This window comes from Roseibium sp. (assembly GCF_048260565.1).
In the GTDB taxonomy this organism is placed as follows: Bacteria; Pseudomonadota; Alphaproteobacteria; order Rhizobiales; family Stappiaceae; genus Roseibium.
The window spans coordinates 805,773-863,081 of record NZ_JBLXGP010000001.1 but is presented as its reverse complement, the minus strand read 5'-3'; the positions used below and the strand labels follow the sequence as shown (position 1 = coordinate 863,081).

At 59.0% G+C, this 57,309-nt stretch carries 52 protein-coding genes and 1 tRNA gene (2 of these 53 running past the window's edge); 20 read left to right on the top strand and 33 right to left on the bottom strand.

Going from position 1 to position 57,309, the window contains the following annotated elements; genetic code table 11:
* From ACN0SO_RS03890 to mazG, 9 genes are all read left to right on the top strand, one after another.
* On the top strand, positions 1-682 hold the 3' portion of the coding sequence (locus tag ACN0SO_RS03890) for a Zn-dependent hydrolase (RefSeq protein ID WP_417674699.1). 575 nt of this gene lie to the left of the window's left edge; 682 of the gene's 1,257 nt are visible here — the last part of the coding sequence; the start codon falls outside the window, past its left edge; its stop codon occupies positions 680-682.
* Between the two features lie 26 nt (positions 683-708).
* A complete protein-coding gene (locus tag ACN0SO_RS03885) occupies positions 709-1,107 on the top strand; it encodes a contact-dependent growth inhibition system immunity protein (RefSeq protein WP_417675046.1) in 399 nt (132 codons plus the stop codon).
* Positions 1,104-1,403 (top strand): hypothetical protein, encoded by a 300-nt coding sequence (locus tag ACN0SO_RS03880; protein ID WP_417674697.1) that lies wholly within the window; start codon positions 1,104-1,106, stop codon positions 1,401-1,403. Before ACN0SO_RS03885 ends, ACN0SO_RS03880 begins: the two co-directional genes overlap by 4 nt.
* A 118-nt stretch (positions 1,404-1,521) precedes the next feature.
* Positions 1,522-1,809 carry a GIY-YIG nuclease family protein gene (locus ACN0SO_RS03875; protein ID WP_417674695.1) on the top strand — a complete coding sequence of 96 codons (288 nt, stop codon included), beginning with the start codon at positions 1,522-1,524 and terminating at the stop codon, positions 1,807-1,809.
* A 223-nt stretch (positions 1,810-2,032) separates the two neighbouring features.
* A complete protein-coding gene (gene hydA / locus ACN0SO_RS03870) occupies positions 2,033-3,490 on the top strand; it encodes a dihydropyrimidinase (protein ID WP_417674693.1) in 1,458 nt (485 codons plus the stop codon).
* Positions 3,491-3,611: 121 nt separating this feature from the next.
* A complete protein-coding gene (locus ACN0SO_RS03865; RefSeq protein WP_417674691.1) occupies positions 3,612-4,427 on the top strand; it encodes an ABC transporter ATP-binding protein in 816 nt (271 codons plus the stop codon).
* Positions 4,420-5,343, top strand: coding sequence for an ABC transporter permease (locus ACN0SO_RS03860; RefSeq protein ID WP_417674689.1), 924 nt, complete (start codon positions 4,420-4,422; stop codon positions 5,341-5,343). Before ACN0SO_RS03865 ends, ACN0SO_RS03860 begins: the two co-directional genes overlap by 8 nt.
* Positions 5,340-6,494 carry an ABC transporter permease gene (locus tag ACN0SO_RS03855; RefSeq protein ID WP_417674687.1) on the top strand — a complete coding sequence of 385 codons (1,155 nt, stop codon included), beginning with the start codon at positions 5,340-5,342 and terminating at the stop codon, positions 6,492-6,494. Before ACN0SO_RS03860 ends, ACN0SO_RS03855 begins: the two co-directional genes overlap by 4 nt.
* 104 nt (positions 6,495-6,598) lie before the next feature.
* The gene (gene mazG, locus ACN0SO_RS03850) at positions 6,599-7,420 is read left to right on the top strand and encodes a nucleoside triphosphate pyrophosphohydrolase (RefSeq protein WP_417674685.1); all 822 of its coding nucleotides are present in this window, start codon (positions 6,599-6,601) and stop codon (positions 7,418-7,420) included.
* 4 nt (positions 7,421-7,424) lie between these two features.
* On the opposite strand, the gene hflX is transcribed toward mazG, so the two are convergent.
* From hflX to dusB, 9 genes are all read right to left on the bottom strand, one after another.
* Positions 7,425-8,801, bottom strand: a complete 1,377-nt coding sequence (gene hflX, locus ACN0SO_RS03845; RefSeq protein WP_417674683.1) for a GTPase HflX — start codon at positions 8,799-8,801, stop codon at positions 7,425-7,427.
* Positions 8,802-9,062, bottom strand: a complete 261-nt coding sequence (gene hfq / locus ACN0SO_RS03840; protein ID WP_346908448.1) for an RNA chaperone Hfq — start codon at positions 9,060-9,062, stop codon at positions 8,802-8,804.
* A gap of 207 nt (positions 9,063-9,269) precedes the next feature.
* The gene (locus ACN0SO_RS03835; RefSeq protein WP_417674681.1) at positions 9,270-10,133 is read right to left on the bottom strand and encodes a D-amino-acid transaminase; all 864 of its coding nucleotides are present in this window, start codon (positions 10,131-10,133) and stop codon (positions 9,270-9,272) included.
* A 179-nt stretch (positions 10,134-10,312) separates the two neighbouring features.
* Positions 10,313-11,689 (bottom strand): Trk system potassium transporter TrkA, encoded by a 1,377-nt coding sequence (gene trkA, locus ACN0SO_RS03830; protein WP_417674679.1) that lies wholly within the window; start codon positions 11,687-11,689, stop codon positions 10,313-10,315.
* Between the two features lie 51 nt (positions 11,690-11,740).
* The gene (locus tag ACN0SO_RS03825) at positions 11,741-13,108 is read right to left on the bottom strand and encodes a sigma-54-dependent transcriptional regulator (protein ID WP_417674677.1); all 1,368 of its coding nucleotides are present in this window, start codon (positions 13,106-13,108) and stop codon (positions 11,741-11,743) included.
* Positions 13,098-15,353, bottom strand: coding sequence for an ATP-binding protein (locus ACN0SO_RS03820; RefSeq protein WP_417674675.1), 2,256 nt, complete (start codon positions 15,351-15,353; stop codon positions 13,098-13,100). The genes ACN0SO_RS03825 and ACN0SO_RS03820 overlap by 11 nt, the downstream gene beginning before the upstream one ends.
* Before the next feature lie 166 nt (positions 15,354-15,519).
* Positions 15,520-16,959 carry a nitrogen regulation protein NR(I) gene (gene ntrC / locus ACN0SO_RS03815; protein WP_417674672.1) on the bottom strand — a complete coding sequence of 480 codons (1,440 nt, stop codon included), beginning with the start codon at positions 16,957-16,959 and terminating at the stop codon, positions 15,520-15,522.
* Between the two features lie 2 nt (positions 16,960-16,961).
* Positions 16,962-18,116, bottom strand: coding sequence for a two-component system sensor histidine kinase NtrB (locus ACN0SO_RS03810; RefSeq protein ID WP_417674670.1), 1,155 nt, complete (start codon positions 18,114-18,116; stop codon positions 16,962-16,964).
* Positions 18,113-19,099, bottom strand: coding sequence for a tRNA dihydrouridine synthase DusB (gene dusB, locus ACN0SO_RS03805; protein ID WP_417674668.1), 987 nt, complete (start codon positions 19,097-19,099; stop codon positions 18,113-18,115). Before dusB ends, ACN0SO_RS03810 begins: the two co-directional genes overlap by 4 nt.
* Positions 19,100-19,295: 196 nt before the next feature.
* Here dusB and ACN0SO_RS03800 point away from each other — a divergent pair, with 196 nt between their 5' ends.
* The 5 genes from ACN0SO_RS03800 to ACN0SO_RS03780 all read left to right on the top strand — a co-directional run bounded on the left by ACN0SO_RS03800 (position 19,296) and on the right by ACN0SO_RS03780 (position 22,847).
* Positions 19,296-20,540: a bifunctional 2-C-methyl-D-erythritol 4-phosphate cytidylyltransferase/2-C-methyl-D-erythritol 2,4-cyclodiphosphate synthase gene (locus ACN0SO_RS03800; protein WP_417674666.1), complete on the top strand. Its 1,245-nt coding sequence runs from the start codon at positions 19,296-19,298 to the stop codon at positions 20,538-20,540.
* Positions 20,537-21,046: a CinA family protein gene (locus ACN0SO_RS03795; protein ID WP_417674664.1), complete on the top strand. Its 510-nt coding sequence runs from the start codon at positions 20,537-20,539 to the stop codon at positions 21,044-21,046. The genes ACN0SO_RS03800 and ACN0SO_RS03795 overlap by 4 nt, the downstream gene beginning before the upstream one ends.
* A 121-nt stretch (positions 21,047-21,167) precedes the next feature.
* Complete coding sequence (locus tag ACN0SO_RS03790) at positions 21,168-21,596, top strand: hypothetical protein (protein WP_417674662.1); 429 nt, start codon at positions 21,168-21,170, stop codon at positions 21,594-21,596.
* Between the two features lie 228 nt (positions 21,597-21,824).
* A complete protein-coding gene (locus ACN0SO_RS03785) occupies positions 21,825-22,295 on the top strand; it encodes a hypothetical protein (protein WP_417674660.1) in 471 nt (156 codons plus the stop codon).
* A gap of 153 nt (positions 22,296-22,448) precedes the next feature.
* Positions 22,449-22,847 carry a hypothetical protein gene (locus ACN0SO_RS03780; RefSeq protein ID WP_417674658.1) on the top strand — a complete coding sequence of 133 codons (399 nt, stop codon included), beginning with the start codon at positions 22,449-22,451 and terminating at the stop codon, positions 22,845-22,847.
* 27 nt (positions 22,848-22,874) lie between these two features.
* On the opposite strand, the gene ACN0SO_RS03775 is transcribed toward ACN0SO_RS03780, so the two are convergent.
* The 10 genes from ACN0SO_RS03775 to ACN0SO_RS03730 all read right to left on the bottom strand — a co-directional run bounded on the left by ACN0SO_RS03775 (position 22,875) and on the right by ACN0SO_RS03730 (position 31,426).
* Complete coding sequence (locus ACN0SO_RS03775; protein WP_417674656.1) at positions 22,875-23,327, bottom strand: type II toxin-antitoxin system RatA family toxin; 453 nt, start codon at positions 23,325-23,327, stop codon at positions 22,875-22,877.
* Positions 23,328-23,349: 22 nt separating this feature from the next.
* Positions 23,350-24,324 carry a lipoyl synthase gene (gene lipA / locus ACN0SO_RS03770; protein ID WP_417674654.1) on the bottom strand — a complete coding sequence of 325 codons (975 nt, stop codon included), beginning with the start codon at positions 24,322-24,324 and terminating at the stop codon, positions 23,350-23,352.
* Positions 24,325-24,378: 54 nt separating this feature from the next.
* Positions 24,379-24,813, bottom strand: coding sequence for an acyl-CoA thioesterase (locus tag ACN0SO_RS03765; RefSeq protein ID WP_417674652.1), 435 nt, complete (start codon positions 24,811-24,813; stop codon positions 24,379-24,381).
* Between the two features lie 42 nt (positions 24,814-24,855).
* The gene (locus ACN0SO_RS03760) at positions 24,856-25,095 is read right to left on the bottom strand and encodes a GlsB/YeaQ/YmgE family stress response membrane protein (protein WP_346896833.1); all 240 of its coding nucleotides are present in this window, start codon (positions 25,093-25,095) and stop codon (positions 24,856-24,858) included.
* A 22-nt stretch (positions 25,096-25,117) separates the two neighbouring features.
* The gene (locus ACN0SO_RS03755) at positions 25,118-25,366 is read right to left on the bottom strand and encodes a GlsB/YeaQ/YmgE family stress response membrane protein (RefSeq protein WP_417674650.1); all 249 of its coding nucleotides are present in this window, start codon (positions 25,364-25,366) and stop codon (positions 25,118-25,120) included.
* A gap of 115 nt (positions 25,367-25,481) precedes the next feature.
* Complete coding sequence (gene lpdA, locus ACN0SO_RS03750; RefSeq protein WP_417674648.1) at positions 25,482-26,924, bottom strand: dihydrolipoyl dehydrogenase; 1,443 nt, start codon at positions 26,922-26,924, stop codon at positions 25,482-25,484.
* A gap of 74 nt (positions 26,925-26,998) precedes the next feature.
* Entirely contained in the window at positions 26,999-28,306 is a 1,308-nt protein-coding gene (locus ACN0SO_RS03745; RefSeq protein WP_417675044.1) for a pyruvate dehydrogenase complex dihydrolipoamide acetyltransferase, read from the bottom strand.
* A 57-nt stretch (positions 28,307-28,363) separates the two neighbouring features.
* Positions 28,364-29,752, bottom strand: a complete 1,389-nt coding sequence (locus ACN0SO_RS03740) for a pyruvate dehydrogenase complex E1 component subunit beta (protein ID WP_417674646.1) — start codon at positions 29,750-29,752, stop codon at positions 28,364-28,366.
* A gap of 13 nt (positions 29,753-29,765) precedes the next feature.
* Positions 29,766-30,818, bottom strand: coding sequence for a pyruvate dehydrogenase (acetyl-transferring) E1 component subunit alpha (gene pdhA / locus ACN0SO_RS03735; protein ID WP_417674644.1), 1,053 nt, complete (start codon positions 30,816-30,818; stop codon positions 29,766-29,768).
* Positions 30,819-30,991: 173 nt separating this feature from the next.
* Positions 30,992-31,426 (bottom strand): FtsB family cell division protein, encoded by a 435-nt coding sequence (locus tag ACN0SO_RS03730; RefSeq protein WP_417674642.1) that lies wholly within the window; start codon positions 31,424-31,426, stop codon positions 30,992-30,994.
* Positions 31,427-31,596: 170 nt separating this feature from the next.
* Between ACN0SO_RS03730 and ACN0SO_RS03725 the strand changes: the two genes are divergently transcribed.
* The gene (locus ACN0SO_RS03725) at positions 31,597-32,280 is read left to right on the top strand and encodes a protein-L-isoaspartate(D-aspartate) O-methyltransferase (protein ID WP_417674640.1); all 684 of its coding nucleotides are present in this window, start codon (positions 31,597-31,599) and stop codon (positions 32,278-32,280) included.
* Between the two features lie 60 nt (positions 32,281-32,340).
* Here the strand turns inward: ACN0SO_RS03725 and ACN0SO_RS03720 are convergent, their stop codons facing one another.
* The 3 genes from ACN0SO_RS03720 to ACN0SO_RS03710 are packed head-to-tail and all read right to left on the bottom strand — an operon-like array spanning position 32,341 to position 36,858.
* Positions 32,341-33,018, bottom strand: coding sequence for a hypothetical protein (locus ACN0SO_RS03720; protein ID WP_417674638.1), 678 nt, complete (start codon positions 33,016-33,018; stop codon positions 32,341-32,343).
* 17 nt (positions 33,019-33,035) lie between these two features.
* Positions 33,036-36,521: a transcription-repair coupling factor gene (mfd, locus tag ACN0SO_RS03715; RefSeq protein ID WP_417674636.1), complete on the bottom strand. Its 3,486-nt coding sequence runs from the start codon at positions 36,519-36,521 to the stop codon at positions 33,036-33,038.
* A 25-nt stretch (positions 36,522-36,546) separates the two neighbouring features.
* A complete protein-coding gene (locus ACN0SO_RS03710; protein ID WP_417674634.1) occupies positions 36,547-36,858 on the bottom strand; it encodes a succinate dehydrogenase assembly factor 2 in 312 nt (103 codons plus the stop codon).
* A 182-nt stretch (positions 36,859-37,040) separates the two neighbouring features.
* Between ACN0SO_RS03710 and recG the strand changes: the two genes are divergently transcribed.
* A complete protein-coding gene (recG, locus tag ACN0SO_RS03705; protein WP_417674632.1) occupies positions 37,041-39,143 on the top strand; it encodes an ATP-dependent DNA helicase RecG in 2,103 nt (700 codons plus the stop codon).
* A 7-nt stretch (positions 39,144-39,150) separates the two neighbouring features.
* On the opposite strand, the gene ACN0SO_RS03700 is transcribed toward recG, so the two are convergent.
* Entirely contained in the window at positions 39,151-39,903 is a 753-nt protein-coding gene (locus tag ACN0SO_RS03700) for a DUF502 domain-containing protein (protein ID WP_417674630.1), read from the bottom strand.
* A 144-nt stretch (positions 39,904-40,047) separates the two neighbouring features.
* Between ACN0SO_RS03700 and ACN0SO_RS03695 the strand changes: the two genes are divergently transcribed.
* On the top strand, positions 40,048-40,428 hold the full coding sequence (locus tag ACN0SO_RS03695; RefSeq protein WP_417674628.1) for a YbaN family protein: 381 nt from the start codon (positions 40,048-40,050) through the stop codon (positions 40,426-40,428).
* Between the two features lie 35 nt (positions 40,429-40,463).
* Here ACN0SO_RS03695 and ACN0SO_RS03690 read toward each other — a convergent pair whose 3' ends face one another.
* The 3 genes from ACN0SO_RS03690 to glmU form a co-directional block, all read right to left on the bottom strand.
* The gene (locus ACN0SO_RS03690; protein ID WP_417674626.1) at positions 40,464-40,919 is read right to left on the bottom strand and encodes a GNAT family acetyltransferase; all 456 of its coding nucleotides are present in this window, start codon (positions 40,917-40,919) and stop codon (positions 40,464-40,466) included.
* A complete protein-coding gene (gene glmS, locus ACN0SO_RS03685) occupies positions 40,919-42,745 on the bottom strand; it encodes a glutamine--fructose-6-phosphate transaminase (isomerizing) (protein ID WP_417674624.1) in 1,827 nt (608 codons plus the stop codon). The genes ACN0SO_RS03690 and glmS overlap by 1 nt, the downstream gene beginning before the upstream one ends.
* Positions 42,746-42,870: 125 nt before the next feature.
* The gene (gene glmU, locus ACN0SO_RS03680; RefSeq protein WP_417674622.1) at positions 42,871-44,232 is read right to left on the bottom strand and encodes a bifunctional UDP-N-acetylglucosamine diphosphorylase/glucosamine-1-phosphate N-acetyltransferase GlmU; all 1,362 of its coding nucleotides are present in this window, start codon (positions 44,230-44,232) and stop codon (positions 42,871-42,873) included.
* 375 nt (positions 44,233-44,607) lie between these two features.
* Here glmU and ACN0SO_RS03675 point away from each other — a divergent pair, with 375 nt between their 5' ends.
* A complete protein-coding gene (locus tag ACN0SO_RS03675) occupies positions 44,608-45,591 on the top strand; it encodes a hypothetical protein (RefSeq protein WP_417674620.1) in 984 nt (327 codons plus the stop codon).
* Positions 45,592-45,626: 35 nt separating this feature from the next.
* Here the strand turns inward: ACN0SO_RS03675 and ACN0SO_RS03670 are convergent, their stop codons facing one another.
* From ACN0SO_RS03670 to ACN0SO_RS03650, 5 genes are all read right to left on the bottom strand, one after another.
* Positions 45,627-46,364, bottom strand: coding sequence for a cytochrome c biogenesis CcdA family protein (locus ACN0SO_RS03670; protein ID WP_417674618.1), 738 nt, complete (start codon positions 46,362-46,364; stop codon positions 45,627-45,629).
* A 132-nt stretch (positions 46,365-46,496) separates the two neighbouring features.
* Positions 46,497-46,925 carry a universal stress protein gene (locus ACN0SO_RS03665; protein ID WP_417674616.1) on the bottom strand — a complete coding sequence of 143 codons (429 nt, stop codon included), beginning with the start codon at positions 46,923-46,925 and terminating at the stop codon, positions 46,497-46,499.
* Positions 46,926-46,939: 14 nt separating this feature from the next.
* Positions 46,940-49,564 (bottom strand): TRAP transporter permease, encoded by a 2,625-nt coding sequence (locus tag ACN0SO_RS03660; protein WP_417674614.1) that lies wholly within the window; start codon positions 49,562-49,564, stop codon positions 46,940-46,942.
* A 101-nt stretch (positions 49,565-49,665) separates the two neighbouring features.
* Positions 49,666-50,631, bottom strand: coding sequence for a TAXI family TRAP transporter solute-binding subunit (locus ACN0SO_RS03655; protein ID WP_417674612.1), 966 nt, complete (start codon positions 50,629-50,631; stop codon positions 49,666-49,668).
* Between the two features lie 175 nt (positions 50,632-50,806).
* A complete protein-coding gene (locus ACN0SO_RS03650; protein WP_417674610.1) occupies positions 50,807-51,103 on the bottom strand; it encodes a hypothetical protein in 297 nt (98 codons plus the stop codon).
* 422 nt (positions 51,104-51,525) lie between these two features.
* On the opposite strand from ACN0SO_RS03650, the gene ACN0SO_RS03645 reads away from it, so the two are divergent.
* Positions 51,526-51,601: transfer RNA gene (locus tag ACN0SO_RS03645), tRNA-Lys, on the top strand.
* Between the two features lie 161 nt (positions 51,602-51,762).
* On the top strand, positions 51,763-52,875 hold the full coding sequence (locus tag ACN0SO_RS03640) for an iron-containing alcohol dehydrogenase (RefSeq protein ID WP_417674608.1): 1,113 nt from the start codon (positions 51,763-51,765) through the stop codon (positions 52,873-52,875).
* Positions 52,876-52,905: 30 nt separating this feature from the next.
* Here ACN0SO_RS03640 and ACN0SO_RS03635 read toward each other — a convergent pair whose 3' ends face one another.
* Both ACN0SO_RS03635 and ACN0SO_RS03630 read right to left on the bottom strand, forming a co-directional pair.
* The gene (locus tag ACN0SO_RS03635) at positions 52,906-56,100 is read right to left on the bottom strand and encodes an efflux RND transporter permease subunit (protein WP_417674606.1); all 3,195 of its coding nucleotides are present in this window, start codon (positions 56,098-56,100) and stop codon (positions 52,906-52,908) included.
* Positions 56,101-56,105: 5 nt separating this feature from the next.
* Positions 56,106-57,309 carry the 3' portion of an efflux RND transporter periplasmic adaptor subunit gene (locus tag ACN0SO_RS03630; RefSeq protein WP_417675042.1) on the bottom strand. 8 nt of this gene lie beyond the right edge of the window, so 1,204 of the gene's 1,212 nt are visible here — the last part of the coding sequence; the start codon falls outside the window, past its right edge — the gene reads right to left on this strand; the stop codon is at positions 56,106-56,108.

The window sequence follows — 57,309 nt, the reverse complement described above, 5'->3', positions numbered from 1 at the left end:
GTTCGAACTGCACATCGAACAGGGCCCGATCCTGGAAGCCGAAGGCAAGGACATCGGCGTCGTCACCCACGGCCAGGGCCTGTCCTGGATCCAGGTGACCGTGACCGGCAAGGATGCCCATACCGGTTCCACGCCCATGCCCATGCGCAAGAACGCCGGTCTCGGCATGGCGCGGATCCTGGAACTGGTCGACGAGATCGCCTGGTCGCACAAGCCGCATGCGGTAGGCGCTGCCGGTCACATCGACGTCTATCCGAATTCGCGCAACGTGATCCCGGGCAAGGTGGTTTTCACCGTCGACTTCCGCTCGCCGGACCTTGCCGTCATCCAGGACATGGAAAAGCGCCTGCAGGAAGGCGCGAAGAAGATCTGCGACGACATGGGGCTCGGCGTCGAGTTCGAAAAGGTCGGCGGCTTCGATCCGGTGACCTTCGACGAGGGCTGCGTGACCGCCATCCGCAACGCGGCGGAACGGCTCGGCTACTCGCACCGGGACATCATTTCCGGCGCCGGTCATGACGCCTGCTGGATCAACAAGGTCGCCCCGACCGCCATGGTCATGTGCCCCTGCGTCGACGGACTCTCCCACAACGAAGCGGAAGAGATCACCAAGGACTGGGCCAAGGCCGGAGCGGACGTGCTGTTCCACGCGGTCGTCGAAACGGCGGAGATCGTGGAGTGACGAAAAGCCGGAATTGGTCAGAAAGCATGTCCGTAAATGACATTCTCGGTTTTCGACCGGCTGAAGGACCATTTCCGACGCCACTCGTCGAGCGGTGTGAAGCAGCGATGTCCACGCCGCTCAAGGACCTCGATGCGGGTCAGTTCTGCCTGCTGATCAACCAGGACGCCGGTCGTGAGTATGTGCTGCCATTGGCCATCGACATCTTGCGGGAAAACCCGTTGGTCGAAGCGTCCAATTATCGGGGCGATCTGCTTGCAGCCTGTCTTCGTCTGGACCCAGCGTTCTGGGCAGAGCATCGGGACATGTGGATGGATCTGTTTCAAATTCTGGAGGAATTGAAGAGCACGATTGAGGACCTGAAGCCGGACTGGGATCATTTTGTTGGCTTCCTGGGAGCCGGAAATGGGGAGTTCGTCGAGTGAGGGACGATCTGTTTGGACCCATTTCCTTTGCCAACGGCGGTCGTTGGGTGCCATTGGCCAGCAAGGAAGATGATCCGGACATTTTGACCCTTCATATGGTCATGGATCTGGTCATGTGCCTTCGCGGCACCAGGCCAAATCGAAACCTCGGGATGGCAGATGAATATATCTGGGCCGGCGAATGGGAATTGGCTGTCGGTGAAATAGATGCGGTGATCGGACAGGAAGCAGGTGAACTGACCGAGTTGGAAGCAGAGGCGCTCAGGCGAGTAAAGGTTTGGGTGATGAATGATTGAAGGCCGATGCAGTACGGATCGGCTCCGTCCTCTCCATAGTCATCCCGGACGAACGCAGTGAGATCCGGGACCGGAGAGCCAGGGACCTTCGCGAGGAACAACAGGAGAAAAAACAAACTTGTCTGCATGGGTCTATATCCTGGCCGCGAAACCGTATGAAACGCTCTACACGGGCGTGACGACTGATTTGCCGCGACGGATATATGAACACCGCCATGATCTGGTTCCCGGTTTCACATCGAAATACGGGATCAAGAGCCTGGTCTGGTACCAGGAGCATGTAGACATGCAGGCGGCGATCCTGCGGGAAAAACAGATCAAACGCTGGAGACGGCAATGGAAATTCGATCTGATTGAAAAGATGAACCCGGATTGGCGGGATCTGTATGAGGAATTGAACCGGTAAGGATAGGCAGGGGCTCGCCGGTCCCGGATCTCGCGATGCTCGTCCGGGAAGACGATGGAGAAGTGAAAATCATGCCTCTCCATCGTCATCCCGGCCGCCGGCGAAGCCGGAGAGCCGGGACCGGGGAGCCACAATTGTAGTTTTGGATGTACCAAGCCTGGGAATGAACCGAGCCGAGCGACACAATCGGAAGCGGACAGCGTAACAACAAAGGGGAACAGCAATGGCATCGAAGGTGATCAAGGGCGGAACGATTGTCACCGCCGACCTGACCTACACGGCGGATGTGAAGATCGAGGGCGGCAGGATTGTCGAGATCGGCCCGAACCTCTCCGGTGACGAGACGCTGGATGCGACCGGCTGTTACGTCATGCCGGGCGGGATCGATCCGCACACCCACCTGGAAATGCCCTTCATGGGCACCTATTCCTCCGACAATTTCGACAGCGGCACCCGTGCGGCCCTTGCCGGCGGCACCACCATGGTGGTCGACTTCGCCCTGCCCTCGCCCGAGCAGTCGCTGCTGGAAGCGCTGCAGATGTGGGACAACAAGTCGACCATGGCCCATTGCGACTATTCCTTCCACATGGCGATCACCTGGTGGGGCGAGCGGGTCTTCAACGAAATGGAGACCGTGGTCCGCGAGCGGGGCATCAACACCTTCAAGCACTTCATGGCCTACAAGGGTGCGCTGATGGTGCAGGACGACGAAATGTTCGCCTCGTTCCAGCGCTGTGCCGAGCTGGGTGCCATGCCGCTGGTCCATGCGGAAAACGGCGATGTGGTCGCCGATCTGTCCGCCAAGCTTCTGGCGGAAGGCAACAACGGGCCGGAAGCCCATGCCTATTCCCGCCCGCCGCAGGTGGAAGGCGAAGCCACCAACCGGGCCATCATGATCGCCGACATGGCGGGCGTGCCGCTCTACGTGGTCCATACCTCCTGCGAGGAATCCCATGAAGCCATCCGCCGCGCCCGCCAGCAGGGCAAGCGCGTTTATGGCGAACCGCTGATCCAGCACCTGACCCTCGATGACAGCGAATACAGAAACCCGGACTGGGATCATGCCGCGCGCCGGGTGATGTCCCCCCCGTTCCGGGACAAGAAGCATCAGGATTCGCTCTGGGCCGGCCTGCAATCGGGATCGCTTTCGTGTGTCGCTACCGACCACTGCGCCTTTACCACCGAACAGAAGCGTTACGGCGTCGGCGACTTTACCAAGATCCCGAACGGCACCGGCGGTCTGGAAGACCGTCTGCCGATGCTGTGGACCCATGGCGTGAACACCGGCCGGCTGACGCCGAATGAATTCGTAGCCGTCACCTCTACCAATATTGCGAAAATCCTGAACATCTATCCGAAGAAGGGCGCGATCCTGGTCGGCGCGGATGCGGATATCATCGTGTGGGATCCGGAAAAGGAAAAGACCATTTCCGCGGCCAACCAGGAATCGGCGATCGACTACAACGTTTTCGAAGGCCAGCAGGTCAAGGGCCTGCCGCGCTACACGCTGACCCGCGGCCGGGTCGCGGTGGACGACGGCAAGGTGATCCCGCAGCAGGGTCACGGCGAGTTCGTCAAGCGCGAGCCGTTCCAGGCGGTCAACAAGGCGTTGTCCACCTGGAAGGAACTGACTGCGCCGCGCAAGGTGGAACGCACCGGCATTCCGGCCACCGGCGTTTAAAGGACCGAAAACAAGGTCTCCCGCGCCACGTTCTACAGGATCCGGCGCGGGGTGACCGTGACAATTGCCGGCAAACCGGCCAAAAAAGACAAGACCAACCTTCAGGGACACCGGGACAGACATGAACCAGGCGGCCACGGCAGCAGCGGACGCATCCGCAAAAACGGTCATCGACATCGAAAAGCTGTCGCTTACCTTCCAGACCAACGACGGCCCGGTGCACGCGCTGTCGGAGATCGACCTGAAGATCGAGGAAGGCGATTTCGTCTCCTTCATCGGACCGAGCGGTTGCGGCAAGACCACCCTGCTTCGCGTGATCGCGGATCTGGAACAGCCGACTGCCGGATCGATTTCCGTAAACGGCCTATCGCCCCACGAAGCCCGGCTGAAGCGCGCTTATGGCTATGTGTTCCAGGCGGCAGCCCTTTATCCGTGGCGCACGATCGCTGGAAACATTGCCCTGCCTTTGGAGATCATGGGGCTGTCAAAGGCCGAGCAACAGCAGCGCATCGCCCGGAACATGGAACTGGTGAACCTTTCCGGTTTCGAGAAGAAATTCCCCTGGCAGCTTTCCGGCGGCATGCAGCAGCGCGCCTCGATCGCCCGCGCGCTTTCCGTCGAGCCGGACCTGCTCCTGATGGACGAACCCTTCGGCGCATTGGATGAAATCGTCCGCGACCACCTGAACGAACAACTCCTGCAACTATGGGCCAAGACCAACAAGACGGTGGTGTTCGTCACCCACTCCATCCCCGAAGCCGTGTTTCTGTCGACCAAGATCGTGGTGCTTTGCCCGCGTCCAGGCCGGATCTACGACGTCATCGAAAGCGACCTGCCGCGCGATCGCACTCTGGACGTCCGCGAAACGCCGGAGTTTCTGAAGATTGCTCATAGGGTCCGTGAAGGCCTGCGCGCGGGGCATTCCTACGATGACTGATGCAATCGACTCCCGTCCCCGTAACCTGTCTCCCTTTGCCGGCCTGATGCGCGGCACGGCCGGGCCCGTCATCGTCGTCGTCGCCGTGATCTTCGCGATCTGGTATCTGTCGGCGGTCCTTCTGAACACGCCGTTTCAGGAGGGCATTTATGAGCGCGCCGGTCAGACGGATGTGCCGTTGTCCCAATTGATTACGGATACGCTTGCGCAGGAGCGACCCGTTTTGCCGGCGCCCCATCAGGTGGTCGAAGAAATCTACAACACCACGGTCCTGAAGAAGATCACCTCCAAGCGCTCTCTGATCTTTCATACCGGGATCACCTTGTCCTCGACCATGCTCGGCTTCGTCATCGGGACGGTGCTGGGCATTCTGCTTGCCATCGGCATCGTACATTCCAGGGTGCTCGACAAAAGCCTGATGCCCTGGGTGATTTCCTCGCAGACCATCCCGATCCTGGCGATCGCACCGATGATCATCGTGGTGCTGAATGCGGTCGGTATCTCCGGTCTGTTGCCCAAGGCGATGATTTCCACCTATCTGTCGTTCTTCCCCGTGACCGTCGGCATGGTGAAGGGTCTCCGATCGCCGGAAATCATCCATCTGGACCTGATGCACACCTATAGCGCCTCGAAGGTGCAGACTTTCTGGAAACTGCGCTTTCCTTACGCGGTTCCCTATCTCTTCACCTCCATGAAGATCGGCATCGCCGCGTCGCTGGTCGGCGCCATCGTCGGCGAACTGCCGACCGGGGCGATCGCGGGACTGGGTGCCCGCCTGCTGGCCGGATCCTATTACGGCCAGACGGTGCAGATCTGGTCCGCCCTGATCATGGCCGCGCTTCTCGCGGGCGCCCTTGTCGGCATTGTCGGCATGATTGAAAAACTGACCCTGAAACGTATGGGAATGGCGCAATGACGGCTGTATCCGCAAAAAACGAGCGCAAGAGCCGCTTCGACATGCCGGCCGTCCTTGCCTGGGGCATCGTCTTGCTGGTGGTCATTGGCCTGTTCAGCCCCGTCTTCAAGCCGGATATCAGCGTTCTGGAAGTGCCGCGGCTGGCCGTTACGCTTTCGATCCTCGCAATCGCCGGGGTTCGCTACGAACTCGGGTTCATGCGCAATTGGATCGGGGATCTGATCCTGGGGCTGGTCGCCGCCATTGCCGCCTATCTGCTGCTCGGAACGATAGAACATCATGCCGGTCAGGCCGGCCTCGGCTACTGGGCGCTGGTCGCGGCCACCTGGGCCGCAGCCTGGCTCTTTGTCGAGCGGCTTGCGTCCTGGAAAAGCACGACGCCTTTTCTGAACCGACTGATCAACCTTGCGATCCCGGCCCTGTTCGGCATAACGATCCTGGTTCTCTGGCAGGCGATCGTGACCGGTTTCGCGATCCCGAAGGTCCTGCTTCCGGCGCCTTCGGAAATCTGGCTGCGGTTGACCACATCCGGATCGATTCTTTGGGCGGATTTCCGACAGACCTTCCTGAAGGCCGTGCTGTTCGGCTATTTCGCCGGCTGTGCTTCCGGATTCCTGATCGCGATCCTGGTCGACCGTGTTCCGTTCCTGCGCCGGGGACTTCTACCCATCGGCAATCTGGTGTCCGCGCTGCCGATCGTCGGAGTCGCACCGATCATGGTGATGTGGTTCGGTTTCGACTGGCCGTCCAAGGCAGCGGTCGTTATCATCATGACCTTCTTCCCGATGCTGGTGAACACGGTCTCCGGACTGGCCGCGTCCGATGCCATGCAGCGCGACCTGATGCGCACTTATGCCGCCGGATACTGGCAGACGCTGTTCAAGCTGCGCCTGCCGATGGCCATGCCGTTCATCTTCAACGCGCTAAAGATCAATTCCACGCTCGCCCTGATCGGCGCCATTGTCGCGGAATTCTTCGGCACGCCGATCGTCGGCATGGGCTTCCGGATCTCAACGGAGGTCGGCCGGATGAACGTGGATATGGTCTGGGCCGAAATCGCCGTTGCCGCCCTTGCCGGGTCGGTGTTCTACGGCGTGGTCGCCCTCATCGAGCGGGCCGTCACCTTCTGGCACCCCTCGGTCCGCGGCTGACGTAAAAACAGGGCAAACGCCAGCCTCATCAGCATGCCAAGGCTTGACCCTGGCATGCGCGACGTTTCATGTCTTAACCGACCTGTTTTTCACGAGGATCTTTCATGAAACCCGGCCGCGATATATCCGTTCTCATCGACATCATGGCCGCGCTCAGGACGCCTGAAACCGGCTGTCCCTGGGACCTGGAGCAGGATTTTTCCACAATTGCTCCTTATACGCTGGAAGAGGCCTATGAGGTAGCCGAAGCGATCCGGCGGAACGATCTGGACAACCTGCGTGAGGAACTGGGTGATCTGCTGCTGCAGGTCGTCTATCACGCCCGCATGGCGGAAGAAGACAAGCTGTTCGATTTCGCCGACGTGGTCGAGGGCATCACCAAGAAGATGATCCGCCGTCATCCGCATGTCTTCGGCGACGAGGATGCGCGCTCGGCCGGCATGGCCAAGGGCATGTGGGAGCGGATCAAGGCGGAGGAAAAGGCCGAACGTAAGGCGCGTCGCGATGCCCTCGGGCTTCCGGAAGAGGAAAAGGGGTTCCTCGACGATGTGCCCGCCGCCTTCCCTGCCCTGGTCGAGGCGGACAAGCTGCAGCGGCGGGCGTCCCGGGTCGGGTTCGATTGGGGCGCTCCGGGGCCGGTGCTTGCCAAGATCAAGGAAGAGATCGAGGAACTGGAACGGGAAATCCTCTCCGACGGCGACACCACCCTGGAAATGGAAGACGAGTTGGGCGACGTGCTGTTTGCCGTCGCCAATCTGGCCCGCCATCTCGACATCGATCCGGAAGCCGCGCTCAGGCGCACCAACGGCAAGTTCCGCCGACGCTTTGCAGCCATCGAAGCCGCTGCGGACGAGCGCCGAACGACGCTTGAGCAAATGACGCTGGAAGAAATGGAAGAGATCTGGCAGGCAGCCAAAGGGAAATAGCGGCTCAGCTTTCCATATACGGCTTGAACTTCGCGCGAAACGGGCCGCGTTGCTTGTCCGAGACGCGGACCGTGGCCTCGATCGCGTCTTCGCTGTCCTTGCGCTCCAGCACTTCGGCCAACTGATACAATTGTGCCAGCAATTCCCCGTCGGAAACCGGGAGAACGACCGTGAAGGTGTCGTCCTTCTCCGCCATGAAGGTGTCGATGCGATTGTAAAGCTGATCGATCCCCTCGCCCGTCAGAGCGGAGAGCGAGATCGGCCCTTCCCTGCCCTGCTCGGCAAGAAGCTTGTCGCGATAGGCCGGATCCAGGCAGTCGATCTTGTTCCAGACCTCGATAATCGGCGCGCCGGTCTGCGGGCTGACGCCGAGATCCTCCAGCGTCTTTTTCACGTCCTCTGCCTGGGCATCGGTGTCCGGATGCGAAATATCGCGGACATGGAGGATCAGATCCGCTTCCAGAACTTCTTCAAGGGTTGCCCGGAAGGCGGCCACCAGATGTGTCGGCAGGTCAGAGATGAATCCCACCGTATCCGACAGGATCACTTCTCGCCCATGGGGCAGGGTAATCTTTCGCAAGGTCGGGTCGAGGGTTGCGAACAGCAGATCCTTGGCAAAGACGTCCGCCTTGGTCAGCCGGTTGAACAGGGTCGATTTGCCGGCGTTGGTGTAGCCGACAAGCGCCACGGTCGGTTGGGGGATCTTCTTGCGTTTCTTGCGGTGCAAGTCGCGGGTCCGTCGCACGCCTTCGAGCTGCTTCTGCAGGGCGGTGATGCGATCCTGGATCTGACGGCGGTCGGATTCGATCTGCGTTTCGCCCGGGCCGCCCATGAAGCCGACACCGCCGCGCTGGCGTTCCAGGTGGGTCCAGGAACGTACGAGCCGGCTTTTCTGCCAGGTCAAGTGGGCCAGATCGACCTGAAGCTTGCCCTCCTTGGTGCGCGCCCGGTCGCCAAAAATTTCCAGAATCAGACCGGTCCGGTCGATCACCTTGGTTTTCAACCGTCGCTCAAGATTTCGTTGCTGGATCGGAGACAAGGGGTGGTCGACGACGACCAGGTCGACGTCCTCGGCCTCAACGATGCCGGCAAGCTCGGACACCTTGCCTTCGCCGAAAAGGGTCGCCGGCTTCGGATTGCTGATCTTGACGACACCAGCGGAAACAATGTCCAGATTGATGGCCGCACTCAGTCCAACGGCTTCTTCCAGCCGTGCTTCGGGGCTTCGGTTGCCGCGCAATTCGGCTTCCGCACCCTCCCGGCGCTGAAAAAGCACCGGCTCCAGAATAAGCGCCCGAAAAGGCTGCGGACGCCGATCTATTCCTGTTTCCGTTGCGCCTTCTAGTTTCGAAAAGTCGTCACTGCGAGACTTGGGTTCCAATCAGCTTCCTGCCTTCTCACCATTGTCTTCGCCCGGCTCGAACAACTGAACCGGACCATTCGGCATGATCGTGGAAATAGCGTGCTTGTAAACCAGTTGCGAGTGCCCATCCCGACGCAGCAGGACGCAAAAATTGTCAAACCACGTGACCACTCCCTGCAGCTTCACGCCGTTGATCAGGAAAATGGTCAATGGGGTTTTTTGTTTGCGAACGTGATTTAAAAATGTGTCTTGCAAGTTCTGTGCGCGCTCAGCCATCAGTCTTTTTATCCTGTTTTTTTCCGGATGCGGCCGGGCATCCGGTTATTCCTTTAAAGTTACCGCCGTTGGGGGCCCTAAACACAAACGCCACCGCCCCAGGCGGCCTGCCCGTACCACTTATTTAGCAGCTGATCCGTCTTTCGTTTAGAGAAGACACCATATCGGTCCAGCTGCCTACCTGTAATTTAATCAGGTAAACGAAAATATTCATACTGCCTTTAGATCAGTAACAGTATGGAACAGCTGACGCAATCGGCTTGCAACCATTCCGGGATGGCCGTTGCCAACTATCCTATCGTCAATTTTTACAACTGGCATGACAATCGTCGTGGCCGCTGTGACGAAGGCCTCACGCGCGTCATAGGCCTCTTCAAGCGAAAAAGCGCGTTCCTCGAATGAAAGCCCTTCCTTTTCGGCAAGATCGAGAACCGCGGTTCTGGTGATTCCCTTGAGAATTCCGGATTCCGCCGGCCGCGTGACCAGTTTGTTGTCCTTGGTGACGATCCACGCATTCGTCGATCCGCCTTCGGTCACATTGCCATCGGCATCCACATACCAGGCTTCCTTGCCTCCCGATTCCTTGGCATTCTGTTTGGCCAGAACATTCGGAAGAAGTGCGATGGTTTTGATATCGACGCGTGGCCAACGATTTTCGGGATAGGATACCACCGAGATGCCCGTTTCCGCTTGCTTGTCCGCCGCAGCCGGACTGGCCGAACGGGCGGTCACGACAATTGAGGGGGCGACATCTTCGGGCGGAAAGAAATGATCCCGTCGGGATACGCCGCGGGTTACCTGGACATAGACCAGTCCGTTATGGACCTTGTTCCGTCGCACCGTTTCGGCGAGCACGAATTCCAGCGCCTTGCGGGTCATGGGCCAATCGATCCTTAGTTCGGACAGGGACCGGCCCAGGCGATCCATATGGCGCGGCATGTCGACGATGTTGTTTTTCCAGACTTCGCAGACCTCATAGACACCATCGGCAAATTGATATCCGCGGTCTTCCACATGAACGGCGGCATCCTTGTGGGGGACATACTGGCCATTTACATAGGCAATCCTGCTCATGATCACTCCTGATACGCCGGATCTACTGTTTGCGAGCGAACACCATTCCCGAGGCCGACCGCCCGGAAATACCTTTGCCCCATGCCGTCCAAACGGCATGCATTCGGGACTAAGTCTCTGAAATAATAGGCGCCTGCGTCAAGACGTCCCTGCCGGTTAGTCACCGCTTCGTGCATTTATCAGAAGAATTCGATACTCACACGGAACATCTGTTCAACCTGACGGACGCGGTTGGCCATGGCGAAGATGACGATCCGGTCCTTCGCCTCGATCTGCAGGTCGCCGTTGGGCGTGATCACCTTGCCTCCCCGGAAAACGGCGCCGATCCGGATTCCGGACGGCAGGTCGATTTCGCGTAATGGCCGGCCGACCAGCGGTGACGTGTCGAGAGCTTCCGCCTCCACCACTTCCGCGACACCGTTCTGCAGCGAATGAACGCCGCGGATACGTCCTCGACGCACATGCTGTAGAATTTTGGAAATGGTCACCGCGCGCGGATTGATGAAAGCGTCGATCCCCAAGGCGCTTGCAAAGGCCGGATAACTGGGATTGTTGAGCAGGGAAAGATTACGACGGCACCCGAGTTTCTTGGCCATGACGGAAGCGAGAATGTTCACCTCGTCCTCATTGGTGAGCGCAACCATCGTATCTGCCTCGCCGACATCGGCTTCGGTCAGGATCGTCTGGTCCAGGGCACTGCCGTTCAGGATCACCGATCGCTTCAGTTCGTCGGCAATCGCGACGGCGCGTTCGCGGGAGGCTTCGATCAACTTGATCTTCGTATTGCGCTGGCGGCTTTCCAGCGCCCGGGCCACGTAAAGGCCGATGTTGCCCCCACCTGCAATGACGACGCGGTTCGCCTCCGGTTCCTCATGGCCGAAAATGCCGAGCGTTCGCCGGACCTGGTCCCGTCGGGCAACCACATAGGCCAGATCGCCGACAAGAAGGGAATCCGAACTTTTCGGCACGAACAGCGAGTTGTTCCGGTAGATCCCGACGACGACCGCGCCGAGATCGGGGAACAGTTCCGTAAGCTGGCGGAGCGGCGTATCGACGACCGGGCAGTCCTCCTCGCACATGATGCCGACGGCAACGACCTGATCGTCGGCAAAGCGGACGGTTTCCACCGCACCGGGCAGAGCCAGGCGGCGCAGCACCATTTCGCCGACCTCGATTTCCGGGGAAATGACCACATCAATCGGCATCTGGTCGCGGGAAAACAGGCTTTGCCACCGGCCCTGCAGATAGCTCTGGGACCGGATGCGGGCGACTTTGGTCGGCACGTTGAACAGGGAGTGGGCGACCTGACAGGCGACCATGTTCACCTCGTCATAGAGCGTGACGGCGATGATCATATCCGCTTCGCCTGCACCGGCCTGGGCAAGAACATCGGGATGCGCGCCATGACCGACAAAACCGCGGACGTCGAGCTGTTCCCCGATGGCCTTGATCAGTTTGGGCGACGAATCAATGACGGAGACATCGTTCTGTTCTGCCGCAAGGCGCTCGGCGATCCCGTATCCGACCTGCCCGGCACCACAAATCACGACTTTCATAGGAAAACTGCCCTCTTGCCGTCGACGGAGTTTTACACCTGAGCCGGAGTATCAGGACAGGCCAAGCGTTTTGAGCTTACGGTGTAGCGCAGAACGTTCCATACCGACAAATTCGGCGGTGCGCGAGATATTACCGTCGAAACGCTTGATTTGCGCCTGCAAATAATCGCGTTCGAAGATTTCCCGGGCTTCGCGTAGCGGAACGGACATCAGGTGTTCTCCGCCGCCGGCCGTCGGCAGGCTCGGAAGCATGGAACCGATTTCGGCCGGCAGGAGATCCGCCGTGATCACGCTGTCCGGTTCACCGCGGCTCAGGATCAGGAGGCGTTCCACGTTGTTGCGCAGCTGGCGTACGTTGCCGGGCCAGTCGTGGGTCTGGAGAACCGCCATGGCATCGTCGCCGATTGGTCTCAAGGGAATGCCGGATGAGGTCGAGATCTGTTCCATGAAGTGTTCTATCAGGATCGGAACATCCTCGCGCCGTTCGGCCAGGCCCGGCACCCTCAAGGGAACAACGCTGAGACGGTGATAGAGATCCTGTCGGAACAGTCCGGCGGAAATGTGCTCTTCCAGATTCTTCGCGGTGGAGGACAGGATACGGATGTCCACCTGCACTTTCGTCGTTCCTCCCACGCGGGTAAAACTCTGCTCGACCAGAACCCGCAGGATCTTGCCCTGGGTCTCTGCCGGCATGTCGGCGATTTCGTCGAGATAGAGCGTGCCGCCATGGGCTTCTTCCAGCGCCCCGACCTTGCGCAGATTGCCGCCTTCGTCCTCGATCCCGAACAGCTCTTCTTCCATGCGTTCCGGGGTGATCGTCGCGGCATTCAACACCACAAACGGGCTTTTCGCGCGTGGCGAGGAATCATGGATAATACGAGCGGCCAGTTCCTTGCCCGCGCCTGAGGGGCCCGTGATCAGAATCCGGCTGTTGGTCGCTGCGATTTTCTGGATGGTCTGACGCAACTGGTTGGCGGCGCTTGACTCTCCGATAATAGCGGATGCGTCGCCTGAGCGCTGCTTCAGATCGCGGATTTCCCGCTTCATGCTGGAGGCTTCCAGCGCACGTTCGGTGATATGGATCAGGCGGTCGGTTTTGAAAGGCTTTTCGATATAGTCGTAGGCGCCGCGCTTGATGGCGGAGACGGCCGTTTCGATGTTGCCGTGACCTGAAATGATGACGACCGGCAAATCCGGGTCCGTCTCCTTGATGACATCCAGGAGCGCCAGTCCGTCCAGGCGGCTTCCCTGGAGCCAAATATCCAGAACCACGAGAGAGGGCCTGCGTTCCTTGATCGCGGCTATAGCCGTGTCTGAATCGCTGGCCGTCCGGGTTCCGAAGCCTTCATCATCGAGGATGCCGGCGATCATCTCGCGGATATCGGTTTCATCGTCAACTACGAGAATATCATGGGCCATCGGTTGTATCTGTCTGTTCGTTCTTGTTGTCGTCAATCATGTCCTCAGCCTTTTTCGACAAGGTGAGGCGCACCATTGTTCCGGTCTCCCCAAGGGATGTGTCAGGGGCGTCTTGCAGTTCGATCGTTCCGCCATGGTCTTCCAGGATCTTACGGACGATCGCGAGGCCGAGTCCCGTGCCTTTTTCGCGGGTGGTCATGTAAGGTTCAAGAAGTCTCTGCCGGTTTTCTTCGGGCAAACCGACGCCATTGTCTGTGACGCTGATCACGACCTGTTCGCCGGCATCCTCCAACTTCACAAGTATGCGCCCTTCAGGCAGATCATCGCCCGTTCGGCCCTCGATCGCCTCGGCGGCATTCTTGATGACGTTCGTCAGGGCCTGACCGATCAGCCGGGCATCGAAGGTAGCACGCACGGGGTCTTCGGGAAGGTCTGTCGTGATCTTGATATCCGGATTGCCAACGGTCTGCATAAAGGCCGCTTCACGCACCGAGTTGCGGATATCGGCGTCGGCCTTGCTGGGTTTTCGCATCCGGGCAAATGAGGAGAATTCGTCGACCATTTGACCGATGTCGCCGACCTGGCGGATGATCGTATCGATACATTGATCGAACACGCCGCGATCCTCTTCAACCTTCTTGCCATAGCGGCGGCGGATTCGCTCGGCGGACAATTGGATCGGGGTCAAGGGGTTCTTGATTTCATGGGCAATCCTGCGGGCGACATCGGCCCAGGCCGAATTGCGTTGCGCCGAAACCAGATCGGTAATGTCGTCGATCGTGACAACGTATCCATGTTCGCGCCGGGTGGAGAGCTCGCTTGTGATCCGGACGTTCAAGGTCCTCTGGCGCCCGCCAAGAGCCATCTCGATCTGTGTTTCGTGAGAGCGGCCGCTGTCTTCGTGAATGGTCTTGCTGATCTCAGCACCGAGTTGGGGAATGACATCTTCAAGCGGCATGTTGAGGATCGCGATTTCATCGACCCCAAGCAGTGTCTGTGCGGAGCGATTGACGAGCATGATCCGGCCTTCTTCGTCAATCCCGATGACGCCGGTGGACACACCTGACAGAACGGCCTCATTAAATCTGCGCCTGCGGTCGATCTGCTCGTTCGCAGCCAACAATGCGTCGCGTTGCCCGAGAAGCTGGCCCGTCATCTTGTTGAAGGTCGCTCCGAGGTTGGCAAGATCACCGCCGGATTTATGGGTTTCGACCTTGACCGCCAGGTTGCCTTTCGACACCTCGTCTGCCGCGGAAATGAGCGTACGGATGGGCGCTACCAGACGGTTGGCGAAGCCGAACCCGATCCAGATCGCCGACAGCAGCAGGATCAGGGCAACCCCCAGATACACCAGGGCAAATGCGACCTGAACACCAAACCGGGTCTTTTCGAGAACCCGATAGGACTTGGCTCCGTCATCGGCCAGCCGAAGATAGTCCACCACGCGTGGGTCCATGGCCCGGGTGACGAACAGATAGAAATCATCGTAGGCCGCAAGCTTCATGACTCCGCCGACCTGATTGGTCTTTCCCGGCGCGATCATGACGGGAGCATTGGATGCGGCGGCCTGGGGAAATACGCTTTTGGGAGGAAGCAGGATATCGGCCTTGGGGTCGAATACGATCCGGGTGATGACGGTGCCGTCGGAATTCAGAATGTAGGCAGCCTGCAGCCCCCGCAAGGAGGCCTGAGCGGAGAAGAAGGAATCGAACCGGCTCGGTTCGTTGCTGTAGACTGTCTCCGCACGATCGACATCGTTGGCCATGGCAATCAGATGGGCGCGAAGCACCTGCACGTGCTCTTGCAGATAGGCCTGCGCTACGACCAGGGCATTGTCGATGATGCGCCGGGTCCGTTCCTCGAACCAGCGGTCCAGCCCCTTGTCGAGCGTAAATGTAGCGAGGATCGCCATAAGAATGGCTGGAACCGCGGCAATCACGCTGAACAACGCAACGATACGCACGTGAAGCCGTGCGGCCGCCCTGCCCCGCCGCCGCGCGGTCCACAGCTTGTAGATCTCCAGCAGGATCTCGAGCACCAGACAGGTCGCCAGAATGCCGTTGACCAGCATTGCGATCCAGACCACTTCCTGGGTCGGCGCGATGGGGGTCAGCCCCATAAGAATGGCGAAGGTTACGGCAATGGAAACCAGGGCGACGATCATGATCGCCAACCCGACACGACGCATGAGTCTGCCGCCGGTTACCTTGATGACCGCCGTTTCCTGGAGGCCTCCCAGTGTCATGTTCCCTCGTCATTCGGCGATAGATGGCGGCCCGCGATTCCACGGCCCGCTCACAGAAGCTGCGGCACACTTACCACACAATGTTGCGAAATTGCGACAATGGCGCGGCTGCGACAATGCTTCAAGGGAATTTAGGCCGCCCCGGTCGGAAAGACGGGGGCAAACACTAGCGGAAGGCGCGCATCACCTGGATATCCAGATCCCTGATCTTCTTGCGCAATGTATTACGATTGACGCCAAGCAGTTCCGCCGCCTTGATCTGATTGCCTCGAGTGGCGGCCAGGGCGGCGCTGATCAAGGGATACTCCACTTCCCGCAGAATGCGGTGATAAAGACCTGGAGGCGGCAGGGATTCTCCGTACTGCTCGAAATAGTTTCCGAGATAGCGCTCGACCGAAGTCCCGAGATTGATGTTCTCGGACTCCTCTTCTTCAAGAGTCGAAACGGACGGTTGGCTGAGCTCATGCTCGAGCAGTGCCTCACCGATCACATCCTGCGGGTAGAGAGCGGCAAGGCGCCTGACCAGGTTTTCCAGTTCGCGTACGTTGCCCGGCCAGCGGTAGCGGCGCAGCAGGTTGAGGGCAGCCTGATCCACCTGCTTCGGCGGCAGGCCCTCCTTTTCCGCTAGCTGGAAAAAATGGCGGACAAGATCGGGAATGTCTTCCACACGTTCGCGCAACGGCGGGAGCCGGATCGGCACGACGTTCAGTCGGAAGTAAAGGTCTTCGCGGAATAGCCCCTGATTGATGAGTTGGCGAAGGTCCTTGTTGGTCGCCGCAATGATCCTGACATCCGTCTTGATCGGGGTCCGGCCACCGACTGTGGTGTATTCGCCCTGCTGGAGGACGCGCAGCAACCGCGTCTGGGCTTCCATCGGCATGTCGCCAATCTCGTCGAGGAACAGAGTGCCGCCGTCTGCCTGTTCGAACCGGCCCGAACTGCGCACCTGGGCACCCGTAAAGGCGCCTTTTTCGTGACCGAATAGTTCAGCCTCGATCAGATCGCGCGGGATGGCGGCCATGTTGATCGCAACGAAAGGACCGTTACGCCGTTTGCCGTAGTCGTGAAGCGCCCGGGCGACCAGTTCCTTGCCGGTGCCGGATTCGCCGTTGATCATGACGGTCAGATCGGTCTGCATCAGCCTCGCGAGCACACGGTAGATTTCCTGCATCGCAGGCGAGCGGCCGACCAGCGGCATCCCTTCGCCGATGTCGTCGATCTCCACCGGCTTTTTGATCTTCGGTTCCTCGAGTGCGCGGCTGACGATGCTCGTCAGTTCCTTCAGATCGAAGGGCTTGGGCAGATATTCATAAGCCCCCTTCTCCGAGGCCTTGATTGCGGTCATGAAGGTGTTTTGCGCACTCATGACCAGAACAGGGAGTTCCGGGCGCAGTTTTTTCATGCGCGGAAGAATGTCGAAGATATTTTCGTCCGGCATGACGACATCGGTGATGACGAGATCGCCGTCTCCGGAACTGACCCAGCGCCAGAGGGTGTTGGCGTTGGACGTCAGGCGGACGGTATAGCCGGCCCTGGAGAGAGCCTGGTTGAGCACGGTGCGGATGGCGGCGTCATCATCAGCGACGAGAATGGTGCCAGTCGGCATGGTCAATCGTTCCTGTCATTGGAGGACGTGCCGTTAACGGGCGTATCCGGGTCGGTGTAGGCGGGCATCAGGATGCGGAAAACGGTCTTGCGCGGCTGGCTGTCGCATTCGATCACCCCGCCGTGGTCGCCGATGATCTTGGCGACCAGCGCAAGGCCTAATCCCGAGCCGTTGGTCTTGGTGGTGATAAACGGTTCAAACATATGCGGAAGCAGATCTTCCGGCACGCCCGGCCCGTTGTCCTGGACGCAGAATTCCAGTGGCAGGCTGACTTTCTGCTCGGTTCCGGGCACAGACAAACGGACCCCCGGACGGAATGCGGTCGTAATCCTGATTTCGCCATCCGGATCGTCGCCGATCGCTTCACTGGCGTTCTTGATCAGATTGAGGAAGATCTGGATAAGCTGGTCCTTGTTGGCATAGACCGGCGGCAGCGACGGATCGTATTCCTCGATGATCCTGATATTGCGGGCAAAACCGTTGTCTGCGAGCCGTTTGACGTGATCGAGAACCACGTGGATGTTGACCGGCTCCCGTTCGATCGGGCGTTCGTCTGAAAAGACTTCCATTCTGTCGACGAGCTTGACGATCCGGTCGGTCTCATCGGTGATCAGCCGCGTCAGGGGCCTGTCTTCATCAGGAACGGATTGCTCCAGAAGCTGGGCGGCGCCGCGGATACCCGAAAGCGGGTTCTTGATTTCATGGGCGAGCATGGCTGCAAGTCCCGTGACCGTGCGGGCGGCCCCCCTCGACGTCAACTGACGGTCGATCTTTTCCGCCATGGTCCGTTCCTGGAACATCAGGACGACGGCGCCGGGACGGTCGGAAACGGGGGCTGCGTTGATGTCGACGATCTTCGGCGCGCCGATGCGCGGAGAACCGATGTCGACCTTGTATTCGTTGACGGGCGCGCCGCGTTCGCGGACCTGCTCGATCAGGGTGAGGAGTGGACTGCCGAAGGGCACGAAGTCGCTGATCGGGTGACGCCTGAGAAATGCGACGCTGGAGCGCATGAATATTTCGGCCGCCATATTGGCCGATTCTATCACGCCATCCGGTGCGACCAGAAGAACCGGGTGCGGCAGGGCATCCAGGATCGTGGGGCCGTCACTTGCCAGGGCTGCGGTGCGGCCCTCTGCCATTGCTTGAGGCGTCATGCGGCACTCCGTTGATCGAGCGTGGAAAACAGGGTTTCCGTAAGGCGGATTACTTCAGTCGGGTCGTTTGAGGTCATCAGGGTCGATCGCATACTTGTTGGAGTAAGCGTGATTCCTGCGCCATCCAGGTACCAACCGAGATGCTTGCGGGCGATGCGGATGCCCGGCATCCGTCCGTAATGGGAAAGCATGTCTTCGTAATGGGTCAGGACAAGATCGGTGAGTTCCGATCCGGACGGGTTCGGCAAGCGTTCACCGGTGTTCAGGTAATGTGCGATATGCCCCGGTAGCCACGGACGCCCATAGGCCCCGCGGCCGATCATCACGGCGTCGGCACCCGATTCCGCAAGCATGGCATCGGCATCGTCGTAACCATGGCAGTCGCCATTGGCGATGACCGGGATCGAGACCGCGCTCTTGACCCGGGCAATCGTGCGCCAATCGGCCCTGCCCTTGTAGAACTGGCAACGGGTGCGGCCATGAACAGTGACAAGCCGGATGCCCGCGGCTTCGGCCCGTTGGGCCAATTCCGGCGCATTTATGCTAGTTTCGTCCCAACCAAGGCGCATTTTCAGCGTTACAGGAATGGCGACAGCGCCGACCGTCGCTTCGATCAATGTCAGCGCGTGATCGAGATCGCGCATCAACGCTGAACCGGAATAGCCGCTTGTTACCTTTTTGGCAGGACATCCCATGTTGATGTCGATAACATCCGCGCCGAGATCGGCGACGATCTTTGCCGCTTCTGCCATCCAGCGCGCCTCGCGGCCGGCAAGCTGCACGACATGGAGTCCGCCTTCCTGAGGCCCGGCACGCATTTCGGTTTCCGCATCGCCTTTGACGAAGGACTCGCTCGCGACCATCTCGCTGACGACCATTCCGGCGCCATATCGGGCAGCTATTCGCCGGAACGGCAAATCGCTCACACCCGACATGGGAGCAAGCACCGCTCTTCGGTCAAGAGTGTGACAACCGATGCGCATTAAAGCTTGCCCTTGCGAAAGAGTGAGGAATGCAACTTTGCTCATATCCTGTGCATGATATTTTACTGCCTATATAGTAGCCATTTTCCGCAGTGCGGCAAGAGGCAAATTGCCTATTCGACGACAACATGGTTGAAATCCGGGCAGAGTGTTAACAAGCGAAAATGAATAAAATTTAGGGAGTTTGGAGCCTTACATGAAGTTACGCGTGGCCGTCATCGTCGTTGCCGCAGGACGAGGCACCCGTTTTTCCTCCGATGGAGATCGTCAGCCCAAGCAATATCGCGACCTGGTCGGTCGACCGGTCGTCAGCCGGACTCTGGACGCATTCCTGTCTCATCCGGGAATTGCCGACGTCCTGGCGGTGATTCATCCGGATGACACAGCCCTGTACGATCAGGCAGTCGCCGCCATCGACCCGGTGGGGAGAAATAAACTGCGGCAAGCGGTTTTCGGCGGTAACACTCGTCAAGAATCGGTTCGCAACGGCCTGCTCGCACTGAAAAACGGCAACATTCATCAGGTCCTGATACACGATGCGGCTCGGCCTTTTGTTTCTCATGCTGTTATCGATAATGTGCTGGAAAAACTGGCAGAGGGACAGTGTGCGGTTCTCCCGGCTGTTCCTGTGTTCGATACCCTGAAGCGGTTGGGAGAGGTAACCCATCGGTTGGAAACCGTCGACCGCACCGGTTTATGGGCGGCGCAAACGCCGCAAGGTTTTGATTATCCGACAGTCCTGGAAGGACATGAAAAGGCGTACCAGGCCGGGCGCACGGACTTTACCGACGACACCGCCATTGCCGAATGGCAGGGTGTCGCGGTCAGCCTGGCCGAGGGAGACCCGGACAACTTCAAGATTACATCCCGGTCCGACCTGGACCGGGCGAAAAAGCGGATTTCCATGACAGACAGATATAATTCCGGCCTTGCCGAACTCGGTGACGTACGTATGGGCACCGGATATGATGTCCATGCCTTTGAAGACGGAGATGCCGTGATCCTCGGCGGCATACAGATTGCCCACGACAAGCGCCTGAAGGGACATTCCGACGCCGATGTGGTCCTGCATGCCATTACGGACGCGATTCTGGGCGCTATCGGCGATGGCGACATCGGTGCCCACTTCCCCCCTTCCGACCCGGCTTGGAAAGGCGCATCTTCAGACAGGTTCCTTGCAGATGCCGTTCGTCGCGTGGCGGACCGGGGCGGCAGGTTGGCTCATCTGGATGTTACAATCGTGTGCGAAGCGCCCAAAATCGGGCCGCACCGAGAAGCCATGCGCCAGTCGATCGCGGGGATCTGCGAACTCCCCGTTTCCAGGGTGTCCGTGAAGGCAACCACTTCGGAGCGGCTCGGCTTTACCGGACGCAGGGAGGGCATTGCCGCGCTCGCCGGCGCCACGGTACGGTTGCCCTTCAATGACGAGGACTGCACATGACAGACTTGGAAACCCTGCTGCCCCTAGCCGAACGGGTCCTGTCCGCCTGCCAGAAAAAAGGTCTGATGGTGGCGACTGCCGAATCGTGCACAGGTGGCTTGATCGCCGGCATCCTGACGGAGATCGCCGGATCGTCCGCCGTTTTCGATCGGGGATTTGTCACTTATTCAAATGAAGCGAAAAAAGACCTGCTCAACGTCAAATCTGCCGATCTGGATGCCTACGGCGCAGTCAGCGAACAAATCGCCCGCCAGATGGCATCGGGAGCGCTCGCGAATTCCCGCGCTCAGATCGCGGTTGCCGTGACGGGGGTTGCCGGACCAGGCGGCGGTTCAGAAGATAAACCGGTCGGAACGGTTTATTTCGGTATCGCCGTTCATGGCGAACGGGCGGAACACAAGCATTGTCTGTTTTCCGACGAAGGGCGCGAACAGATCCGGGCTCTTTCGATTAAAACGGCGCTCGAGCTTCTGTTAAATGCGGCAAATTCGTTTGTCGCTCGTTAACACTCCTTGCAAAAGACCAACGAAACACTCTCCCGTTAGGGTTCGGGCAAGCTTACATCATTAAGATGGGAACCGATTTGGTTCAAAAAGTTTGATATTCCCCGATGTGCAGGGAGAGATTATGAAAAATCTGGCGCTCCTCGTTCTACTCGTCACCGCTGCGCCTGTACCGGCAGGCGCTCAGGGACTTCCGGAACCAGGTGATTTCTATCTCATCTCCCGAAATGCCGACGGCGAGTTCGTCGGCAGCCACAAGATATTTCACCGGGCTTCCTCCGGCTTGCGTCTGGTCACCTATTGCAATCGGGAATACTGGGTGCGGCCCTATACGGTCGCCTGGACCCAACTCGAAGTGGAAAACAATCGGGAAGTTCGGGTGGAGTTCAATCGGAGCAAAGGCTGGCGTCCTATTTGCGAACAGCCGGAAGAACAGGTCACCTTGAAGGACCTTGGCATTGATATTGCGCCCGGGGAAGTCACGGATGATATGACCGCACCGGAGACCCTGGCCAACCGCTTCAGCGCCATCGGCAGTGCGTTCCGCAAATAGGACCGTAATCAGTCGAAAGAAATTCTCCTATTTTCTATCGTTTGTTTCTGCTCAGAACGCCGGTTTTTCGCGATTTGTCTGAGACAGTTAAAATTGCAATCAAATTCCACCGTTTGCATGAGGAATATTTAGACGGATTGCAATCTAGTGTGTCCGCTAGACGAGAGCGTACGGGCGAAGCATGACTGCTTTGCGCCCTGAACTCCACAATGTTATGTGGGAATGACTATGCTGAGATCTATTCTGGTTGCGGCCACTCTTGCTGTAACAGCCAGCGTCGCTCATGCGGGCAATACGTTCGGCCTGATCGACTATTACATGATCTCTCGTGGCGACGATGGCATGTTTCTCGGCAGCCACAAGATTTTCCTCAGAGCAGCCGACGGGCTGACCCAGGTCAAATATTGCGGACGCAGCTATTGGGTTCGTCCGGTGACGGTCGCCTGGACCCAGGTTGAAATGGACAACGCCCATGAGGTGCGGGTCGAATTCAACCGCGGGAAAGGCTGGCGCCCGATTTGCGAACGTCCGACCGACTATGTCACGCTCGAGGATCTGGGGGTCAGCATGGATCCTTATGTTGTCGTCCGCAATGAAGGCGATGACATCGCGCGTGTCAACAAATGGCAGGCAGTCAGCAAGTCGCTCAAACGCGGCGACAGTACAAAGCGCGGCTCCACGACGTACCATAGCAATTAATTAAATTGCCGGATATTCCGAAAAGGCAGGGTTAATAATTCTCTGCTTTACTTGAAGACTATTCGTTTCAGCAGCACGCGAGAAACGGAAGAAACCGTCTTTCAAAGCGGGTATCCAATGGTCAAGATCGGAGCAGTTTTCCTGTTATTGTTGATGTCCGTCAGCGCTCATGCGCAGCTTTCGGCACCGGCAGGCGATTATTATATACGCTCCCTTGATCCCAGCGGCCGTTTCAACGGCATTCAGGAAATCCTCACTCGGCCGGAGACCGGTTATCACAAAGCCGTCTATTGCGAGACCTCCTTCTGGGTGACCCGCAGCACGGTCGCCTGGACCGAGCGGGAAGCGGAGGCCGGCCGGCACCTCGTGATCATCAATGAACTCAACAAGAAACCGGAAGTTTACTGCGCGGACCCCGAGCACTACGTACGCCTTGAGGACCTCGGCTTGAAAAAGCACGAGATTCTCAAGGCGCGAGAAAATGCCGAACCGGTTGACATGCAGTCAAGTCGCCTGCGCATCATCAGCGAAGCCTTCAAGAATTTCAAATAAGACTTGTTGCGCGCACGTGCTAGCGGCTCAAACGCCGTAGACCTCGTCTGCGCGGGCTTCGAAGGCGCTGGAGAATTTCCGGAACGCCTTGTCGAACATGACCCCCATCAGCGACCCGAGCGTGCGGCTCTTGAACTCATAGGTTATGAAGAAGCCGACATCACAGGCGCCGTCATCACGGTCGGTAAACGTCCAACGGTTTTCCAGATGCTTAAACGGCCCGTCGAGATATTCGACAAGGATGGCGTTCTCGTGCGGTCTCAGCTCGACCCGGCTGGTGAAGGTCTCGCGAAACAGCTTGTAGGCGACGGTCATATCGGCGATGAGGACTTCCCTGCCCTCGCCCAGATCCTTGCGGCCTCGGACATGCAGCGCCTGGCACAACGGCACGAATTCGGGATAGCGCTCCACGTCGGACACCAGATTAAACATGTCCGCCGCGCTGTGGTTGACCTTATGGGTGGAAGTAAAGCTCGGCATGAAATCCGCTCAGACCGTCCTGTCAGTATCCGAGCCTCGCGGCACGTGCCGCGCGCAATTCGGCAAAATCCTCTCCCGCATGATGGGAGGAACGGGTCAGCGGACTTGCCGAAACCTTCAGGAATCCCTTGGCATAGGCGATCCGCTCGTACCCCTTGAACTCCTCCGGCGTGACGAAAGACATGACCGGATGGTGTTTCTTCGAAGGCTGCAGATACTGGCCGATGGTGAGGAAGTCGACATCGGCGGCGCGCAGGTCGTCCATCAGCTGTAGGACTTCGTTGCGGACTTCGCCCAGACCGACCATGATGCCGGACTTGGTGAACATGGACGGGTCCAGTTCCTTCACCCTCTGCAGAAGGCGGATCGAATGGAAATAGCGCGCGCCGGGACGCACCGTCAGATACTTTGACGGCACTGTTTCCAGATTGTGGTTGAACACGTCGGGCTTCGCCTCGACGACGATTTCGAGCGCGCCGTCCTTGCGCAGGAAATCCGGTGTCAGCACCTCGACGGTCGTCTTCGGCGATACTTCGCGGATGGCCTGGATCACATCGGCAAAATGGCGTGCGCCGCCGTCGTCGAGATCGTCCCGGTCGACGGAAGTGATTACAACGTGTTCAAGCCCCATGCGGGCGACCGCGTCGGCAATGCCGGCAGGTTCTTTCGTATCGACCGGACCGGGCATGCCGGTACGCACGTTACAGAAGGCACACGCGCGCGTACACGTATCGCCCAGGATCATGAAACTGGCGTGCTTCTTCGACCAGCATTCGCCGATATTCGGACAGCCGGCCTCCTCGCACACGGTGACGAGGTTGTTCTTGCGCACGAGGTCCTGGGTCTCGCGATAGACCGGCGACGTCGGAGCCTTAACGCGAATCCATTTCGGCTTGCGCAGCACCGGATTGTCGGGCCTGTGAGCCTTTTCCGGGTGGCGGGGCCGTTCATCGCGTGTGTCGGCGGTTTTCGATAGGGTGTCGACGATCGTAACCATGGGTCTTAAGTGTCGCTATTACGGGAAAAGGTCAAGTGCCTCACCGCAAAGCTGCTATGCGGAAACAACCTGCTTCCTGTACTTTTGAAATTGTTCGACGGCTTTGTCGGACAACGGCTGGGATTTACGGGTTGTTTCGTTCATTTGCACAATAATGGTCTTGGCCCGGGCAACCGGTAGGCCGTTCTGGCAGACAAGCTGTTCCAGGGTGACCGAACTGCGCCCGGTGTCGAGAACCGCAGTCCCGATCTCCACCGTTCCCGGCCAGCGCACTTCACTAAGAAAGTCCAGTTCCAGCCGGGCGATAACGAAGGCTGCTCCTTCATCGGCGTATCCGCCAGCCTTATCAAACAGGATTTCCACCCGGCCGGTTTCCAGGAACGTGGCAAAGACGGCGTTGTTGACGTGCCCCTGCCGGTCGGTATCGCAGTAGCGCAGCTTATCGGTGGATCTGGCCGGATAGGCGTCAATGTCTGGTGTTTCGGTCACCTGGCGATCCTGCAGTTTGTCATTTGCAATTCATTCCGGTTTTCAGCCGAAGAGCTTCTTCCACAGAAACAGGAACAGGATCGCTCCGAGGGTTGCGACGACAAGCTGATCCAGCGGTCCGCCGGTCACATTCAGTCGAAACATATGGGCGAGTTCACCGCCGAGCAACGCACCGACCAGCCCGACGACCAGACTGCCGATAAAGCCGCCACGGCTGTTGAGGACCCGGTGCGCGATGGCTCCGGCCACCAGGCCGATGATGATCCAGAGGATAAACCCCATCGACGACTATCCTTTTTTCGTATCAGGCCAGGATCCTGGCGATCACCACCACGACGATTGCGCCGATCGCGGCAACGACGATTTCGTTCACCCAGGCATTGCCGAGGTTGATATTGATGCCCGTTGCCTTGACCAGGAAACCGCCCACGACGGCGCCGATAAGACCCGTCAGCAGATACCGGACGAGGCCGCCGCCACCGACGAAGAAACTTGCGAGCCAGCCTGCAACGAGACCGATAACGCACCAAATCAAAATGTTCTTTGCATCCATCACATTTCTCCTGAAACCGGGAACCGGGGAGAGCCTATCAGCAGTTCGTGACAAACCGCCAGAGCCCTTTTCGGTAGCGGGCCCCGGCGATCGTCACATTGCCAGGACACTGTGATCAGATATTCAGAACCCGGCCATAGGCATCGAGCACGCTTTCCTTCATCATTTCCGACAGGGTCGGATGCGGGAACACCGTGTGCATCAGGTCTTCTTCGGTGGTTTCCAGATTCATGGCGACCACGAAGCCCTGAATCAGTTCGGTCACTTCCGCACCCACCATATGTGCGCCGAGAAGCTGGCCGGTCTTTTCGTCGAAGATGGTCTTGATCAGGCCTTCGGGCTCGCCGAGCGCAATCGCCTTGCCATTGCCCATGAACGGAAAACGGCCGACCTTGATCTTGTAGCCCGCTTCCTTGGCCTTGGGTTCGGTCAGACCGACCGATGCGACCTGCGGGTTGCAGTAGGTGCAACCCGGAATCATCGACTTGTCCATCGCATGGACATCCTTGCCGGCGATTTTTTCCACGCAGATGACGCCTTCGTGCTCGGCCTTGTGGGCGAGCATCGGCGGACCGGCAACGTCGCCGATGGCATAGATTCCGGGCACATTGGTTCGACCGTAGCCGTCGATCACCACGCAGCCCCGGTCTGTCTTCACGCCGAGATCCTCAAGGCCGAGGTTCTCGATGTTGCCGACGACGCCCACGGCGGAGATCATCTTCTCGGCCGAAATTTCCTGGGTCTTGCCATCCTTGGTTTCCACCGTGGCAGTCACCTTGCCGGATCCCTTGACCACCTTGGAGACCTTGGCATCGGTGAGGAATTTCAGGCCCTGCTTTTCCATCTGCTTCCTGGCGAGGCCGGAGATCTCCGGATCCTCCACCGGCATGATGGTCGGCATCATTTCAATGACCGTCACGTCGGCGCCCATGGTCTTGTAAAAGGACGCGAACTCGATACCGATGGCGCCGGAGCCCATGACGATCAGCGATTTCGGCATCGCCGGCGGGACCATGGCCTCGAAATAGGTCCAGATGTCCTTGCCGTCCGGTTCCATACCCGGAATGACGCGTGGACGGGCGCCGGTCGAAACGATGATGTGCTTGGCCTTGTAGACGCCCTCGCCCTTGACGCCCTTGGGCACCGGATGCTGCGGTTCCATGGCCTTCTTGGCGACTTTGGAGACGGTTACTTCTCCGGCCTTGGTGATCTTGGCCTCACCCCAGATCACGTCGACCTTGTTCTTCTTCATGAGGAAGCCGACGCCGCCATTGAGCTGCCCGGAAACGCCACGCGAGCGCTTGACCACGGCCGCCGGGTCGAAGGAGACATTGTCCGCGCTCAGACCGTAGTCCTTGGCGTGCTGCATGTAGTGGTAGATCTCGGCGGAGCGGAGCAGCGCCTTGGTCGGAATGCAGCCCCAGTTGAGGCAGATGCCGCCCAGGTGTTCGCGTTCCACGATGGCCGTCTTGAGCCCGAGCTGCGATGCCCGGATCGCGGCCACGTAGCCGCCGGGTCCGGAACCGATGATGATGACGTCGTAATTGGTATCGGCCATCGTTCTTCCCTTGAATTTTGATCTGGGGAGACGGCGCGGCGGTCAGTTCCGACCGCGCCGCACTCTATCGGTGCTCAGACGAGCATGCCCATCGGGGTTTCGATGTAGCCTTTGAAGGCCGCCAGAAGTTCCGCACCGAGCGCGCCGTCGACGCAGCGGTGGTCGGTGGAGAGCGTCACGGTCATAACCGTTGCGATCGTGATTTCGTCGTTTTTCACGACCGCCCGCTTTTCCCCTGCGCCGACAGCCAGGATCGTGGCATGCGGCGGGTTCACGACGGCGGCGAATTCCTTCACACCCATCATGCCCATGTTGGAGACGGCCGTGGTGCCCCCCTGGTACTCTTCCGGCTTCAACTTGCGTTCCTTGGCCCGCTTTCCGTAGTCCTTCATCTCGTTGGAGATAACCGACAGCGGCTTCATTTCCGCGCTGCGAACGATTGGCGTGATCAGGCCGCCCGGGATCGACACGGCGACGCCGACATCGGAATGCTTGTGCTTGACCATGGCATCATCAGTCCAGGATACATTGGCATCCGGCACGTCGCGCAGGGCAAGCGCCAATGCCTTAATGGTCATGTCGTTGACGGAGACCTTGTAGAGCGGATTGCCGTCCTTGTCCTTCGGCGCGGATGCGTTGATCTGACCGCGCAAGGCGAGCAGGGCGTCCAGTTCGCAATCGATCGAGACATAGAAATGCGGGATCGTCTGTTTGGATTCCACCAAACGCCGGGCAATCGTCTTGCGCATGCCGTCGTGAGGCACGAGTTCGTAAGAGCCTTCCTCGAACAGCTTGAGTACCTGATCGGTCGACGGGCCGGTCGGCGCAGCTGCCGCGGCAGCCGGAGCGGCAGCGGAAGCCGGAGCTGACTTTCCTGCACCGGATTCAAGGGCCTTTTCAATATCGCGCTTGACGATCCGGCCGTGCGGACCTGTGCCACTGAGCGCCTTCAGGTCCAGACCGTTCTGCTGCGCGAGCCGACGGGCCAGCGGAGAGGAAAAGATCCGGCTGCCGTCGGAAGCCTTCGGGGCGGGAACCGGATCGGTCGCGGCCTTGGCGCCGATTTCGATGGCGGACGAACTTTCCGGAACCGCAGGCGCCTTGTCCTTTTCGGCTTCTTCCGACTTGGGCGCCGAGGCGGCGGACCCGGTTTTCGACTCCATCGCGCTGGCGTCCTCGCCTTCTTCCAGGAGAACGGCGATCAGTTCGTTGACCTTCACTCCAGCGGTTCCAGCCGGAACGACGATCTTGCCGACGGTGCCTTCGTCAACGGCTTCCACTTCCATGGTCGCCTTGTCGGTCTCGATTTCGGCGATTACGTCGCCTGCGGAAACCTCGTCGCCTTCCTTGACCAGCCACTTGGCCAGATTGCCCTCTTCCATGGTCGGAGAGAGCGCCGGCATCGTAATGTTGATTGGCATAACTGCCTCCCTCTCGCCTTAGGCCGTGTAGGTGACGGCTTTGACCGCGTCGATGACTTCCTGGACATTCGGCAGTGCCAGCTTCTCCAGGTTGGCGGCATAGGGCATCGGAACATCCTTGCCGGTCACCCGAAGAACAGGGGCATCGAGATAGTCGAAGGCCTTTTCCTGTACCTGGTAGGCGATTTCGGAAGAGACCGAACACATCGGGAAAGCTTCCTCGATGGTGACCACTCGGCCGGTCTTCTGTACCGAGGCAATCACGGTATCGATGTCCAGCGGGCGAATGGTGCGCAGGTTGATCACTTCGGCGGAAATGCCCATGGAGGCGAGTTCCTCGACGGCCTTCATGGTATAGGTCATGCCGATCCCCCAGGAGACCAGGGTGACGTCCGTCCCTTCCCGCTCGACCTTAGCCTTGCCGATCGGCAGGACGAAATCATCCATGTCCGGGATCTCGAAGGAATGGCCGTAGAGGATCTCGTTTTCCAGGAAGATGACCGGGTTCGGATCGCGGATCGCGGCTTTCAGCAGGCCTTTCGCGTCAGCCGCCGAATAGGGCTGAATCACCTTCAGGCCGGGCACATGGGCATACCAGGAGGCATAATCCTGGGAGTGCTGAGCACCGACGCGCGCTGCCGCACCATTGGGACCGCGGAACACGATGGGCGCGCCCATCTGACCGCCGGACATGTAAAGCGTCTTGGCCGCGGAGTTGATGATCTGGTCGATCGCCTGCATGGCGAAGTTGAAGGTCATGAACTCCACGATCGGTTTCAGACCCGCCATGGCCGCGCCGACGCCGAGGCCGGCAAAGCCGTGCTCCGTGATCGGCGTATCGATGACCCGCTTGGCGCTGAACTCGTCGAGCAACCCTTGCGTGATCTTGTAGGCGCCCTGGTATTCGGCGACTTCCTCACCCATGACGAAGACGTCCGGATCGCGGCGCATTTCTTCCGCCATGGCGTCGCGCAGGGCTTCCCGCACGGTGGAGGACTTCATGGCCGTACCTTCCGGAATGTCCGGATCATCGGCGGGCTTGGAGGTGACGGGGGTAGCCGGCGCGGAAGGCGCTGGCGACGATGCTTCCTCCGCGGCGGCGGGAGCCGGTGTCGGAGCGGCGGCGGGTTCTTTCGCAGCCGCTTCCAACGCGCTGGCGTCCTCATCCTCGCCCAGCAGAATGGCGATTTTCTCATTGACCTTGACCGCCTCGGTTCCTTCCGGAACCAGGATCTTGCCAAGAGTGCCTTCGTCCACGGCTTCCACTTCCATGGTCGCCTTGTCGGTCTCGATTTCGGCGATCACGTCGCCGGCGGACACGGTGTCGCCTTCAGCCTTGAGCCACTTGGCGAGCTTGCCCTCTTCCATCGTCGGCGAAAGAGCCGGCATCAAAATGTCGATCGGCATGATTTCCCCCGGCTTATCGCAGAATGTCGGTGTAGAGTTCGGACGGATCCGGCTCCGGATCGGTCTGGGCAAATTCGGCGGCTTCCGCGACAACCGCGCGGACGTCCTTGTCGATTGCCTTCAGCTCGTCTTCCGTGGCCCATTTGTTTTCGATCAGACGCGCGCGAACCTGCTCGATCGGATCGTGCTCGGTCCGCATTTTCTGGACTTCGTCCTTTGAGCGGTATTTCGCCGGATCGGACATGGAGTGACCGCGGTAGCGGTAGGTGATCATTTCCAGAATATAGGGGCCCTTGCCGGACCGGCACCATTCCAGCGCCTTTTCACCGGCGGCCATGACCGCGCGGACATCCATGCCGTCAACCTGTTCGCCCGGAATTCCGAACGAAGACCCGCGCTGGGACAGATCGGTGTTGGCGGATGCGCGGGCCACGCTCGTGCCCATGCCGTACTTGTTGTTTTCGATGACGTAGATCACCGGCAGTTTCCAGAGCTCCGCCATGTTGAAGCTCTCGTAGACCTGCCCCTGGTTGGATGCGCCGTCACCGAAGAAGGCCATCGCGACATTGCCGTTTTCACGGTATTTGTTGGCGAAGCCGATGCCGGTGCCAAGGGACACCTGGGCGCCGACGATGCCGTGGCCGCCGTAGAAGTGCTTTTCCTTGGAGAACATGTGCATGGAGCCGCCCTTGCCTTTCGACAGGCCGCCGCGGCGTCCGGTGAGTTCGGCCATCACGCCTTTCGGGTCGAGATCCATGGCAAGCATGTGACCGTGGTCCCGGTAACCGGTGACCATCTGATCGCCATCCTTCTTGGCCATCTGCAGGCCGACGACGACAGCCTCCTGGCCGATATAAAGGTGACAGAAGCCACCTATGAGGCCCATGCCGTACAATTGCCCGGCCTTTTCCTCGAACCTCCTGATCAGGAGCATTTCCCGGTAAGCGTGGAGTTCCTGATCCTTGTCGAAATCGGCGATCGCAGGAGCGGCCGTTTTGGCGGCTCCGCGGGACCGGCCGGCGCTTTTTGCGCTGGTGCCGGCAGATGACTTTTTCGTAGCAGCCATATCCCTCTTCTCGGCGAGACGTTTACCTTAAGACAGGCATGCGGAGAATAGCCTGTCACCCTAGACGTTCCAAGATAGTGAAGCGGGTACTCTGGTTTCAGTTATCTTGTTGTAATTACGTGGTATTATTTGATTAACTGAATTCTGGTTTATTGTTCTTATTTAACAGGAAATTAGTTTATTTTCTGATAGCTGTTCCCGGGCCGCAAGATCACCAGCTCGTCACCATGTACCAGATTAAGATTGAGACGGGCCCGTTCGTCAACCATATCCGGATTCAGACTTTCCGGGCGCAGCAGGCTGACCTTTGCGACGAGCGCCTTTCTTTCGGCAACCAAAACTTCCAGTTGCTTCTCCAGATCGTCGAATTGATGCTCGATCCGGGCCCGGCCAACGAGCCCCAACTCGCCGTTGAGAGCGTGAAAACCGAAGTAGGTCAGGACCGACAGGGCAACGACTGGAATGATCAATCGGCGAATGAAGGATTGTTTGCGCTGACGTGTGGTAGCAGGCACGTTGGGACCTTGAACTCTGTACTGCGGGCCTCTTTCAAACAGGATGCCGCAGGCAGGCTTAACAGTCCCTTTATATCTCCGATAAACTTCCACCGATTTTGGATCGAATACAGGTCAAGAACGCGCCGTCGGCATGGGGCTGAACCCGCATAGCTCTTGATATGCCCGTATAAACACCAATTCGGTCTGCCTTGGATTTCTCTCAACACTCATATGGATCTATAGTCCCTGAAGGCGAGCCGGATCCGGGAGGGCGTGCGCCGATGGCCGGGAACCATCTGGAAGAAAAATTCAAGAGCGAACGGTTGCGCATGGTCGAGGAGCAGATCGCCCATCGGGGCGTGCGCGATCCGAAGACGCTGGAGGCCATGCGGTCGGTCCGCCGGCATTTGTTCGTAGATCCATCCCATATCTTCAGCGCCTATGATGACCGTCCCCTGCCCATTGGCCAGGGGCAGACCATATCCCAGCCCTATATCGTTGCCTTAATGACGGAAGCCCTGAAGCTCCGGGGTGGCGAGAGCGTTCTGGAAATCGGGACCGGCTGCGGCTATGCGGCGGCCGTGCTGAAGGAAGCCGGTGCGAACGTGGTCACGATCGAACGCATCGAGGAACTCGTCACCTTGTCACGGGAAAACTTGAAAGCGGCCGGGTATGACGACATCAAGGTCATCTGCGGCGACGGCACCCTCGGATACGAAGACGACGCGCCTTATGACGGTATCGTGGTGACGGCGGGCGGTCCGACTGTCCCGGAGCATCTGAAACACCAGCTCAAGATCGGCGGCCGCCTTGTCGTGCCCGTCGGTCCGTCATCTTGGAACCAACGGCTTGTCCGTGTCACGCGAACCGGAGAGGAAACGTTCGAGGAGGAAGACCTCGGCGGCGTCTGCTTTGTGCCGCTTATCGGCGAGGAAGGCTGGGACCAGTCCAAGTCATGGACATAAACCCGGTCGCATCCGAAGGACTTTTGGGGCAACCGTGGATCGCATGGAGATGATATCAATTCACATTTCGGCGGATGCCAGTTTTAGCAACCTGTTTTCAAGTTCCGTCGCCCAATGTTGCTCGGCAACGCTTATGTCTAGAAACAGGCTCTTTTCATCTACTTCCCTCAAGAACAATTCCGCACGATAAAGCGAAAAGTAGTCCTCTTCCTCCAATCTTCCAAAGAGGAGTTCGAGGTAAGTGTCTACACGCAGGCGGAATTCTTCCGACAAGAAATCATGTACGTACGGCTTTAAGACCTTCAAGTCGCGGCCATGGAGGATGTCCTCGCAATCTCTCAGGAGCGCATCTGAATATAGACCACCCAGATCGACGAGAAATCCAAACAGATCAAGGGGATTTTTAGTGCCGACCTCTTCGAGGTAACTGGGATGGTACGGAAAATAGTCTGGCGTATTATAGATGTGAACGTCCAACACATCCGGCAGCGGAAATTCTATCGCCGTAACGTGATACGGTTTTTCAGTCGTGTACAGTTTGATTTCGTAGTATGGCCGAAAATCGTACCAACAACCGGTGTAATCCCCGTCGATAGAACCTTCCTGATACCAATCTTTTGGAGCGGCTCTTAGCCAGGGATTAGCATGAAGAAGCTCATTCTTGGTTTGCCCCAGAAAGACAGACCCCAGCCGTCCGGTCTTTGCAGCCTCAAATATGGAATAAACCGGCTTTGCCATGACTATGTTCTGTCTCCTTAAGCCGCCGCCAGCCGGGACAGCTTGGTCAGGACCGTTGCGGTCCCCTTTAGCCGGTCGTCGGTCTTCTCCCAGTCCCGGGTGAGCACGATCTTCTGATCCGGACGGATCTTGGCCAAGACCCCCTGCTCCGAGATATAGCCGACGAGGGCTGCCGGATTGGGAAATTCGCTGTTGCGGAAGGTGATGACGATCCCCTTCGGTCCGGCGTCGACCTTTTCCACATTCGCCTTGCGGCACAGGCCCTTGATGAAGACGATTTTCAGCAGATGGGCGACTTCCTCGGGCAGCGAACCGAAACGGTCGATCATCTCCGCACCAAAGGCATCGATTTCCTCCGCCTCGGTCAGGTCGCCCAGGCGACGGTAAAGCTGCAGGCGCAGTTGCAGGTCGGGCACATAGTCTTCCGGGATCAGCACCGGTGTACCGATGTTGATCTGCGGCGACCAATGCTCCTCGCCCATGTCCGCACCGCCGTCCTTGAGCTGGGCCACGGCTTCCTCCAGCATCTGCTGGTAGAGCTCGAAGCCGACTTCCTTGATGTGCCCGGACTGTTCTTCGCCGAGCAGGTTGCCGGCGCCGCGGATATCGAGGTCGTGGCTGGCGAGCTGGAAGCCGGCACCGAGGGTTTCCAGCGACTGCAGCACCTTGAGCCGCCGTTCGGCAGTCGTGGTCAGCATCTTGTTGGCCGGCACCGTGAACAAGGCATAGGCGCGGGTCTTGGACCGCCCCACACGGCCGCGGAGCTGATACAGCTGCGACAGGCCGAACATATCGGCCCGGTGGACGATCAGGGTGTTGGCGGTCGGAATGTCCAGGCCGGATTCCACGATGGTGGTCGACAACAGGACATTGTATTTGCCTTCATAGAAGGCATTCATGACGTCTTCCAGTTCGCCCGGTGGCATCTGGCCGTGGGCGACGGCGACCTTCAGTTCCGGCACGTTTTCGTCCAGGAAGGCCTTTGTTTCGGCCAGGTCGGATACGCGCGGACAGACGTAGAAGCTCTGACCGCCACGATAATGCTCGCGCAGGAGCGCCTCGCGCACCACCAGCGGGTCGAACGGGGAAACGAAGGTCCGCACTGCCAGCCGGTCGACCGGCGGTGTGGCGATCAGCGACAGTTCGCGGACCCCGGTCAGGGCGAGCTGCAGCGTGCGCGGGATCGGGGTTGCCGAAAGGGTCAGCACATGGACGTCGGATTTCAGTTCCTTCAGCCTTTCCTTGTGCTTCACACCAAAATGCTGCTCCTCATCGATAATCAACAGGCCGAGGTCGCGGAACTTGATCGATTTGCCGAGCAGCGCATGGGTTCCGATGACGATGTCGACCGAGCCGTCGGTAATCCCTGCTTTGGCCTTGCTCAGCTCCTTCGCAGGGACGAGGCGCGAGGCATGGGCCACGTTGATCGGCAGGCCGTGGAAGCGTTCCGAAAAGGTTTTGTAGTGCTGGCGAGCGAGAAGCGTTGTCGGTACGACGACCGCGACCTGCCGTCCGGACATGGCGGCGACGAAAGCCGCGCGCAGCGCCACTTCGGTCTTGCCGAAACCGACATCGCCGCAGACAAGCCGGTCCATCGGCCGGCCGGCGGCGAGATCTTCGAAGACGGAGTCGATGGCGGTGAGCTGATCGTCCGTTTCCTCATAAGGGAAACGAGAGGCAAATTCATCGTAGACACCTTCCGGCGTTTCGACGACGGGCGCGGTTTTCAGCGCGCGGGCGGCCGCAGTCTTGATCAGGCCGTCGGCAATTTCAAGAATGCGCTTCTTGAGCTTGGCCTTGCGCGCCTGCCAGGCGCCGCCACCGAGCTTGTCGAGCTGAGCATCCGTATCGTCGGAGCCATAACGTGACAGAAGCTCGATGTTTTCGACGGGAAGATAAAGCTTGTCGCCACCGTGATACTGCAGTTCCAGGCAATCATGCGGCGCACCGACAGCCTCGATGGTCTTCAGGCCGATGAAGCGGCCGATCCCGTGCTCCACGTGGACGACCAGATCGCCTTCCGCAAGACCCGTCGCCTCGGTGATGACATTGGCGCCCTTGGCCTTGCGTCGGCTCTTCCGTACAAGGCGATCACCGAGAATGTCCTGTTCGCCGATGAAGGCGATGTCGGCAAGTTCGAAGCCATGCTCGATCCCGAGAACGCACAGCGCCGTGGTCTTTTCCGGCAGTTCGCGGGCATCGGCGAGGGATTCGACGTCCCGTGTTGTGCCGAGCCCGTGATCGCCGAGGATCTGGCCGAGGCGGTCGCGGGATCCGTCGGACCAGCAGGCGATGACCGTACGCTTACCGTCTTTCTGCAGGGTTTTGACGTGGGTGATCAGCGCATCGAAGATGTTGACGTCACCGGCCGCCCGTTCGGCGGCAAAGGAACGCCCCTGACGTCCGGCCAGATCGATGACCTGCTTGCCCTGCCCCGGCGGCGGCATGAACGGATCCATGGCGGCACTTGCCGTATCGGCGACGCTTGCGGTCCATTCGTCCCGCGTCAGATAGATCTCGTCCGGGGCAACCGGCATATAGGGCACCGTGCCGGCTGAAACGCCAGCCTCGCGCGCTTCCTGACGTGCGCTGTAGTGCTCGCCGATCTGGTCGAGACGCTCACGGATGGCATCGGCGGCCGAGGTGTCGAGCACGAGGGGCGTATCGCCGATGTAATCGAACAGGGTTTCCAGCTTTTCGTGAAACAGGGGCAGCCAGTGTTCCATGCCGGCATAACGCCGGCCGTCGCTGATCGACTGATAGAGGACATCGTCCCGGCTGGCGGCGCCGAAACTGGTGAGGTAGGCGCGACGGAACCGGGAAATCGCATCCTCGGTCAGGACGACTTCGCTCATGGGAACGAGGTCGAGCCGCTTGAGCTGTTTCGAGGTCCTCTGTGTTTCCGGATCGAAGGAACGGATCGACTCCAGCGTATCGCCGAAAAAGTCGAGCCGGACGGGCTCCTCGGAGCCAGGCGTAAACAGGTCGACGATACCGCCGCGTACGGCATATTCGCCGGTTTCACGGACCGTTGGCGTTCGGGAAAAGCCGTTCATTTCCAGCCACGCGGCGATGTCCGCCATATCGACCCGGTTGCCCGGTGCCATGGCAAAGGTCTGCTTTGCCATCCAGTTTCGCTCGGGCATGCGCTGGAGCGCGGCGTTGAGCGTCGTCAGCAGGACGGTCGGTCGATCTTCCGGCAGTCCATGGGCAAGCGCGCCGAGAGCGAGCAACCGGCGAGCGCTGATGGCCGGGTTTGGGGATACTCGGTCATAGGGAAGGCAGTCCCAGGCCGGCAGCTGCAGGGTCTGGATTTTGGAATCGAAAAACCGCAGAGCTTCGGCGACCATCTGCATGCGCGTCGCATCGCGGGCGACGAAGACCAGCGCGAGACCCTTCCGGTCGTTTTCCGCCAGAATGCGGGCAAGCGCATAGCTTTCGGCCCCGTCGGGCACACTGGCAAGGGTAACGTTGGCCTGGTCTTTCAGCAGGCTTTCAAACACGTGCGTCTTCCTCGGATAGGTCGGTTCAGTTCAGCGGAATGCCGGCTGCGATCGCGTCTTCACAATAGCCGATGATACGACGGTACAGCGGACCGTCCCATTCTTCCGGCAATTGGGTTCTGCCGGTCATCCAGGCATAAAGATCATGATCGTTTGCATTCAGCAGGCGCTCGAGTTCGGTCAGTTCGTCGTCGTTCAGGTCATCGATCTGTGCCTTGGCAAAGCCGCCGAGCAGCAGGTCCATTTCCTTGATGCCCCGATGGCAGCAGCGGAATAGGATCTTCTTTCGCCGGTTGTCCCGTTCCGGCGTCCCCTGATCGGTTTGAAGTTCGCTCATCGTGAAACCTGTTCGCTGTCGCCGGCGTCTCAGCCGGCAGGAGTGGCCTTTGCGGTATCGCTGGCCGCTATATAGCGTTGCAGAACGTCCCTGTCAGCGTTCCTGTCCCACATTGCGAACAAGTCGCGCTTCGTGGCACAAGAACAACTCGTCTGCCCTTCGTCAGGAAGTCATCGTCCATCATGCGTCCTTCGGTTCTCGATCCCCTGTTCGCCCCGGTCTCGTCGCTGCCGGGAATCGGACCGAAGATTTCGAAGCTGGTGTCCACTCTGGTCACATCCCATCCTGATCGGGAAGCGACCATAGCCGATCTTCTGTTCCACTTGCCGCAGAACGTGATCGACCGGCGCCACAAGCCGGGGATCGCCTATTCGGAAAACGGCGACATCGTTACCCTCGACGTGATGATCGACCAGCACATGCCCGGACCGCGCCACGGCAAGGCGCCCTACCGGATCCTGGCGTCCGACGACACCGGATCGATCGCCTTCGTGTTTTTCCATCCGCACCGCGACTGGCTGGAAAAGATGTTCCCGGAAGGCGAACGGCGGATCGTTTCCGGCAAGGTGGACTGGTTTAACGAACGCCCGCAGATGGTCCACCCGGACTATGTACTGAAGCCGGAAGAAGCCGCCGCCATGCCGCCGGTGGAACCGATCTATCCGCTGACGGCAGGGGTGGCGTCAAAGACGTTGCAAAAGGCGATCAAGAGCGCTGCCGAACGCGTGCCGAAGCTGCCCGAATGGCTCGACGATGCTTATCTGCGGCAAACCCAGTGGCCGGATTTCGCCGACGCGATCAAGGCGATCCATCACCCGCAGGAGCAATCCGACATTTCCCCCGAAGGGCCCTATGTGCAGCGGCTGGCCTATGACGAGCTGCTGGCGAGCCAACTGGCCCTTGCCCTTGTGCGTGCCAATATGCGTCAACTCGGCGGGATTGCGCGCAAGCCCGAAGGAAGGTTGCAGAAAGCGGTGATCGCCGCCCTGCCCTTTCAACTCACCGAAAGCCAGAAGACGGCGATTGCCGAGATAAACGGAGATCTCGCGGAGCCGGTGCGCATGCTCAGGCTGCTGCAGGGCGACGTCGGTTCCGGCAAGACCGTCGTAGCCCTTGCCGCCCTTGCGCAAGTCATCGAATGCGGGGCGCAGGGCGCGATCATGGCGCCGACCGAAATCCTGGCTCGCCAGCATTTCGCGTCCATGGCGCCGCTATGCGAAAAGGCCGGAATTCGCATCGCCCTTCTGACCGGCAAGGACAGCCAGAAGCAACGCAGGCTCACCCAGGAAAAGCTGGACGCCGGTGAGATCGATCTCGCCGTCGGCACCCACGCTCTGTTTCAGGGAACGGTCACGTTCAAGGATCTGGGTCTGGTCGTCGTCGACGAGCAGCACCGCTTTGGCGTTCATCAGCGGCTGGCGCTGTCGGCAAAGGGCAAGGGCGTCGATGTGCTGGTCATGACGGCGACCCCGATCCCGCGCACCCTGGTGCTGACCTGTTTCGGCGATATGGACGTCTCGCGCCTGACGGACAAGCCGGCCGGCCGGAAACCCATCAAGACGGTGTCGGCCTCGCTCGACCGGCTGGACGAGATCATGGACCGCGTCGGCGCGGCCGTCCGAGAGGGGCAAAAGGTCTATTGGGTGTGCCCGCTGGTCGAAGAATCCGAAAAGATCGACCTCGCTGCGGTGGAAGATCGTCATCGGGTTTTAGAGCAGATTCTTCGGCAACATGTGTCCCTTGTACACGGGCGCATGAGCGCGGATGAAAAAGACGCGGCCATGAGCGCGTTCAAGGGGGGCGAAACCCGTGTTCTGGTGGCGACCACGGTGATCGAGGTCGGGGTCGATGTTCCCGACGCGACCATCATGGTTATCGAGCATGCCGAACGGTTCGGCCTTGCCCAGCTTCACCAGTTGCGCGGACGTGTCGGCCGCGGTGACAGGCCTTCCTCCTGTGTTCTCCTCTTCAAAGGCCCCCTAGGGGAAACGGCCCAGGCGCGGCTCAACATCATGCGGGAGACCAATGACGGCTTTCTGATCGCCGAGGAGGACCTGCGGCTGCGCGGCGGCGGTGAAATCCTCGGAACCCGGCAGTCGGGGACACCGGGCTTCCGGATCGCCCAGGTGGAACACCATGCGGATCTCTTGGAGACGGCCCGCGACGATGCGCGGCTGATCCTGGGAACCGATCCCGAACTGCAGGGAAAACGGGGCGATGCGCTACGATGTCTGCTTTATCTGTTCGGACGGGACGAAGCGATCCGGCTGTTGCGAGCCGGCTAATTGGCGCTCACGCGTCTTCGCGGGGCGTCTCGGCAGACGGCCTGGAAATGCCTTTCTGCTCCGGCTTCTTTTCCATCAGATCATCAAGGATTTCCGGATAGGACGGATTGACCAACCCCGCCGAAATGACCAGCTTGGCGGCGTCCTCGACCGACATGGAAAGTTCGATGATTTCTTCGCGGGGGACGAACAGCAGAAAACCGGAGGTTGGATTCGGGGTTGTCGGCAGGAAGACCGAGACAAGATCGGCCTTGTCGCTCAGACGGCGCGCCACTTCGCCTTTGGTCTGCGTCGAGATGAAAACGATCGCCCACAGGCCCTTGCGTGGATACTGGATCAGGGCGGCCTTGGTGAAGCTGCTGCCCCGCTCATCGAGCACCGTTTCGAAGATCTGCTTCAGGCCGCTGTAGATGTTTCGCACCAGCGGCATGCGTCCGACAACGGATTCGCCGAAGGACAACAGGCTTCGCCCGGCGAAATTCGCCGTCACGAAACCGACGATCGTCAGGAGTACGATCGCGACGATCAGGCCGAAACCGGGAACGGGGAAAGGCAGATAGGTGTCAGGGTTATAGACCTTCGGCACGAACGGCTTCACCCAACCGTCGACCCACTGTATGAAGGTCCAAGTCAACCACAGGGTAATTCCGATCGGGCCCGCGATAACAAGGCCGGTCAGGAAATAGTTCCGCACGCGGGTCGTTACCCGGCCTTTATGGCCGCCCGCCGGAATATCTTCCCTGGAGCTATCGCGCGTCATTATGGACACCTCTTGATACGACGAAACCGTCGCAATTCTTTCTCAAGTCCACTACATAGTTGTTTTAAGTGCGCTGCGGTATCCCGTAGCTGGATTAATTTTGCGCGATCCGCGCGATCGACTGCACGAAACGGAGGCAGCCCCTTGAGGCGCACCACCTTCAAGCTCCTCGGGTTCGGCTGCGTGGCTGCCGGCGTTATCGGTATCTTTCTGCCGATCATGCCGACAACGATCTTTTTCATCCTTGCGGCTGCTGCCTTCGCCCGGTCGTCACCGGAACTTGAAAAACGGATCCTGGACCATCCGCGTTTCGGTCCGCCCGTGCGCAATTGGCGTGAGCACGGTGTTGTGCCCGTCAAGGCGAAAATCTACGCCCTGTCCGGTATGGCTTTCGGTTTTTTCGTCTTTTTATGGGTAGCCCATCCCAAGCCCTGGCTGGCCATCGTCGTCGGAGTGTTCATGGTGGCTTGCGGGCTCTACGTGGGAACGCGCCCGTCGGTGGCTGGCCCCGGGACCGGTTCCTAACCCCGAACGATTGAATACCCCAGCCTGGCGGACCCTCAATCGTCGGGGATCAGCCGCTTTCCAAAAGCAAGGCTCGTTTCGAGGATGTAATCCATCCCTTCGTAAAAGGCGGACGCCTGTTCGTTGTCCTTGCGGACGAACAGATTAATTTTCGGGCATCCCAGATCGATCAGATACGCTTCGCAATGGTTCATGAGCTGCCGGCCGTAACCCGACCCCTGATGTTCGGGAGAGATGCTAAGATAATAGATCGATCCGCGATGGCCGTCGTAACCGGCCATAACGGAGCCGATCACCTTGCCCTCCTCGGTAGCCGGATCCCGGTACAGCATGACGAAGAAGCCACCGTTGCGGTCCTTAAGCTTACGGTCGATGTCCTTGTCCGGATCGTTCCAGGCCCGGATCAGACCGCAGGCTTGCCACAAGGCGATGACCTGTTTGCGATGCCGTTCCTGAAAGGTGACGATGGAATAGTCGGACGGTATCGGCATTACTCGACCGTTACGGATTTGGCCAGATTGCGCGGCTGATCTACATCCGTGCCCATGAAGACGGCCGTATGATAGGCAATGAGCTGGACCGGCAGAGCGTAGATGATCGGGGCGGCGATCTCGGGGACATCCGGCATGACCACGATCTTGCCGGCTGAAGCACCGCATTCCGCGGCCCCTTTTTCGTCCGTAATCAGAACGATGTTACCGCCGCGCGCTGCAACTTCCTGCATGTTCGAGACGGTCTTTTCGTAGATCCCGTCGTGGGGTGCGATGACGAAAACCGGCATGTTTTCATCGATCAGGGCGATCGGCCCGTGTTTCAGTTCCCCGGCCGCATAGCCTTCCGCATGGATGTAGGACAGTTCCTTCAGCTTCAGCGCGCCTTCCAGAGCCAAGGGAAAATTCGTACCCCGGCCGAGATAAAGCGCATTGGTCGTCCGGGACAGCGGTTGGGACAGCCGTTCGATGGCGACTTCCTGCTTCAGGGCCTGGACGGCGAGACCCGGAATGGCGGCAAGGTCTTCGATCAGGTCCGCTTCACGCTCCGCAGACAGGACACCGCGGATGCGGCCGGCCTGGATGGCGAGCGTGGCCAGAACAGCGAGCTGACAGGTGAATGCCTTGGTCGAGGCGACGCCGATTTCCGGACCGGCGATGGTCTGGAAGATCACATCCGCCTCCCGCGCGATCGTGCTTTCCGGTACATTGACCACGGCGCCGATGACCGCCCCATGGGCCTTGCAGTAGCGAAGCGACGCCAACGTATCGGCGGTTTCTCCGGATTGGGAAATGAACAGGGCGAAATCGCCCTTGTTGACCGGCGTTTCGCGATAGCGGAATTCCGAGGCGATATCGATCTCGACCGGTAACCGGGCGTATTTTTCAAACCAGTATTTCGCCACCAGTCCCGCGTAGAAGGCGGTGCCGCAAGCGGTAATGACGAGCCGGTTCAGATTGGCGAAATCGGCTGCCTCGATACCGGGAACGTCCGCCCGTTTCGTGGAGAGGTCCATATACCGCGACAGGGTGTGTCCGATCACTTCCGGCTGCTCGTGGATTTCCTTGGCCATGAAGTGGCGGTAGTTGCCCTTGTCCATCAGCGCAGCGGTAACGCTGGACCGGGACACCGGGCGCTCCACCTCATTGTTTTCGTGATCGAAAATCTTGACGCTGTTGCGGGTGATGACCGCCCAGTCGCCTTCATCCAGGTAAGTGACCCGGTCGGTAAACGGTGACAATGCGATGGCGTCGGAGCCGAGGTACATCTCGCCTTCTCCGTGGCCGACGGCCAGGGGCGATCCTTTGCGCGCACCGATCATCAGGTCCTCTTCGCCTTCGAACAGAAAGGCAAGGGAAAAGGCCCCTTTCAGACGCGGCAGGACGGCTGCGACCGCCTCTTGCGGCGACTTTCCCCTCTCCCGTTCGATGTTCACCAGATGCGCGACCACTTCGGTGTCGGTCTCCGTCTCGGTCCGCATACCGTTGGCCGCAATCTCGTCGCGAAGGTCCAGATAGTTTTCAATGATACCGTTGTGAACGATCGCCACTCCACCAGCCTGATGGGGATGCGCATTCGCGGTCGTCGGAGCGCCGTGGGTCGCCCAACGGGTATGACCGATGCCGGAAGTGCCGGCCAGCGGGCTTCTTTCCAGCAGGGCTTCCAGGTTGCGCAGTTTTCCTTCCGCGCGCCGCCGGACAAGCTTTCCACTAACGAGAGTTGCCAAACCAGCGGAGTCGTAACCGCGATATTCAAGCCGTTTCAACGCATCCACGAGGCGCGGAGCTACATCTGTTTTTCCAAGAATACCGACAATTCCGCACATGCAATGTACCTTTTTTCAAAACGGCTTCGACGCGAGACGTTTAGACGACGCCCTGCAGGGGATTGAAATCAAACCCTGTTTCAGTTCGTGACAGGTGATGTTTGAGTATTGCCCAAACCGGTTGATCAGGTTTTGGTTTTAGCCTGCCTGGCGGCCTTGAAGCGGGCCCGGATCTCCGCCGCCCTGCCCGGTTTGACCACCTGACGCCCCCGTCCGATGACCAGAGAATCGCTTTCCGCGTTTTCCGTCACCACGCTGCCGGCGCCGACATAAACGCCGTCACCGAGCGTAACCGGTGCAACGAGTGTTGAGTTTGACCCGATGAAGCTTCCCGCGCCGATATCGGTCCGGTGCTTGCCGAAACCATCGTAATTGCAGGTGATGGTTCCTGCTCCGATGTTGCTGCCTGCACCGACGCTGGCATCGCCGATATAGGCCAGGTGATTTGCCTTGGCACCTGAGCCGATGGTCGCGTTCTTGACTTCCACGAAATTGCCGATGTGGACGTTTTCGGAAAGCTCCGCTCCCGGCCGCAGCCGCGCATAGGGACCGACAATGCTTCCCGCGCCGACGGAAGCGCCTTCCAGATGGCTGAAGGCCCGGATCCGGGCGCCGGACGCAACGGTCACGCCCGGGCCGAAAACAACGTTCGGTTCCACCGTCACATCCGGTTCCAGGACTGTGTCGTGAGAAAAAAACACCGTTTCGGGCGCCTGCAGGGTCACGCCGGCTTCCATGGCGGCGCCCCGCATCCGTTTCTGGAAGACAGCCTCACAATCGGCAAGCTGGGCCCGGGTATTGATCCCTTGCACATCTTCCTCGTCAGCGGCGACTGCCACGACCTGAAGGCCTTTTTCGTTTGCGATCTCGACGGCGTCGGTCAGGTAGTATTCCCCCTTCGCGTTGTCGTTTCCGATCGCTTCCAGCAAATCGAGGAAAATTGTTCCCCGGAAGCCCATGATGCCGGAGTTGCAGAAAGAAACTTTGCGCTCTTCGTCTGTTGCGTCTTTTTCTTCGCGAATTGCCTGAAGTACTCCCTCCTTGATGAGTAGACGTCCATATCCAAAGGGATTGGCCGCTTCGAACCCAAGTACGGCCACATCGGCGCCTTCGGCCAATGCACAGCGGACTGTTTCGACGGACATTGGAGTGATCAGGGGTGTGTCGCCGAACAAAACCAGAACATCATCCGCAACTTTGTTCAGGGCAGAACGGGCCGCCAATGCAGCGTGTGCGGTTCCAAGACGTTCGGCCTGAACATGGCAGCTTGCTTCCGGCATCAGGGACGTAACCAGCTTTTCCAGGTCCTCCATTCCGGGGCCGACGACAACGGCAACCCGGTCCGACGAGGCATCCTTCAACGCGTTCAGGACATGACCTATCAGAGGTAGGTTTCCGATCGGATGCATGACCTTGGGCAAGTCGGAGCGCATGCGGGTGCCAAGGCCCGCAGCCAGAACGATGGATAGACAATTGCGCTTGGTCATAAGGAATAAGCCCTTCCTTTCGGTCCGCTTCGTTCCGCCTGTATGCCCCGATCCACAGGACATTGAAAGATCTGTCTGATCTCCAGAAAGCCTTTCTTGTCCGTTAACTATAATTGCGGTCTGATGGACATATAGTTCGCCAGATTCGCATGCATTCTACCTTGGGATTTCCAGTTGCCTGAAAAGCGGGCCAAGACATCGACCAGGCAGGTCGTCAAGGAGACGTTGACGCTTCAACGTCTGTCCCTGTTGTCATGGGCATTTGCAGCTATTCTGTTTGGCAGCATCGGGTTTGCATCCCTGCAGTTCGGCCGGGAAGCCGACTCTAATCACGTGTCCTCCGGATACGGCCAGATCCTGCCGCCCGGCGGCGATGTGACGACCACGGCGTCTATCGGAAACAGCGCGGGCGATAACCGGATCGGTCTGATGCCGACTGTCAATGGCAGGGTTGCGACCGGCGCCGACGAAATCAACACGTCCCAAATCGAAACCCTGCAACGCGAAGTCGTGGCGTTACGACGGCGCCTGGGAGCCCTCGCCGAACAGAATCTTTCCTATTCGCGCCGGATCGCGGCGCTGGAAGAAGAACTTTTGCAAGGTGCCCCGGCCGGCCCGGAAGGCCCTGCGAAAACCAAGCCGAAGCAGCCGGCACCGGCACCTGGAAAAGTGACCTCTGCCAAACCATCACATGCACCAAAAACCGCAGCGGCACCTTCTGCGGTTCCGCATCCAAAGGCGCGCAAGGCGATTGAGGTCAGCGACAAGGCGGTGCAAAAACGGATCGAATCTGTGCCGGCACCGGAAACGATCTCGGGCAACGATGCCAAGATACGCTTGCAACTGCAAAACAGCGGGCAAGCTGCACTTACCTCCACGCAGAAGCCGAAGCAACCCGAACGCGTATTTGAACCGGTCCGTATTTCCGAACTTCCGAAACCGGGGCCTGACCCGATCACGACCGGTTCAATTCCTCCCGCCGAAACGCCCGGGCCCGAGGACATTGAACCACCCCTGATTACGCCCAGCAAACCGGTCGGTCGATCGACCGGGGCCGGCACCTCACTTATAAGTCATTCCGATTTCGGCGCGGTCGTCGGGAGGTATGAAACCCCCGAGAAGGCGGCCGACGCCTGGAAAAGGTTCCAGGAGCAGAACGAGGAACGGATGAAGGACCTGCGGCCGATCATCGCAAAATCCGATCTGGACGAACACTACGCGCTTCTTGTCGGTCCGTTCGGAAACGCAGCCAATGCGGCGGTGGCCTGCCTCAGGCTGCTGGAGGTCACAGGCACGTGCCATCCGGCACTTTATGTTGGGGCCCCCCTCCCCGGATTTGAATTGTCCAAGGCGAATTAGCGGCGGCCCGGAGCTGCTATCCTTGCATTCGCAGATCAGCCGATCTTGGAAAAGACCGGAAAGGTTTCCAGCAGCCAGTAGGACATTGTGGCGAACTGGCCGGTCAGGAACATGATGCCAGTCAGCACCAGAACGCCACCCATCACCTTTTCGACAATTCCCATGTACCTGCGGAACTTGCTCATGGCATGGATGAACGGGCCTGCGAAGACCGCGGCAAGCAAGAAGGGGATGCCGAGGCCGAGCGCATAGGCGCTGAGCAAAATGGCGCCTCTGCCGACCGTGGACTCTGAGCCTGCCACAAACAGGATCGCCGACAGGATCGGACCGACACAAGGGGTCCAACCGAATGCAAAGGCCAGACCGATCAGATAAGCACCGATGTGGCCGGCCGGCTTGCGTTCGACATGAACGCGCGCTTCGCGATACAGAAGCCCAATCCGGAACACTCCGAGGAAATGAAGTCCCATGATGATGATCAGGACGCCGGCAATGTAACCGAGGACCTCGATATATTGCGTCACGAACTGGCCGATGAAGCTGGCGCTCGCGCCGAGAATGACAAAGACGGTCGAAAATCCTGCGACGAATGCCAGGGCGGACGTAAAGACCTTCATGGAGGCGGATTTCTCGTCCGCCTTACCGGTCAACTCCTCCATGGAGACGCCGGCCAGAAAACCGAGGTAAGGCGGCACCAGAGGCAGAACGCAAGGGGAGACGAATGACAAAATCCCCGCGAAAAATGCACCCAGTATCGAAACGTGTTCCAGCATATGAACTCTCTTAACCCGGCTTATGTGAGTGGACTTAATAACGGTCCGTGCATCTATTAGCGAGGCACAAAGACACAGTCGCCTCACCTTTGCGAGAGGCGTGTCGTCGCAGCCGAGTGGACAAGAGGCGGGTTATTCGCGGACGACCATCACCGTTTGCCGGGCATGGCGCACCACCCGGGCGGCATTCGGGCCCAGTAGATAATCCTTCAGTTCCGGCCGGTGCGATGCCAAAACGATCAGATCGCAGCCGAGTTTGTCAGCAGCCTTGTTGATCTCCTCGTAGATGATCCCGTGCGCGACGTGCCCCTTGCATGCGATGTCTTCAGGCACATTTTGCCCCAGGAACTCCTTGAGCATTTCGGAGGTCTTCTCAAGTGCCTGCGCTTCGTAGCCTTCGGGAAAAAATCCGCCAACGATGGACCGTCCAAAGTCCGGGACGACCGTGATGACATGAAGGTTCGTGTCGAAGGTGCGGGCCATGGCAATGGCGGACGGCAGGGATTTGCGCCAGGAGCTTTCTTCGCTCAGGTCAATCGGAACCACAATAGACGTATACATATTCCCTCCCCCAATCAGAATGCCGGAACCGTGGCGCGGCGCCGTTGCAGGAAGATGATCAGACCGAGCAGCAGAATGGCCGGAATATAAAAGATTTCCTTGGCAACGCGTGTCGCTTCAATCTCGACCTTTTCAATCTCCACCGGCGTATCCGCGTAGTAGTCGAACTGTCCGTTGGTTTTCAGATCAAGCCATTTGCCGGGGAACGGTTCATCCAGCAACGCCTTGCCGTTGTCTTCATTCACGACCACGCCGATCTTCTCCAGTCGGCTGACGCCGTCGGTCTTGTCCCCCAAAGGCAGAAGGATCGTGAGATAGTCGATTTTGTCCGTATCCTTGTAATCCGGTCCTCGCAGAACGATCCTGAGCGTTGCACCGTCAGGCTCTTTTTCAGCGAGCGCCGCGATTTCCGTACCCGGACGCGCATCAAAAGGCGGCTGAACATAGTCGAGCCAGAACCCGGGCCGGAATAGTGTGAAGGCGACAAGAAGCAGGCCGACGGATTCCCATATGCGGCTTCTGGCAAAGAAATAGCCCTGCGTGGCGGCCGCGAACAGCATCATCGCTATGACCGCAACGATAAAGATAAATACGGCCTTGGCCGGTCCGACATCGATCAGCAGCAATTCCGTGTTGAATATGAACAGGAACGGCAACAACGCGGTCCGGATATCGTAGGTGAAGCCCTGGATCCCCGTCTTTATCGGATCGCCTCTCGAGATCGCGGCGGCGGCAAAGGCTGCCAGACCGACGGGTGGCGTATCATCGGCCAGAATTCCAAAATAAAAGACGAACAGGTGAACCGCAACCAACGGCACGATCAACCCGCTCTGGGCTCCGACCGATACGATCACCGGCGCCATCAGCGACGACACCACGATATAGTTTGCGGTTGTCGGCAGGCCCATTCCGAGAATGAGGCTCATCAGGGCGACCAGGAATAGCATGGCCATCAGGTTTCCGCCGGACAGGTATTCGACGAACTCGCCGACGACCTGGTGCGCCCCGGTGAGTGAGACGGTTCCGACAATCACGCCGGCAGCGCCTGTGGCGACCCCGATCGCGATCATGTTTCGGGCGCCGGCAATCATGCCATCGATAAAATCACGCCACCCTTTCGAAAAGGCAGCAGCATGCATGCCTTCCTGGCGGAAAAACGATTTCAACGGCCTTTGCGTCAGAACGATGAGGATCATGGCAACCGTCGCCCAATAGGCGGACAGCGTCGGCGACAGCCGTTCGATCAGGATGCACCAGATCAGAATGATGATCGGCAGAAGATAGTAGAAGCCGGTCACCGCGACGTCCCAGGCCCGGGGCAGTACGTCCATAGGCGCATTGGGATCGTCCATCTCCAGGTCCGGATGCCGGGCGGCAACGATCAGCAGGACGAGATAGGCCAGCAGAAACAGGAGCGATGCCGTTGCAAAGGTCATTCCCGGAAAGACAACCTTGATCCAGCCAAGGCCGTAGTAGACGGCGGACGCAAGCGCGGCCATCAGAATGAACCCGAGCAGAACACCGGACAGTTTCCGGGCAAGGGTCATGGTTGCCGGCGGTTTCTGCAGTCCCTTCAGGCCGAGCTTCAACGCTTCCAGATGAACGATATAGACCAGCGCGATATAGGAAATCAGCGCAGGCAGAAGGGCGTGCTTGATCAGCTCCGGATAGGCGACGCCGGTGAATTCGGAGATCAGGAAGGCCGCGGCCCCCATGACCGGCGGTGTCAGCTGTCCGTTGGTGGACGAAGCCACTTCCACCGCCCCCGCCTTTTCCGGCTTGAAGCCGGTGCGTTTCATCAGCGGGATCGTGAAGGTTCCGGTCGTGACCACATTGGCGATCGACGATCCGGAATAAAGTCCGGACAGGGCGGAAGCCATCACCGCGGCCTTTGCCGGACCGCCGCGCAGATGACCGAGCAGCGCGAATGCGAGCTTTATGAAGTAGTTTCCGGCGCCGGCCTTTTCCAGGAGCGACCCGAACAGGACGAACAGGAAAATCATGGACGCGGAGACGCCGAGCGCGACGCCGAACACGCCCTCCGTCTGCATCCAGAAATGCCACATGGCTTTGCCGAAGGAGGCTCCCTTCCACTGGATCGCATCCGGCATGACCGAAAGGTGCCCAAAAAAGACATAGAAGACGAAAACAGATGCGACGATGACCAGCGGCAGGCCAAGCGCGCGGAAAACCGCAATACCCAGGCTCAACATGCCGAGGGTGGAAAAGATCAGGTCGGCGGTCGTCGGCAGACCCGCACGATCTGCGATGTCGTTCTTGAAATAGAGCAAATACAGGCAAGAGGCCGCGCCGATGATGGCAAGCGCCCAGTCGTAGGCCGGCACACGGTGACGCGAGCTTTTCTTGAACAGAGGATAAGCCAGCATGGCCAGCGCAAGCGCGAAGGCCAGATGGATCTCACGGGCCTCCTGATTGTTGAAGACCACGTTGACGCCAAGCGTCTCTGTCAGAATGAAGGGAATGTTGGAAGCGATGTAAAGCTGGAACAGCGACCAGACGAATGCCAGCCCGAGAATGAATTTTCCCGCGAAACCGGCCGCTGAGCGCGCACCGCTTTCCACTTCCGCGACCATCAGGTCAACATCGACTTCCGTGTTTTGCCTTTTTTGTTCCGACATGACCGCCCCCGGATCCCGTTTATTTCCCATACCCGGACATAATCAGGTCCGAGCGAAAGAAAACGCCGGGCGATTTCTTGCCCGGCGTTTTCCTGCAGCTGTTACATCCAGCCGCGTTCCTTGTAGTACTTGATCGCGCCCGGATGGAGCGGAGCGGACAGGCCGTCCTTGATCATTTCATCTTCCTTCAGGTTCTTGAAGGCGGGATGCAGGGCCTTGAAGTCGTCGAAGTTGTCGAAGACGGCCTTGACGACCGTGTAGACGACATCATCGGATACATCCGAAGAGGTGATGAAGGTTGCGCCGACACCGAAGGTCGTGACGTCCTGATCGGTTCCCTTGTACATGCCGGCCGGGACGGTGGCCTTGCGGTAGTAGGGGTTGTCGGCAACCAGCTTGTCGATCGGAGCTCCGGCGACGGATACGAGTTCCACGTCGCAGGTGGTCGCGGCTTCGGTAATAGCGGCCGCAGGGTGACCGATGGTGTAGATCATCGCATCGATTTTGCCGTCACAAAGCGCCTGGGCCATTTCGGATCCTTTCAGCTCAGCTGCAAGAGCGAAATCGTCCATTGTCATGCCGAAGGCATCCATCACCACTTCCGTGGTCGCGCGCTGGCCGGAGCCCGGGTTGCCGACATTGACCTTCTTGCCCTTCAGGTCTTCGAAGCTCTTGATGCCGGTATCCTTGCGGACGATGAGGGTGAACGGCTCCGGATGGACGGAAAACACCGCCCGTTCCTTCTCGAACGGACCCTGTTCCTGGAATTTCGATGTGCCGTTAAACGCGTGATACTGCCAGTCGGATTGGGCGACGCCGAATTCAAGCTCGCCTGCCCGCACCGTGTTGATGTTGTAGACAGATCCGCCGGTTGATTCGACCGAACACCGAATCCCGTGTTCCTTGCGGTTCTTGTTCACCAGGCGGCAGATCGCGCCACCGGTCGGATAGTAAACGCCGGTCACGCCACCGGTTCCGATCGAAATAAATTTCTGATCGGCGGCAGCTGCAGCGCTGAAGCTACCGGCGAATACCGCCAGGCCAAGCGCAAGGCTCGTGATTTTCATGGGAAACCTCCACCGTTATGAATTGGCCCTTCATGTGGCCATTCGGAAAAATCCGAAGGTGAAAGCTAACCAAAAAGAAACCGGATAGAAAACCCTCGTCGTGACTTTTTTGACGAAAAGGTCGAGAAAAAACGTAGCGCCTGTTTTGACTTATGCACGGCGCTTTTCGATCTTGTCAGTTCGCCGTCTTGCCGCCGTTGATCACTTCGAAAAGGGTCTGGCGCAGGTTGGCTTCGTCTTCGCCGGAGGTAAGGCCCTGACGCCATTGATCAATTACAAGACGAAGACCGAGCGTGTCACGCGTATGGGGTAGTTCGTCCAGGAAACCGGCAAAAAAACTGTCGAGCCGATTCCGATCCAGAACGCCCTGGTCGATCAGTCCGTGAATCAGGGTCATGGTCGCTGCGATGTGGCTCTTGACGAACTCAAGCTCCACCGCTTCCGGATTCCGTTCGATAGTCCGTTTCTGCATTGCTCATCTCGCGTGCTTGGTCAGCAAAACCGGCATATTATCAACCAACGGTAATGCTCAAATGTGATCAGTTGGCATTGTCAAGAATACTAGTGCGTACTTTTAGTGCCGACACCGAATACTTTGAAATGAGGTAACATCAAGTCAGAAAAACACCAAATGTATACTGCCTGATTTTTCAAAAAGCGCAACATATTATTAACGCAGGGTCAGGAAAACGATTACATCTGAACGACTTCCATTGGCGGGTTTTACAGTGGGCCGTAAAATCGCCTTTGAATTTAGGGAAATTCCCCCTTGAAACTTTTTTCGGCTCGGCATACACACTCGCCACAACGCGAACGGCATACCAGCACATGTCGTCTGCATTCGATTCCGGAAGGCCTTACAGAGGATGGAACGGGATCGTTAACAAATGGTGAGAGCCGATAGCTCAGCTGGTAGAGCAACTGACTTTTAATCAGTAGGTCCAGGGTTCGAGCCCCTGTCGGCTCACCATCCCCTTCCCTTTGAAATCAATCATATACCTGCGACCGGCTGATACGTACGCTACCGCCGGAATCCCGTACGCATAAACTGTTCTGCCGCCTTTGCCACTTGCACCTGCATCAAAAGTCGCTGAAAACGGGACTCAATGTTCGGGAGGATGCGGCTAAGCCATGACCACGATTACATATCTGACGCGGATCGAGTTCGACTTCGGGGGGATTTCCAAGGTCAGGACCTATTGCGAACAACTCGGGATGAAGCGTCCCCTGGTGGTCAGCGATCAGGGACTTGTCTCGTCCGGCCTTCTGGATCGCCTGACGGAGGCCTATGGCGCTGCGCTGCCCGTCTTTGACGGCACGCCATCCAATCCGACCGAAGAAGCGGTCATGGCCGCTAAGGCGCAGTACGACAGCGAAGGCTGCGATGGCGTGATCGCATTCGGTGGCGGATCGGTCATCGACCTGTCCAAGGCGCTTCGGCTTCTGACCGGCCACGAGCCGCCGCTCTCGCAATATGCCGCGATCGAAGGCGGTGTCGGCAAGATCACCGGCAACATCTGCCCGATGATCGCCGTTCCGACCACTTCCGGCACCGGATCGGAGGTCGGCCGGGCTGCGGTGATCAATCTGGCGGATGGGCGTAAGCTGGGTCTTATCAGTCCGCATATGCTGCCCAACATTGCGCTCTGCGATCCGGACCTAACTCTGGGATTGCCGCCGTTCCTTACGGCGGCCACCGGCATGGATGCCCTGTCCCATTGCCTCGAGACCTACATGGCCCCAGCGATCAATCCGCCGGCAGACGCCATTGCCATCGACGGATTGACGCGCGGCTTCAACGCACTGCCGGCTGCTGTCAGGAACGGATCCGACCGTCAGGCCCGCTGGGAAATGATGATGGCGTCCATGGAAGGCGCCATGGCGTTTCAGAAAGGCCTCGGGGCGGTCCATGCCCTCACCCATCCGGCCGGTGCGATCAAGGAACTCAATCTGCACCACGGCACGCTGAACGCCATCCTGATGGCGCCGGTGTTGCGGTTTAACCGCCAGGTGATCGGAGCCAAATGGCAGGTCTTGACTGATATCCTCGGCGGTGAGCCGGATGCCGTTATCGAGCAGTTGAACCGGGATATCGGTATTCCGTCCGGTCTGGACGCACTCGGTGTTACCGCAGCGCATCTGGACCGGGTCGCCAAGGCCGCGCTCCTCGATCATTGCCATGCGACCAATCCGCGGATCGCAACCGAAGCCGAGTACCGGGCCATCCTGGAAGAGGCGCGCTGACGATTTCGTCAGCGCACAGTTTTAAAGGCGTCAGGCGGTCGAGGGAGTCGCCTCGCCTTCGCCTGATTCCTCATCCGTTTGTCCGCTGCCGGGGCCGCCTGGGGTATCCACACCCCGGAACTGGCCTTTGACCTTCTCACGGAGCACCTGCAGCGACACGTAGAGCGACGGGATAATCAGCACGCCCAGGCTGGACGCGAAGGCCATTCCGCCGAAGACGGCAATGCCGATAGCCTTCTGACTGGCGGCACCCGCCCCGCTCGCCGTCACCAGGGGAACCACACCAAGCAGGAACGACAGGGCCGTCATCATCACCGCCCTGAATCGAAGGTGGGCTGCCTCCTTGGCCGCGCTGAGAATCGATTTCCCGTCAGCCCTCTGCTCCATGGCGAATTCGACGATCAGGATAGCATTTTTGGCGCCCATGCCGACCAGCATGATCATACCGATCTGGGTATAGAGATTGATGTCGCCGCCGGACACAAAGACTGCGACAAAAGCCCCGAGAAGAGCGATCGACACCGACATCAGGATGGCGAACGGCATGCTCCAACTCTCATACTGGGCCACAAGGAACAGATATGCGAACAGGATCGACAGCAGCAGAATGTAGATGACCAGATTCCCCGAGCCCTCCTGCTGCAACGCGGTTCCGGTCCATTCGTATGTGTAACCCGACGGCAGGGCTGTTGTGGCTGCGGTCTGCATGCCATTGATCACGACGCCCGTGGAAGCCCCCGGTGCCGGTTCGCCGTTCACGGATGCGGAACGGAACATGTTGTACCGGGTAAGCGTTTGCGGACCGAACACGTTCTTCGTCGTCACCAGGGACTGCATCGGCACCATCGTGCCGTCGGACGCCCGGACATAGAGCTTGCCGATATCATCCACCTTGTTGCGGTAGTCTCCATCCGCCTGGATCATGACCTTGTAGACCCGACCGAAGAGGTTGAAGTCGTTGATGTAGTAAGATCCGAGATACGCTTGGAGCGTGGAAAACACATCCGCGACATCGACACCTATGGTCTTGGCCTTTTCCCGGTCGAGATCCACGAAAACCTGGGGCACGTTGGCCCGATAAGTCGTATAGGAAAGCGCTATGTCCGGATCCTGATTTGCCGAATAGACCAGGGAACCGGCCGCGGACGCCAGATCCTGAGGCGAACCGCCTCCGGTCTGCTGGACCATCATCTGAACGCCGCCGGTCGTTCCCAGTCCCGGAATGGGCGGCGGATTGAAGGCGATGATATTTGCACTCGGTACAGTGGCGAAATCACCCCGAAACTTGGACAGGATCGCATCGATACTCAGCGAAGGTGCCTTACGTTCGTTCCAGTTATCCATCGTTGCGATGATCATGGCGGAATTCGAGGAGAGCGCCGAATTCAGGATCGAAAAGCCGTTGACCGTAACGACACTGGCGACACCAGGTGTTTGGGAAACGGTTTCCACCAGTCCCTTGGTCACCTCTTTCGTTCTTTGCAGCGACGCGCCGTCAGGCAATTGGATGTCGACCATCAGGTAGCCCTGGTCTTCCAGAGGCAGGAAGCCTTGAGGCAGACGACCACCCAGAAAGGCGATCAATGCGAGCGCCCCGCCCACGCCGATCACCCCGATGACGGCAACCCGCACCAGCCGGCTGACGACCGCCGAATACCCGTTGCGGACGCCCGTGATGCTCTTGTCGAAGACCCCCATCAATCCCTTGGGCGGACCGCTTCGGCGCTTCAGAATGAGACCGCATAGCGCCGGCGACAGTGTCAGCGCGTTGATGGAGGAAATGACGACGGACACCGAAATCGTGACCGCGAACTGGGAATAAAGCTTCCCGGTAATGCCCGGCATGAAGACGGTGGGAACGAAAACGGCCAGCAGAACCAGTGTCGTTGCGATCACCGGCCCCATGATCTGCTGCATTGCCTTGGCCGTTGCGGCTTTCGGGTCGAGGCCTTCTTCGGCCAGGATCCGTTCCACATTCTCAACCACCACGATGGCGTCATCGACCACGATCCCGATGGCGAGCACGAGGGCGAAAAGAGAAATGGTATTGAGGGACATGCCGAACAGCAGCAGCACGGCGAACGTCCCGATCAGCGACACCGGAATAGCGACCATCGGTATGATGGTGGCCCGCCAGTTACCCAGGAAGATGAACACCACAGACACCACCAGGGCAAAGGTGATGAACAGTGTGGTGACCACGTCGTCGAGTGACGTCTGGACAAACTCCGTCGTGTCGAACGGAATTTGATAATCGATGTCATCCGGGAATGCCTGCGAAAGCTCCTTCAACCGGCTGACGACGCCCTCAGCCACAGCGATTGCATTGGCACCGGGCGCCTGGTAGATCGCCAGAACCGTCGCCGGCTTGCCGTTGAATTCACCGCTTGCCGAATAGAATTGTGCGCCTCGTTCGACACGGGCGACATCGCCGATGCGTACGATTGCGCCGTCGTCCCCGGTTCGCAGAACGATTTTCTCAAAATCCTCTACGGTGGAAAGGCGGCCCTTTGCCTTGATCGTGTACTGAAACTGCTGCCCTTTCGGCACGGGTGGGGCGCCGATCTGACCGGCCGCAACCTGGATATTCTGATCCCGGACAGCAGAAATGAAGTCTGCCGGTGCCATGCCCAGGTTGGCGAGCTTGTCCGGATCGAGCCAGATCCGCATCCCATAGGCAAAATCCGTCAGGACGTCCGCCTTGCCGACACCGGGCACACGGGCCAGCGAATCCTTGAGATTGATGGAGGCGTAGTTGGACAGGAAGACCTCGTCATAGGTCCCTTTGGGGGAATATAGCGTGACCACCAGCAACATGTTGGTGGATGCTTTCTGCACCGTAACGCCGTTCGCGGTGACTTCGCTCGGCAATTGGCTCGTCGCCTGGCTGACGCGGTTTTGGACATTGACGGTGGCAATGTCCGGATCGGTGCCGACGGCGAAGGTCACATTCAAGGAGTAGTTACCGCTGTCGGAACTGTTCGACGACATGTAGATCATGTTGTCGACGCCGTTCACCTGCGCCTCGATGGGCGCCGCCACCGTTTCTTCCAGGACTTCGGCATTAGCGCCGGTGTAGGTCGCCGACACGTTGACCACCGGCGGCGTGATGTTGGGAAACTGCTCGACCGGAAGTGCCAGGTAACCGAGCATGCCGGCGATCGTGATCACCAGAGAAATGACGAGTGCGAACTTGGGGCGGTAGATGAAAAAAACGGACAACATGAACGCTACTCCGCCGGCTTCGAAGCAAGGGACGCGTTAACAGGCACGCCGGGCCGCACTTTCTGCAATCCCTGGACGATGACTTTCTCGCCGCTCTGCAACCCCTTGTTGACGACGAAATCGCTGTCGACCTGCGCGCCGAGTTCGACGTATCTCTGCTCCACCGTATTCTGCGCATTGACGACCAGCACGAAGCTGCCGCGCTGATCTCGCTGAACCGCGGCCTGTGGGACGACGAGGGCCTTTTTCTCTTCCTTGGATTCAATGACTACATTCACGAACGTGCCGTCGAGCAGTGTCCAACTCTTGTTGTCGAACAGGCCACGGAAGGAAATGGTCCCGGTCTTCGGATCCACCTTGTTGTCGATGAAAACAACTTTACCCGTTTCGTCAAAAGTGTCCCCGTTGGGGAGTATCAGGCTCAGGTTCGGCGTGTTTTCCGGCTTGATGTCATCAGGATTGATGCCGTGGGTTTTCAGGGCATTCAGATACTCGGCTTCGCTGACGGCGAAATTGACATAGACAGGAGCGACACGAATCAGGGTCGCGAGCGGCTGCGACGACGGACCGACCACTTCGCCCACACTGTAGGTGGTCTTGCCGAGCACCCCTTCGAAGGGGGCGGAGATATCCGTATAACTCAGGTTCAGCTGGGCCTGATCGAGTGCAGCCTGGGCCGCCTGTACCGAGGCATCCGACTGCGCTTTCTGAGCCTGAGTGGATTGGAAGGCCGCTTCGGAAATATGCCCCTTCTGATAGAGATCGCGATCGCGGTTCAGATTTGCCAGTTTCAGCGCGTCATCGGCCTGTGCGCTGGCAAGATCGGCCTTGGCCTTGTCAACGGCTGCCACATACTGATCTTTTTCTATCTTGAAGATCAATTCGTCCTTTTTGACCTTCTTGCCGTCCTGAACCGCCTTGTCTTCCAGAAATCCGCTCACGCGCGCAACCAGCGATACCTTGTCGATTGCTGCCACCTGACCGATGAAAGTCGTGCTGTCCCGAATGTTTTTTTCCTGTATGCCGGCGACACTGACTGCGGGCGGCGGCGCCTTGGCCTGCTCTTCCTGTTTTTGGCAGGCCACCAATGCTCCAAGCACCAGACCGGGGATTATCAAGCGGTTGAAATGTCTGGTCGAAAGAAAAAGTGCCAATGTCCGGCTCCCCAAAAATCCGCAGGCGATGGTCTGAACTCTACGCCAAACTAAA

Excerpts from the sequence above, each read along its gene's own strand:
- ACN0SO_RS03885 (WP_417675046.1), top strand. The coding sequence starts at position 709 with ATGTCCGTAAATGACATTCTCGGTTTTCGACCGGCTGAAGGACCATTT.
- hydA (WP_417674693.1), top strand. The coding sequence starts at position 2,033 with ATGGCATCGAAGGTGATCAAGGGCGGAACGATTGTCACCGCCGACCTG.
- ACN0SO_RS03865 (WP_417674691.1), top strand. The coding sequence starts at position 3,612 with ATGAACCAGGCGGCCACGGCAGCAGCGGACGCATCCGCAAAAACGGTC.
- ACN0SO_RS03860 (WP_417674689.1), top strand. The coding sequence starts at position 4,420 with ATGACTGATGCAATCGACTCCCGTCCCCGTAACCTGTCTCCCTTTGCC.
- ACN0SO_RS03855 (WP_417674687.1), top strand. The coding sequence starts at position 5,340 with ATGACGGCTGTATCCGCAAAAAACGAGCGCAAGAGCCGCTTCGACATG.
- mazG (WP_417674685.1), top strand. The coding sequence starts at position 6,599 with ATGAAACCCGGCCGCGATATATCCGTTCTCATCGACATCATGGCCGCG.
- ACN0SO_RS03835 (WP_417674681.1), bottom strand. The coding sequence starts at position 10,133 with ATGAGCAGGATTGCCTATGTAAATGGCCAGTATGTCCCCCACAAGGAT.
- trkA (WP_417674679.1), bottom strand. The coding sequence starts at position 11,689 with ATGAAAGTCGTGATTTGTGGTGCCGGGCAGGTCGGATACGGGATCGCC.
- ACN0SO_RS03825 (WP_417674677.1), bottom strand. The coding sequence starts at position 13,108 with ATGGCCCATGATATTCTCGTAGTTGACGATGAAACCGATATCCGCGAG.
- ACN0SO_RS03820 (WP_417674675.1), bottom strand. The coding sequence starts at position 15,353 with ATGACACTGGGAGGCCTCCAGGAAACGGCGGTCATCAAGGTAACCGGC.
- ntrC (WP_417674672.1), bottom strand. The coding sequence starts at position 16,959 with ATGCCGACTGGCACCATTCTCGTCGCTGATGATGACGCCGCCATCCGC.
- ACN0SO_RS03810 (WP_417674670.1), bottom strand. The coding sequence starts at position 18,116 with ATGACGCCTCAAGCAATGGCAGAGGGCCGCACCGCAGCCCTGGCAAGT.
- dusB (WP_417674668.1), bottom strand. The coding sequence starts at position 19,099 with ATGCGCATCGGTTGTCACACTCTTGACCGAAGAGCGGTGCTTGCTCCC.
- ACN0SO_RS03800 (WP_417674666.1), top strand. The coding sequence starts at position 19,296 with ATGAAGTTACGCGTGGCCGTCATCGTCGTTGCCGCAGGACGAGGCACC.
- ACN0SO_RS03795 (WP_417674664.1), top strand. The coding sequence starts at position 20,537 with ATGACAGACTTGGAAACCCTGCTGCCCCTAGCCGAACGGGTCCTGTCC.
- ACN0SO_RS03790 (WP_417674662.1), top strand. The coding sequence starts at position 21,168 with ATGAAAAATCTGGCGCTCCTCGTTCTACTCGTCACCGCTGCGCCTGTA.
- ACN0SO_RS03785 (WP_417674660.1), top strand. The coding sequence starts at position 21,825 with ATGCTGAGATCTATTCTGGTTGCGGCCACTCTTGCTGTAACAGCCAGC.
- ACN0SO_RS03780 (WP_417674658.1), top strand. The coding sequence starts at position 22,449 with ATGTCCGTCAGCGCTCATGCGCAGCTTTCGGCACCGGCAGGCGATTAT.
- ACN0SO_RS03775 (WP_417674656.1), bottom strand. The coding sequence starts at position 23,327 with ATGCCGAGCTTTACTTCCACCCATAAGGTCAACCACAGCGCGGCGGAC.
- lipA (WP_417674654.1), bottom strand. The coding sequence starts at position 24,324 with ATGGTTACGATCGTCGACACCCTATCGAAAACCGCCGACACACGCGAT.
- ACN0SO_RS03760 (WP_346896833.1), bottom strand. The coding sequence starts at position 25,095 with ATGGGGTTTATCCTCTGGATCATCATCGGCCTGGTGGCCGGAGCCATC.
- ACN0SO_RS03755 (WP_417674650.1), bottom strand. The coding sequence starts at position 25,366 with ATGGATGCAAAGAACATTTTGATTTGGTGCGTTATCGGTCTCGTTGCA.
- lpdA (WP_417674648.1), bottom strand. The coding sequence starts at position 26,924 with ATGGCCGATACCAATTACGACGTCATCATCATCGGTTCCGGACCCGGC.
- ACN0SO_RS03745 (WP_417675044.1), bottom strand. The coding sequence starts at position 28,306 with ATGGAAGAGGGCAATCTGGCCAAGTGGCTGGTCAAGGAAGGCGACGAG.
- ACN0SO_RS03740 (WP_417674646.1), bottom strand. The coding sequence starts at position 29,752 with ATGCCGATCGACATTTTGATGCCGGCTCTTTCGCCGACGATGGAAGAG.
- pdhA (WP_417674644.1), bottom strand. The coding sequence starts at position 30,818 with ATGGCTGCTACGAAAAAGTCATCTGCCGGCACCAGCGCAAAAAGCGCC.
- ACN0SO_RS03725 (WP_417674640.1), top strand. The coding sequence starts at position 31,597 with ATGGCCGGGAACCATCTGGAAGAAAAATTCAAGAGCGAACGGTTGCGC.
- ACN0SO_RS03720 (WP_417674638.1), bottom strand. The coding sequence starts at position 33,018 with ATGGCAAAGCCGGTTTATTCCATATTTGAGGCTGCAAAGACCGGACGG.
- ACN0SO_RS03710 (WP_417674634.1), bottom strand. The coding sequence starts at position 36,858 with ATGAGCGAACTTCAAACCGATCAGGGGACGCCGGAACGGGACAACCGG.
- recG (WP_417674632.1), top strand. The coding sequence starts at position 37,041 with ATGCGTCCTTCGGTTCTCGATCCCCTGTTCGCCCCGGTCTCGTCGCTG.
- ACN0SO_RS03700 (WP_417674630.1), bottom strand. The coding sequence starts at position 39,903 with ATGACGCGCGATAGCTCCAGGGAAGATATTCCGGCGGGCGGCCATAAA.
- ACN0SO_RS03690 (WP_417674626.1), bottom strand. The coding sequence starts at position 40,919 with ATGCCGATACCGTCCGACTATTCCATCGTCACCTTTCAGGAACGGCAT.
- glmS (WP_417674624.1), bottom strand. The coding sequence starts at position 42,745 with ATGTGCGGAATTGTCGGTATTCTTGGAAAAACAGATGTAGCTCCGCGC.
- glmU (WP_417674622.1), bottom strand. The coding sequence starts at position 44,232 with ATGACCAAGCGCAATTGTCTATCCATCGTTCTGGCTGCGGGCCTTGGC.
- ACN0SO_RS03670 (WP_417674618.1), bottom strand. The coding sequence starts at position 46,364 with ATGCTGGAACACGTTTCGATACTGGGTGCATTTTTCGCGGGGATTTTG.
- ACN0SO_RS03665 (WP_417674616.1), bottom strand. The coding sequence starts at position 46,925 with ATGTATACGTCTATTGTGGTTCCGATTGACCTGAGCGAAGAAAGCTCC.
- ACN0SO_RS03660 (WP_417674614.1), bottom strand. The coding sequence starts at position 49,564 with ATGTCGGAACAAAAAAGGCAAAACACGGAAGTCGATGTTGACCTGATG.
- ACN0SO_RS03655 (WP_417674612.1), bottom strand. The coding sequence starts at position 50,631 with ATGAAAATCACGAGCCTTGCGCTTGGCCTGGCGGTATTCGCCGGTAGC.
- ACN0SO_RS03650 (WP_417674610.1), bottom strand. The coding sequence starts at position 51,103 with ATGCAGAAACGGACTATCGAACGGAATCCGGAAGCGGTGGAGCTTGAG.
- ACN0SO_RS03640 (WP_417674608.1), top strand. The coding sequence starts at position 51,763 with ATGACCACGATTACATATCTGACGCGGATCGAGTTCGACTTCGGGGGG.
- ACN0SO_RS03635 (WP_417674606.1), bottom strand. The coding sequence starts at position 56,100 with ATGTTGTCCGTTTTTTTCATCTACCGCCCCAAGTTCGCACTCGTCATT.